This is a genomic window from Streptomyces sp. NPDC059499 (assembly GCF_042749285.1).
Lineage (GTDB): Bacteria > Actinomycetota > Actinomycetes > Streptomycetales > Streptomycetaceae > Streptomyces.
In genome coordinates this window covers 1-56,086 of sequence record NZ_JBHYTT010000022.1, presented here as the reverse complement: position 1 = coordinate 56,086, position 56,086 = coordinate 1, and the positions used below count along the sequence as shown (strand labels likewise).

The following is a 56,086-nucleotide window of genomic DNA, read 5'->3' as shown; positions in this document are numbered from 1 at the left end:
GATTCGGCGGTGTGGCGCCGGGTCTCCGCAAGATGGAGGTTGATGTAGCGGACGAGGATGAGTGGGTCCTGGGGGTCGTCGGCCTCGAAGGTGATGCGGCGCAGGAGGCTGACTCCGTCGAGTGCGACGCCCTCGCAGGCGAGGACGAAGACGAGGGTGAGGAACGCGGAGCGGGCGTTGCCGTCTTCGAAGGGATGGAAGAAGCAGACGTCGAGACAGGCACGGGCGGCGCGGGCGGTCAGGCTGAGCGGCCGGCCGGCGTCGGATGCGCTCTCGGCCAGGCACGTGTTGAAGCGGGCACGTGTGTCCGGCCCGATGCCGTAGCGCTCCCGGCCTGCCTTGGCGAAGGCGGGCGAGTTGCGGAACCGTGGCGGCTGCGGGGTGCCCAGGATGTGCTGCTGCCAACTGCTGAGCAGTGCGAAGTCGAGCCGCGCTCCGCGTGCCGCGTCGGATCGGAGCAGTTCCAGTGCGCTGAGCAGGCCTTCGGCTCGGGAAGGGTCGATGGCGCCGTCGAAGGCCCGGATGTCCTCCGCCGCGCCGTCGCGAAGGGGCACCACCGGGCCGTCCGTAGCGCTGTCCGGGATCTCGTGCCACGGCACCGATTCCCGTACCGCGAGCCAGCGCTCCAAGTGGTCCTGAGCCGGCGCGTCTGCGCGGGCACGGCCGTCGGTCGGCTGCAGGGAGAGTGCAAGCTGCTCCGCGACGTCGTCGACCACCACCGTGTCAGGACCGGTCCAGCTGTGGAACCGTCCACCGATCGCCTCGTCGACCAGGTCCCCAGCCACGTCGGGCGCGACTCCCCAGCGATCGAGGAACCAGGTGAGCACCTGGTGGCAGTGGCCGTGCCAGCCGCTGCCGCACCCGGTGCGGTCGACGACCTGCAGGATCAGATTCCTCGCCGCGCGCTCCCACAAGATCCGCTGGGCTTCGACGTCGGTCAGGTCCAGGGGGTACGCCTCGAACCAGCGGGCGAGGTACTCCAGCCACTCGCGCCACTCACGTAGGGCAGCCTCGACACGTGGCAGTGTCTCTTCCGGCGTCGTGATCGAGTCCCGCGGACAGCACCAGTTTCCTACCGGTCCGCCGTCGAAATCCCCCTCGTCGTGCGACCAGCGCCATCCGACAGTCCACCGGCCGTAGTGCTGAACGAGGGCATACGACATGGCATCGGCCCAGGACTGGGCCTCGCCACGGCTCCAGGCGCTCATCGCGGGGTCCGCGAAAGGGACGGGCGGGCGGGTAGGAACACACCGGGCAGGGCCGAGCGAGCGCACCGTATGCGCTACGGATGCGCCGTCGAAGGCTTGGCGGGCGGGGTCCACGTCGTCCCAGGTCAGGAAGCGAGGAACCAACTCAACGATCACTGCGCAAGCCTGCCACGCCCACCCGGCGCCCCAAAGTGGTTTTCCCGCTCAGGAGTGCTCTGTCGCCACCTCCGACGCACAGCCCGCCAACTCAATTGCTCATAATCCGTGTTGGCCGAGCGAGGTGACGCCGGGTCAGTTTCGGGTGCCGCGGCGCAGCCGGTGGGTGACTGCCCGTTGGGACAGGGGGCCGAGTCCTTCCAGGGCCTGAGCGAGGACGGCGAGCTGTTCGAGCGAGTCCAGGGCGCGGGCGGCGCCCTCGGGGTCGACGCCCTCGTACAGCTCGATGCCGACGAAGGAGGCGGCCGCAGCGCGGGCCAGCCCGGCGGGGTCGGCGAAGGCGGCCAGGGGGGTCGTGGCGAGCAGCCGGGTCAGGACGGCCTCCAGCTCCTCGATCCACAGCGCGAGCCCGGCGGAGGTCGCGGCCGCGAGGGCGGGCGCGGTTTGGCCTGCGGCCAGCAGCTGGCCGAGGACGGCCACCTGGCCGGCGGCCCGTTCCTCGGCGTGCATCGCGCGGGCGAATGTCAGGAGTTCCGTGAGGGAGCCCAGGGCGGCAAGCCGCTCGCGGTAGCGGGAGACGCGCTGCTCGGCGCCGTGCACGCAGGCGGCGGCGAGGAGCTCGTCGACGGAACCGAAGTGGTAGAAGATCAGCGCCTGGTTGACTCCGGCGGTGGTCGCGATCGAGCGGGCCGAGGTCTTGGCGATGCCCTGCTCGACCAGGGTGCGCAGGGCCCCTTCGAGGAGTTTGAGGCGGGTGGCCCCGCCGGACGCGCTCACGCGCGGGCCTCCTCGCGGAGGGGCCGCAGGCCGGCGCGGAGTCCGCTTCCGCCCGCGTCGACGTACTCGGCGGTGAAGGAGCCCTCGTAGCCGAAGAGGAAGCCGAAATGCCGGTTGGTCACCCGCACCCGGATCCGGAAGCGGCCGGTGCTCTCGTCGAACGACTCGCGGACCTCGGCTTCGCCTCCGATCAGGGACGGGACGCGAACGTCGACGGGGCCCTCGCGGAAGCGGTGCTCGCCGGAGCGGATGAGGAGCGATCCGTCGGGTTCGGCGCTCATGTGGAGGTCGCTGGCGAGGTGCTGGTGGGTGCCGAGGTAGTCGAGGACGCAGTCGCGCTCGGGGCTGAAGACCATCGTGGCATCGAAGCGGTGGGGGCCGTCAGGCAGCTGGAACGTCCGCACGAAGGTGACGGTCTCGCGGCCGAAGGAGTCCAGGTAGGGGAAGTTCTCGATGACGAAAGGCACATGGCGCCCCTCGCGCGGTACGAGGATGTTGCGCGTCCCGCCGAGCCGGAGGAACGGCTTGACGAAAGGGGCACCGTGGCGGATCCGCTCCATCGTCCCGCGCCCGACGCAGGCTTCGCCGCTGTCGAGCCCGACGGAGAAGCGCCGCCGGATCTCGGGGTGCAGGCGGCCGAAGTCGGCGCCCATGTGGGTGTGAAAGATCGAGGTCACGAGGACTCCAGGATGGCGAGCAGCCGGGGGGCGCGGACGCGCCCGGGAGGCGTGCGGCGGCAGCGGCGTGCAGCGGGGGTGCCGGACAGCGGGGGCAGCAGGGCGGCGAGGACGGCGGTGCCCGCCGCCAGGGCGAGCGGGGCGACGGGAGAGGCGAGCAGGGCGACGATGACCAGGGTCAGGCGCAGGGCGCTCTCCCCGAGGGCGCGGGCGAGGGCGGCGCGCGGATGGGTCCCGCGTTCGCACCACAGCCGCAGCCGGTCGAAGGACCAGGCGGTGGCCCAGCCCATGAGCGGCCGGAAGACCAGCCGGTCGGCGACGGCACCGCAGCGGCCCCAGCGCGGGCGGTAGTCATAGCCGGTCAGGAAGCGGATCCCGGTGGGGCCGGGGATGTAGCGCCAGTAGCCGCTGCCCTCGGCGAGCAGCGAGAGCGGGTGGCCCGAGGCGAAGCGCAGCGCCGAGACGCGCGTGCCGTCGGACCGCTGCCGCTCGCCCGCGCTGACTCCGGTGCCGGCGATCCACACGAGGGGCAGCAGCCGGGTCGCGTAGCGAAAGTGCTGCGGCGCCCCCTCGGCGCGGGGCAGATGAGAGATCGAGGTGAACCTCAGGTCCCAGGACTGGTGCCGCGCCGGGTCCTGGGTCCGCTCCCAGAGGACCTCCATATCGGCGTCGATCACGGTTTCCACATACAACCCCATGGCCGCCGCCTCACCCTTCCCACGGTTTGAGCGTTCGCTCAAATCGCACGTTAGCCCAGTTTGAGCGAACGCTCAAGAAGATCGGCGGGCAGGTTGGAACATGCGCTCAGGAGACCCCCCTCACCCACGACCGCGCACGCACGCGACAGCGCCCCCGGCCGGTCGGCCGGGGGCGCTGCGGAGGAGGGGAGCGGGCGGGCGCCGCTGACTGGCTGGCCCTCACCCCGTGAACTCCGCCCTCGTGATCGTGACGGCAGTCCCCGATCCGTCACTCGCGCGCGTACACCGAGAAGAGGCGCCCCGAATCTTGCCGCACGGCGACGATCAGGTCCTCGTACACGAGGAGCTGCGCCAGCTCGCCCTGCGCCCGGTCCACGTCGAGACCGGCCTCGATGCTCTCCTTCTCGTCGCCGGTGGCGGCGTCGAGCACCCGCAGTTCGTCGAGGCCGTCGTGCCGGGAGCCGCGGTCGGCGAGGACGGTCACCCGGCCGCCGGTCACGTCGAGGGCGCGCAGACCGCCAGCGACGGCCACGTCCTCCAGCCAGACCTGGCTGCCGCTCTTGAGGTCGAAGGCGACCACGCGGTCCCGGTACGCCTCGCGCTCCCTGCTCTCGGCGCCGAGATAGAGCCGCCCGTCCGCGACGGCCACGAGGGCCGGCGTGTGTGCCTGGCCCGTTCCGTACCCGCCGGTGGTCTCGATCCGGGCGGTGGTCTTTCCACCCGCGCCGAAGACGAGGAAGGCGCCGCGCTGGCCCTCCGTCGTCCCGCCGGTCTGTACGACCGCCGGTTCGGCGGACAACAGGGTCACCTGCCCGTCCGGTACGGGCGTCGTCCGGCCGCCGAGGGGCGCGGTCCACCTCTGCCGGCCGTCAGCCGGATCGAACGCGGCGAGCCGCAGTTCGGTGCGGGCACAAGCGAGTACGGCGACGACCTGTCGCTCCCCGACGGCCACCTGCTCGGGCACGCAGCCCTTCGGGACGGCCGCTGTCCAGCGCGGGGCGCCGGTCCGCAGATCGAAAGCGCGCAGGGCCTTCGATCCGGAGACGGCGGGCCGGATGTCGGGGGTCAACATGTCGTCGTCGAGGGCCCACATCTCGTCGGCGTCCCGCAGGACGGCGATCCCGCCACCGACGGCGACCATGTCGGTGAACGTCTCGGTCAGGCCCCCCGGGGCACGGGGCGTGTGCCATCGTTCGCGGCCTGTCGTGAGGTCGAGCGCGGCGACGGTCGAGCAGCCCGCGTCCGTCAAGTTGCCCCGGGCGATCAGAACTACGGACCCGGCCGCCCGGCGGCTGACGGCGCAGATGTGCTCCAGTCCGGGCGGGGCGTATTCCCAGCGGCCCTTCCCCGTCCCCGCGTCGAAGGCGGTGACCGCGTCATAGCGGCTGTGGACGAGCGTGTCCCCGACCAGCCACACACCGTTGCCGTAGCCCCGGGCGTTGCTGTCGACCGGGGCCTCCCAGACGACGCGCAGCGAGCTCCCGAAGGCGGAGCAGCCCGTGGCGAGGCCGACGACGAGGAGCGCGGCGACGGCCGTGAGGAGAGGGCGGAGCAGCGTCGTTCCCTGACGGCCCGACAGCCGCCGCTCCCGTCTCGGCTCGGTGTCGTCGGTCGTGCGCGTTGCCATACGGATCCCCACCCCAGGCTCGAACGGTCGAAGCCCCGTCAGGTTAGAGCACAGCTGATCAACGAACTGCGCGAACGTGTGGTCGGTCCGCGTCCCTGGCACCGAGCGTCGTCGGAAGCCGTGGGAGACCGAGCCCGCCTGCCTGTGCTGCGGCCGAACACCTCCCATCGGCTACCGCGGCAGCCGACTGAGCAACCCAGTTGGCACGTGTGGCCAGGTACGGCGCTCGGTTTCTGAATCCGGAGTGATGCCGGAGCTTTCGCGGTGGCAATTTCGTCGACGCCAAGAGCACATGATCGACGCGATTCCCGCGCTGCAAGCCGAAGCCGCCGAAGCCAGCAGGGACTCACTGACTTACCTTCCCGGCAGCGAATCCAAGGCTGAGTTCACCAAGGCAGTGGGGGAGGGGCGACGTATCGACGTTCACGCGGGCTGGACTGCGATAGAGCAGAGCCTCTTGGTGGCACACGTGAGAGCGACATACAGGTCACGTTCGCCGCTGGGGCGAGCCTCGACGATCTCCTGCGGGCCGACGACAATGCTCGCGTCGAACTCTAGGCCGCGGGCCTCGGATGCCGGTACGAGCCGCGCCCACCGAGTGACGCCGGTCGACGTCATGTCGCCGAGCCGGGCATTCGCGCAGATCACGGCGAGCAGGTCGCCCGGATGTGCTGCCGCCTGGGCCCGGAGCTCCCCGGCCACGGTGGCGGCCAGTGTGCGCACCGTATCCGCATCAAACATCTCGGCCGGGTCGGCGGCCGGAGCACCATCGAAGCCGAGAGCTTGCAGGTCGGCCTCGGCCTCGGCATCGAGGTCGAGGCTCGTGCTTCCAGCGATCTGGGCGTCGATGTGAGCGAGGGCCTCGGCGGTGCCACGCTTCAGCGTGCTCGTGACCGTGCCGATCAGGTGTTCCTTGATCACCTCCCGCGCACGGTTGTGCGCCAGGCCGCTCGCCACCGCAGCCTCTCGTGCCGCCGCGATGTCCACGCTCGTCGGACGGACCCACTCCCGATGTGGCCGAAGTTCATGCCGGAGATGGAAGCGACCGGGGGCGGGGTGAATGTGGCATGCCGGCGCGTCGTCCCGTCCGCGCTCGGACGCTTGTGCGCCGACTCGTCGGCGCCGGCGTAGGCCGAAGCGGGCGACTGCGGAGACGATCGAGTGAATCACGGAGACACACCGCAGTAATGAGCGAAATTTGGCTAAAAAGACCCAGTCAGTGAACGCACATTCGCTCAAATGGCGGGCGATCCGTATTGGAAGGCTGACAGTGGGAACGCTGAACAAGTTGGAGCAGCGCTTCGAGGCCTGGGTGAACGGCGCCTTCGCCAAAGCCTTCAAGTCTGCGGTGCAGCCCTTGGAGTTCGTTGGCGCGCTCCGGCGTGAGTGCGACGTCAAAGCCAGAATCTGGAGCCACGACCGCACCGTCGTCCCCAACAGCTTCGTCGTCGAGCTCAACAAGGACGATCACGCACTGCACAGCACGTGCCTGGTGATGCTCGGCGACGAGTTGGTCGAGAAGGTGCGCGAGTACGCCGAGTCGCAGCTGTACTCCTTCGTGGGACCTCTGAAAGTGCAGTTGCAGTGCGCGGACGACTTGGAAACCGGGCGGTACCGGGTGAGGAGCCGGATCGAGATTCCTCCGGCCGTCCAGCAAGCCATGGAAATCGCCGAGCGCCGCGCGGCGGCGGCGCGTGAGTGGGGCGGCCATGGACAGGCCATGGCCTGGTGCCAACCGCCCCGGTCCTTGAGCGCGGGAAAACAGGTCGTAACCGTAGAGCAGTTCATAGAGCAAGACCTGTCCGTGGACAGCAACGGGATGCTGGTCCGCAGAGGTCTCCGCCCGGTCGCCAAGCCGTCGCACCTTCGGAGCATGCGGGACCCAGGGATAAAAGGTGCTGACGCGCCCGAGCTGCTCCCGTCCACGCACGGACCGCCGACCCCCCTGAACAGGCGGGGGAGTGGCCGGCCCCCCGAAGGTCCAGCGGCAGGGGCCGACCGGCCGAAGGTCGCTGCCACCGACGTCCAGAAGTGCCCTCCTGTCGGCCAGCAGCAGATGTATGCGTCCGATGTCGAGGCCCGCCCCGGTGGCGGTGCGCCTCGTCAGTCAGAAGAACACCGTAGATCGAAGGCGGAAGTATCCCGTCGCCGACGCGCCGAAGTTGTCCCCAAGAGCTCTTCAAGATCATCGAAAGGACTGAACAGAATGACGAATGACCGTGACATCAGCGTCGGCAGCCCTGCTCCTGATGGGAGGGAGGGCAGGCCGGACGCCTCCGGAGGCGGGGCACCGGATCGGGGTGCCGCAACGGAGCCCCAGGTCTCCGCCTCGAGGGAATCCGAGACGTTTGTGCGGTCGTCCGACGAACGACACGGTGAATTCGGACCACGGGCCTCAGCCGACGTGGCCGCAGCCAACAATCAGGGAGGAGCTCCGCTGTCACGCTCGTACGCCAGGACGGCGCAGCGGTCACGGTTCGCCGATGGTCCACCGGTCAACGGCCGGGCGGCGGCCGGCTACGCCCCCGTGCCGCTCGATCGCTCAGGGCTTGGCAGCGCATTGGGGCAGAGCTCGTCGGTCGAGCTTTCGTCCGACCGTCTCCTTCGCAACAAGGCCGGCCTCCGAGACGGTCTCAAGAAGCTGCGCATCGGTGGAAGGCGTGCCGAACGGGTACGCCAGCAGAAGCTGGCCGTACTCCGCACCCCGGTGATGGACTGCTACAAGATCGCCGTGATCAGCCTGAAGGGCGGAGTCGGCAAGACCACCACCACCACCGCACTGGGCGCGATGCTGGCCACCGAGCGCCAGGACCGCGTCGTCGCCATCGACGCAAACCCGGATGCCGGCACACTCAGCCGCCGGGTGCGCCGGGAGACCAACGCGACGATCCGTGACCTGGTGGCCGATCTCCCGAACCTGCCCAACTACATGGCGGTACGCCGCTACACCTCCCAGTCGCCGAGCGGCCTGGAGGTCCTCGCCAACGATGTGGACCCTGCCCTCTCCACCGCGTTCAACGACGAGGACTATCGCCAGGTCGTCGACTGCCTCGGGCAGCACTACCCGATCATCCTCACGGATTCCGGTACCGGCCTCCTCCACAGCGCCATGGGCGGCGTCCTGGATCTCGCAGATCAGCTGATCGTCGTGGCCACGTCCAGCGTGGACGGCGCCGCCAGCGCGAGCACCACGCTGGACTGGCTCAATGCCCAGGGTTACGCGGACTTGGTGCAGCGGAGCATCACCGTGGTGTCCGAGTCGCGCAAGACCGGCAAGATCGTCAAGCTGAACGATGTGGTGGCCCACTTCCGTGCTCGTTGCCGCGGTGTGGTGGTGATCCCCTTCGACGAGCACCTCTCCGCGGGAGCGGAGGTCGACCTGGCCAAGATGAAGGCGCAGACCCGGGAGGCGTACTTCAACCTGGCGACGCTTGTGGCCGCAGACTTCCACCGAACCCAGCCCGGACCCGTAGGCTGGCCCGCCCCCGCGCACGCGGGGTACAACTCGGCCAGCGTCTTCTCGGCTCCTGCCTGGGGCTGACCACTGCCGTCCGACCTTGGGTACGTGGCTCGCGACGGCCCTGTTGAGCCGCCCGAAGGCTGCTGTCACCCGAGGTGAATGCCAGCCTTGACGGTGCTCGGGGACGGCGCAGACGTCAACACGGGACTCGTCGTCCCCCACCGTGAACGGACCACTGCCCAGCTCCTGGACGTCGGGCCCGACCGCCTGAGACGGGGTGGGCGCTGCCCCATCAAGGCACCGGGGACCCGTCCCGTTGCGATGCTGACCCTTGGCTGACTCCTCACGGGATCAATGGCACCTGACCTGCGGATACGTCGAAACGCATGACGTGTGGTGGAACTTCATCGGCCGGTCCCAGGAGGAGATCGAGGCGGCCCGTCGGGACTGGATGAAGGGCTCCAGGTAGGCGTCACAACTCGCCCAACCGGTGCGGCCCATTTCTTGTCGCCGGCCGACCACTGAGCACCAGGCAGGTGCGCGCCGAGAAGACGCCGGGCACAGCCGCCTTCCTGCACGTTAACCTCACCCGCATGGAAGAGGCGGATCTTCTGCCACATCTGGACGGGACGGAGCGCGGTCTCGTCGTGATGATGTGCGGCCTGCCCGGCTCGGGCAAGAGCACGTATGCGCAGGCCCTTGAACGCCGCGGCTACACCCGCCTGTCGATCGACGAGGTGGTGTGGGCGCGCACCGGTCAGGACGCGTCCGGCCTCGCCCCGGCGGACTACGAGCAACTCAAGTCCGCCGTCGAGCGGGAACTGTGGGAAGAGTTGGTCCGCTTGATGGAGGCGAAGCTGCCTACCGTCATTGACTACAGCTTCTGGAACCGCGCCACCCGAAACCGATACAAGGCCGCGATCGAGAGTCACGGATGCCGATGGGAGCTGATCCGCCTCAAGGCCGATCTTGCAACCCTGCGACGCCGGCTGGCCGGCCGCAACCAGCGGCTCGACGCAAACAGCGTCACCGTCTCCGACGAACTCCTGGAACGCTACTTCGCCGACTTCGAGGAGCCTGATGGCGAGGGGGAGAGCGTCATCGTCCAGGAGTAGTTCCCCAACTCGTCGGCGTGATCCGTGTGCACGCCAAGCAGTAGCGATGGTTGCTGCCAGCGCGGGTCGTCAGTGCCGGGTGTCTCGGTCCGAGCCGTGGCCACGGCCGTGGCGACGACCCTCGACTTGATGTCGTCGTGGTTCAGTCGGCGCCGGTGTCCTGCACGGGGACCTTCACGTGTTGGCGTCGAAGCCCGTGGCCCCTTTGCCTTGGCGTCGTACCAGAGCTTGGCGACCCCGGCGAATCCGCGGACCGCCGTGCCGTCCGCTCTGCCCAGCTTCGGCCTGACCGACCGCCAGAAACCCTTCACACCCTCCTTGTCGACGGCGACCGCTGCGAGCCCCAGCCTGGGGATCACCTGCGTCCGCGCACTTCGCTGCAGCGGTGGACGACGTGCCCTGGAAGTCGAAGTCGAGGATCGCCGGGAGTTTCACCGAAGCCCGGTTGGCCTCGGATGAGGAACACCTAGGGATTGCCGCTGCGCAGGACACCCAACCTGCCATGACGCGGCACCCCGCCGAGGGCGGTGCTGTGGCGGCTCTCCGCCAGGGCGCATAGCCGCCAGGCTGTCCGGTAGTCAGTCGGCGGAATTCGAATACAGACTCGTCGCCGCACCCGGAACCACCCTTCCCCGGGTGCCCGAGGAGTACGTCGATGATCAGACTTTCCATAGGCGGCGGGAGAGCAGGGCTGCTCGCTGCGGGCATCTCGTTGGTGCTGCTCTCGTCGGGGCAGACCGCCGCTGCCGGGAACGCCGCCGATGCAGTGCCGGACACCTTCAAGGGGTCCCAAGCCTCGAGCACGACCGTCGTGCTCGTCACCGGCGACCGGGTCACCGTCACCGACTTGGGGGGCGGCAAGAAGACCGTCACCGTCGAGCGGGCCAAGGGCGCGACCGGAGGCGTACGCAGCGAGATATCCGACGGCCGGATCACGGTCATCCCCGACGAGGCCCGTCCCTACCTGGCATCCGGTGCCCTGGACACGCGGCTGTTCGATGTCAGTGGTCTCATCGAGCAGGGCATCACGGACGAGTTGCCGCTGATCGTCACGCACGGCAAGGGTGCGCGCGCCGCCACGACACGCGGCATCGAGACCGTCCGCTCCCTGCCCAGCATCGGGGGCGCGGCGGTGGAAACGACGGATCCGGCGGCATTCTGGCGGTCGTTCACCTCGCCCACCACCCGCTCCGCGGGCGGGAAGGTGTGGCTGGACGGCCGGGTCGAAGCCACCATGGCCCAGTCCAATGCCCAGATCGGCTCGCCGAAGGCGTGGGAGGCCGGGCTCACCGGCAAGGGCGTGAAGGTTGCCGTCCTCGACACCGGGGCCGACCTCACCCACCCCGACCTGGCCGGCCGGGTTGCCGAGTCCAAGTCCTTCATCGAGGGCCAGGAGGTCGCCGACCGCAACGGCCACGGCACCCATGTCTCCTCCACGGTCGGTGGCAGCGGCGCAGGTTCGGACGGGCTGGAGAAGGGGGTCGCGCCCGGCGCGGACCTCGCTGTCGGCAAGGTGCTCAGCGACGCGGGTTCCGGCACCGAGTCGCAGATCATCGCCGGTATGGAGTGGGCCGCCAAGGACATCGACGCGAAGATCGTGTCGATGAGCCTCGGTTCCTCCGAGGCCAGTGACGGTACCGATCCGATGGCTCAGGCCGTGAACACGCTCAGTGCCGAGACCGGCGCGCTGTTCGTCATCGCTGCAGGCAACCGCGGTGCCCCGGGCACCATCGGCTCGCCCGGTGCCGCCGACTCCGCGCTGACGATCGGCGCCGTCGACTCCGCCGACAAGGCCGCCGGCTTCACCAGCCAGGGTCCCCGCTTCGGGGACCAGGCCCTCAAGCCCGACCTCTCCGCGCCCGGCGTCTCCATCCTCGCCGCCCGCTCCCAGCTGGTTGCCGGCACCGGTCTCTACACCTCGATGAACGGTACGTCGATGGCGACCCCGCACGTCGCCGGTGTCGCCGCGCTGCTCGCCGAGAAGCACCCGGACTGGACCGGCGCGCAGCTCAAGAACGCCCTGATGTCTTCGTCGAAGACCCTCTCCGCCTCCTCTTACGCGCTCGGCGCCGGCCGCGTGGACGTTGCCGCGGCGATCACCGCTGACGTCACGGCCACCGGCTCCGCCGACCTCGGCTTCTTCTCCTGGCCGTACGAGGAGAACAAGCCGGTCACCAAGACCGTCACGTACACCAACTCCGGTGACCAGCCGGTCGAGCTGAGCCTCGCCGTCGAGGGCGCGCCCGCAGATGTGGTCACCCTCGCCGACACCACGCTCACCGTCCCGGCCCACGGCAGCGCGCAGACCACCGTCACCGGTGACGGCGCAAAGGCCCCCGTCGGCAACCTCTCCGGCCGGATCGTCGCCTCGGCGGGCGGCGCAGCCGTCGCCCACACGGCGATCGGCCTGGTCAAGGAGGAGGAGCGCTACACCCTCACCGTCCACGTCAAGGACCGGGACGGCGCCCCGACGGCAGCGAACCTGGGCGTGAAGCGTCTCGCGGAGGGCGCCATCCCCTTCCCGGCGACCGTCGGCGAGTCGGGCACGATCGAACTCCGCCTGAAGCCGGGCACGTACGCGATGGACACCTTCCTCGACGTACGCGGCTCCAAGGGCAAGGACTCGCTCGGCCTGGGCCTCCTCACCGACCCGGAGATCGTCCTCGACCGCGACCGCGAGATCACCCTCGACGGGCGCAAGCTCAAGGAGATCAAGGCGGAGGTCGACCGGCGGACCGAGAGCCGCCAGATCCTGATGGAGTTCGACCGAGAGGCGAACGGTACCTCCTACGGCGCCGCGGTCCAGGTCCCGATCAAGTACGACTCGCTCTTCGCGGCGCCCACCCGCAAGCCCGCCACCGGCACCTTCGAGTACCGGACCGTCTGGCGCCTGGGCAAGCCGATGGTGGAGGCGAGCGTCGGCGGTGACCGGCTCTCCGGCGCCACCATCCAGCCGGGCACGACCTTGCTCGAAGGCCGCTCGCGGCTCGGTCTCGTCGACGTCGGCACGGGCACGGCCGCGGAGTACACGGGCAAGAACGTGAAGGGCAAGGCCGTCCTGGTCCGGGCCGGCGCGCTGACGCCCGTCGAGGTCGCGCAGCTCGCCCAGGACGCGGGCGTAGCCTTCCTGTTCGTCACCGACGACGCGCCCGGCCGGCTGAACACCTGGTTCGGCACGGCGCAGTACGAGGACCGGCCCCTGGCCGTCGCCACCGTCAACGCGGCCGACGGGGCGCGCCTCGCGTCCGCCGCGGCGCACAAGCAGTCCGTCGACCTGAACGGCACCCGCTTCACGCCGTACACCTACGACCTGTCCGAGGGACACCCGGGCGCGATCCCGTCCGACCTGGTCTTCAGGCCGGATGACGACGAACTGGCCACCGTCCGCTCCACGTTCCACATGCCGACCGGCCGCCAGGAGCTCGGCGGCGAGTTCCGCTACTCGATCACCGACACCTTCCCGATCGGCTTCGGCTTCAAGGAGTACATCTCCTTCCCGGCCGAGCGCACCGAGTACGTCTCCACCACTCGCGGTCAGCACTGGCACGAGTCGGTCGACCTCGAGGACTCCCTGGAGCAGCGCGGCGGGATCGTCTCGTACCGCGGTGACACCCGCACGGACCGCGAGTTGTTCAAGCCGGTCTGGCACCCGTGGCTGGGCACCGGCCTGGGCTGGGGACAGGAGCGGTCGGGCAACAACCTGCAGTTCAACACCCCCGGCTGGGGCGACTCGGGTCCCGACCACACGGGCTTCGGCAACGTGTGGAACGACGACACGATGACCCAGTACACGGAGGTGTACGTCAACGGCACCCGCGTCGACCGCAGGATGAGCTCCGCCGCCTACGCCCGGAACGTCCCGGCCGAGGAGGCCGAGTTCAAGGTCGTCACCGACACCACGCTGGACCCGGCGCGCTGGCGGCTGTCGACCAAGGGACACTCCGAGTGGACCTTCCGCTCCAAGGAGACCCCGGTCGGCAGCTGGACCTTCCTCCCGCTGATCAACCTCGGCTTCGACGTCGACACCGACCTGAAGGGCGATGTGCGCGGCGGGAGCCGCCTGCCCGTCGGGATCTCGGCGGAGTACGTAAAGGGCGCGCCGGACACCGGCACGATCGGTGGAGGCACGCTGGAGGCCTCGTACGACGACGGCAAGACCTGGCAGAAGGTCGCTCTCAAGAAGTCGCGGCACGGAGCAGCCTGGACAGGTGAGGTGCGGGTGCCGGACGGCGCGCAGTTCATCTCCTTCCGGGCGGGCGCGACCGACGACCGCGGTGGTGCGGTCAAGCAGGAGATCATCCGTGCGGTGGGGGTGAAGTAACCGCGGACCCCTGTGGGGGATGAGGAAGGCCCGGCTCGGCGACACGCCGGTCCGGGTCTTCTCGTTCCGTGTCCGGACTCCGGATGTTGCGAATGCCAGCGGCCCGCCACGCACGGCTCCGGCAGAGATCCTGGAGACCCTGGTCGAGCACGGATTCGCGCATCTGAAGAGCTGGCGCGCGCCGGCCAAGGTCTGCCCCACAAGTCGCGTAAATCGGGCGCCTGTTGGTCTATGCCATCCCTTCAAATTGGTTGACATTCAGGGGTGGAATGTCGGACGTTCAGCCGTGACCCACCGATGCGCCACAGGGCCGGAGAGATGGCACGCAGATGACTTTCAGAGACAGGAACCCGAAGCCGGGGCGCGTGAGGCGCCCGGCGGCGCTTGCCCAGGGCAGCGCCGAGACACTGGACATATCCGGCGCAAGTAATGCTGAGGGAACCGTCGTTCAGCAGTGGACCCGCAACGGTGGTGCCGCCCATCAGAGGTTCCAGTTCGTCGAATCGGGCGACGGCTACTACCGTTTGAAGGCCCAGCACTCGGGCAAGGTGCCCGACGTTCCCGGCTGGTCCGGCGCCGACCACGCGGACATCGTGCAGTGGGGCGACACCAACGGCTCGAACCAGCAGTTCCGGCTGGTGAATTCGGCGGACGGTTACGTCCTTCTGATCAACGGCAACAGCGGTAGGGCCGTCGAGGTCCTGAACGCTGCCACCACGGACGGTGCCAAGGTTGTGCAGTTCACCGCCTGGGGCGGCACGCCAACCAGCAGTGGCAATTGGTGCCCATGAAAAGCGTCTCGGAGCAGGTGCACACCGCAGGGCGGGTCAAGGACCTCGGGGAAACGGTGCAGTTCAGCTGGCCCGGGGTGTACTTCGAGGGCCGCTTCCGCGGGACCGGCCTCGGGGTGGTACTCGACTGCGCGGCCGCCGACTACGACGTCCAGGTGGACGGGGCCACCGTCGCCACCCTGGTCACACCCGGCGACACCACGCACTGGATCAACGGCCTACGGGACGGCGAGCACACGGTTCGGGTCGTCAAACGCAACGACACCCCGGGGGACACCAGCACGTTCGGAGGCTTCGTCGCCGCGCCCGGGGGAGCCGTACTGAGCAAGCCGGCGCCCCGGGACCGCCAGATCGAGTTCATCGGGGACTCCCTCACGGTGGGCTACGGCAATACCTCGGGCACCCGCGACTGCAATCCGGAGCAGCTCAAGCGGAGCACCAACACCGACGTGAGTCACGGCGCCCTCACCGCCCAGCAGTTGGATGCCGATTACCAGATCAACGGCTTCTCCGGCTTCGGCATGGTGCGCAATGTCGCCGGTATCTGCCCGGACCTCACGTACCGGACCTACTACGACCGCGCCCTGCTGAACGTGGACGGCGACGTCTGGCAGAACCCGGGAACGTGGCGCCCCCAGATCGTGGTGGTCAACCTCGGGTCCAACGACTTCTCCGACCTCACCTCCGGTGAACCGTGGACGCCCGACAGTCTCGCGGCCGCCTTCCGCACCGCCTACGGCGAGTTCCTCCGGGAACTGCGGACGCGCTACGGTGCCGGCACCACCCTCGTGGCCGTCGGCTTCGACAGAAACGCCGAGTACGTGCGGCAGGTGGTCGTTGCGCGCAACGACGCCGGCGACAGCGGGGTCCACTACTGGTTCCTCGATCAGTCGGGCCTGGACTTCCTCGGATGTGACGGGCACACCTCGGCTCACGACGACCGGGTGATCGCCGACCGGCTTGCCCCGTTCCTCAGCAGCCTGCCGACGGGGTGGTGAGGGACATGACCACCCGTGAAGCGGGCCAGGGACCGCTGCCCCTCGCCCTTGGGCCCCCGCGTGTCCTGCCGCGGGCGACAGGCTGCCTTCCACGGCGGCCGGCGGGTCGCGGTGCGCGGAGAGATCCTGGGCCTGGCATACGACGACTTGGACCTCACCCTCGCATCGCTCCTGATGTGGGCGTGACCCTCGGCGACACTGCCTGGCGCGGCCGGTGAAGCCTGGCTGGCGCTGAATCCGATTCCCGCGGCGTGTGGGCGGCGCGGGTGCGGGCCAGCCGTTCCCAGGTGATGGGTTCAAAGTGCACGCGTCCATCATCGCTCTGCCGCATCATGATCCGTATGGATCTCGACTTCGCCCGTCGCTTCGCCTCTCAGTGGCAGGACGACTGGAACTCACACGACCTGGACCGCATTCTTGCGCATTACCACGACGACGTGACCTTCAGTTCGCCCATGATCGCCCGGCTGACGGGCGACCCGGCCGGCACCGTGCACGGCAAAGCCGCCCTGCGTGCGTACTGGGCGGCAGGGCTCAAGCGGATACCCGACCTGAAGTTCGAGGTGATGGACGTACGGGCGAGCGTCGACGCACTCGTGATCGACTACCTCAACCAGATCGGCGGCAGGGTGAGCGAGGTGCTGACCTTCCGGGACGGCCTGGTGGTGGCGGGCTTCGGCGCGTACGGCGAGACACCCGCCAACTGACCGGCCCCGCCCGTTCGCTGGGACCTCCGTTCGGATCAGACCCGCACGCGAGCGAGCCCAGCCTGATCCAGACGAGAGGCCCTAGCCGAGCCTTCCCCGGCGGATGGTCTTTACGGCGAGCCCTGGGCTCAGGGGTTACGCGCGTCCGTCGGACTGGGGGCGGCCAGGGATGGGGCGGTCTTGTGGGGCGCCTGAGACGCCTGCCGAGCCGGTGTGGACTCACGTCGGCCGACAGATCGCCAGAACCACCGACCGACAGAACCCACGTACAGCCCGGACACCCCGCCCCTCGCGTTGGCGTCCTCACCTCCGGCGTCCTCACAGACGCCGTAGGTGAGGAGACGGAACTCGAGGGAATGATGCTCCTATTGTCAGTCAAGGGGTCCGAGAACCTGGTAGCGGTCCGGTCCGGTCAGGTTTGGTAGGGGTAGAGGGCGACGCTCTCAGATCCGACGGTAATCTCAACCCAGGAATCGTCCAGGCCGCCGGGGATCGGTGCTGCCAGATCGAACAGCACGGACCAGGGGCCCAACTTGAGACAGGCGGCGCCGTCCACCGTGACGTGGAGGAGGCCGCGCATGATCACCCGGCCGCCTTCCTGCCGGAGTTCCGCCTCGGCAGAAGAGGCCAGCCGGGTGTTCTGGCCCCAGCGGACGTCGTCGTCGACGGTCCATTCGACAAGGTGCTGGCCGTCTGCCTCTTGCGGGTCACCGCCCCAGAGCACCACGACGGACCCGATGGGGGTGTGAACCCGAACTGTCATGGGCCGCTGCGTGGTCTGCGGCAGCCTCTGCGTGCGGACGAACATCGCCTCATCATCCATGACGTGGCGTCTCAGGGACGAGGAGTGTTGGGTGGCCGAGGTCAAGCGAGGGCGTCGTCGCGGCATGTGCCGCGTTCGAGGCACGAGATCACCGCAGGCCGGACCGCGAAGTGTTCGGCGACGGTGGTGAGGGTGATGTTCCTGGCCTGAGGGCTGGCCCGTAAATGATCTTTGGATCACCTTGGACGTGCTCGGCCGCCGTGTGTCCCGCTCGTTTATCCGGCGAGAGCGAGGTTGTGCAGGCGAGCGATGCCGCGCATGGCGTGGGGGATTCCGTCGCCTTTGAGGCGGCAGTCGCGGAGGATCTTCCAGGTCTTCATGCGGGCGAATGTGTGCTCGACGCGGGCCCGGACCTGCTTGTGGGACTTGTTGTGTGCTTGCTTCCAGTCGGGCAGTTCCTCGCCCTTGCGGCGGCGGTGAGGCATCACGAGGCCAGTGCCCGGGTAGCCGCCGTCGGCGATCGTCATGGTGTTGCCGACGGCGGCCTTGGCCCCGGATTCCTCCCAGGCTTTGCAGTCATTGCGGTTGCCGGGAAGCGGTCGGCCGACCACGACGACGAGCCGGGTGTCAGCGTCGATGACGACCTGGTGGTTCGTGGAGTAGCGGTAGTTCTTCGACTGCTCGGCGACGGTGTGGTCGCGAGTGGGCACCAGGGTGCCGTCCACGATGAGCACGGCGTCCTTGGCGAACCGCTTGCGGGGCTGAAGCGCGAGCATGGGACCGAGATGGTTGATCACACGGTCCGCCGCGGACTTCGACACCCCGAACAGCGGTGAGAGCCGGCGCATCGTCAAGTTGGTTCGCCAGTACGCCGTGACCAGCAGCGCCCGGTCCTCCAAGGGCAGGCCCCACGGTCGACCCTTGCGGACCGCGTCCGCACCCTCGCGCCGCAGCACGGTCACCAGCTTCCCCGAAGGGCACGCGGGCTCAGCCCGGTGAAGGGGGCTGTCCAGGACGACTCCGACGCCGTGATCACGCCAGCCACGCCGGGATCATCCCACCGGTCCGGCGTGTTGCCCCAGCATCCCTCCCCGCCTCAGCGGAACTCGTGGACCACCTGGATTTCGCCGACGATGTGGGCGTTGAAGTCGTCCAGCTCCTCGGCCGGAACCCAGAGCTCGAGGATCGTCTGCCCGCCGGCCTGCTGGACGGGATACCGGCTCAAGAACTCCGACTCGACCTCAAAACGAGTGACGAAGCCTGCGCCGTCGTGCTTCACGTTCCAGTCCCGGGCGATCCTGATCGCGTAGTCCTCGTTCAGGACCGGGTAGAAGATCGGCTGCTCGGGCAGCCGGGGCGGCCACGCACGCCAGTTCAGCTCCCGAACCAGATCCAGCTCCTTGGGGCCGGTGGGGCGCCACAGGGTCGTCGTTGCTTGCTGGCTGGTCATGTGCATCGCTCTCTGAACGTAGGACGCTGGTATGGCGTGTCGAGAGACCGGACGATACCGGCACCGCGAACTCAGGAGCTACGCAGTTTCCGCAGCCTGGGCAGCTCCGTGACCAGCAGTTACGGGACAGCCCTTGCGACCTCGTGCATGATAGGAATCATCGCAGGTCAGCGGCTTGCGCCCTCGCAACGCCCGAGTCGTTGACCTGCACGGATGTAGCGACGTCTCCTATCGTGCACGAGGTCGTTGGCCTGGCGTGCGGGCCGGAGGTCGGCGATGCCCGGGACGGCGACGGGCGTGGTGAGGTAGCGAAGGATTTCTCGGGCGATCGCCCGCTTGAGCAGGCGGATGATCTCCTTCTGTGCGCGTCCGGCGGCGGTGCGCGCCTTGGATACACCCGACTGGTTCAAGTGGATCTTTCTCGGCTTGACCTTCTTGCAGGTCATCGGCCTCGCCCCGTCATCAGCCGAGTGCGCGAACTTGACGCTGTAGTGCGGGCCAAGGCACGTTTCGATCTGTTGGACTCAAATGGCAGCATCCTGCTTCTGGACGGTGCGTACCTGAGTCTCGAGGAATCGAAGAATATTCGCCGGACCTCGGCAGTCCTCAGGCGGTTCAGCGAACGGCCGACGCAGGGCTACGATCTCGAAATGGCCAAGCAGGCAGGACTGTAGTCACATGCTGATCAATTACCTTCGTCAGTTCTTTCCGGATGTCGAGACAGATGACCCCGTCTCGTATCTGAGCGAGGCGGGCGACACGGTCAACGCACTCATGTACTCGTTCCTGTACTGGCCTCGCCTCGTCGAGCTTCATGGCGCGGTTTTCCTCGGCCTGAGCGGGAATGACGAAGAGGAGATCCGGGAGAGGCTGTCCGCCACTACCGGCCGTGCGATCCCCGACAGGGAAGAGCTCTCCTGGGCGGAGGCGGTCGACAGTTTCAACATTTTCGAGCTGGGCCACCTGTTCAGCGCGGTGCCCGTGCACAGTGAAGATTTCGACTCACTGCACCGCGAACTCGGGTCACTTCTCGTCAAGTCCTGGCACGCGCGACTCGTCTACACATTCCCGGAGCGGAAATTCTCTGTCCGGCTCGTGGAAGCCGACGAGTCGATGATGGAGATGAGGATCGAAGTGAAGCAAGTGTCACCGACCCTTGCGACTCCAGGCGGCTGGGACGGACGTCTCCGCAGGGTTGTGATCGACTAGCTACCGTGGTGCACGCGCCAGTTACATTCAAGGGAATGCACCGAAGCGTGTGAAGTGGCAATTGCCAGCGCCCGGACAGGGGTCACCGGGCGCAGGACTGGGGGCGCCGACTACCGGACAGGGGCACCTCTCGCGCCTCTGGCTGCGCGTCGCACCCCGTCGGCCTCAGCGGCATCAGGCCAAGGGTGGAAGACAGTTTGTCTTCGGGTTCGTGCCGTCTCAGTCGGCGGCCGGGAACAGGGGTGGCGTGGGCAGCCCCTCCGGCGTGTGTCACGATCTCCCCCAACCTGTGGGGGTGTTGCTGAATGGCGCAGGACATTGCGCTGCGGCCGGTGGTGGATCCGGCCCTCGAGGACGCGGAGCGCGCGCTGCTGGAGAAGTCCGCCGACGGACTCTTCCCAGCCACGCTGCCGCTGCCCGAGGAGCCGGGGCTGGGCGGCCGTACCAAGGCGGACATCTGGCTGGCCCTGGGGGGCTCCGCGGTGTGCGCGCTACTGCCGGTGACGATCCTGTGGGCGCTGATCGGCGTGTGGCCCGGCCTGGCCCTCGGGCTCGCGGCGCAGGCGGGGCTGATCTGGGTCGGGGTCCAGTTCGGGTTCGAGGCATTCATCCTGACCGTCGTGGGCGTGCACCTGCTGGCCTGGCTGCTGATCGTCGTCCTCGGCTGCGGGACCGACGAGCGGCAGCGGGTGGCCCGGCTGCGCCACGGCCGCTACTACCTGGCCGAGGACTTCGGCGACGACTCCCTGCGCGAGCTGCTTGGTCACTCGCCGCTGCGCCGGATGGAGCGCGCCCAGGCCGCCGTGACGGCGGTACTCCAGTCGCAGGTCGACCGGGAGGGGCTGCTGGACGACATCGCCAACGACGTCACGCTGCCGGCCCAACAGTACGAGATCGCCCAGCGCCTGGCCGAGCTGACCCGGCTGGCTCGGAAGGTGCGCACCGCTGCCGGGGACGCCTCCGGCTCGCGGGTGGAGGAGGTGCTGCGGACTCAGCGGCAGGCGCTGCGGCTGTCGTCGAGTGCGCTGGAGGAGCGGGTGGAGGCGCTGGAGCAGTACGCCGAGAACACCCGCGCGGCGGACGCGGCGTACCGCGAGTGGGAGGCCGTACGAGAGCTGGAGCAACTTGGCGAGGACATGCACGAGCTGGTGGTGAACACGGTGCGGGACGAGCTGGCCGTCGCCGAGATCGAGGGGCTCGCCGACCGGTCCCGGCTCCAGGACCTGCACCGGATGCTGGACGAGGCGCGGGAGGCGGGGCTGCTGGCCACGCGGTTCGCCGACGAGCCGGCCGACCGCCGGTCCGGCCACAGCGGCCGGGCGTGAGGGGGAGGAGGACATGACGCAGACATCCCAGCCGAGACGCGAGTTCCACTCCGGCCGCGGCAAGAAGACCTTCGACCGGATCCCGGGCGGGTTCTACCTGGTCGGCGCCCTGGTGATCCTCTTCGAGGTGGTCATGCTCGGCGCGGTGGGCCTGGCCCTGGCCGTCGGCGACCCGAGCGACGACGGGGCATCCCCGGACAAGGAATCCCGGCGGGTCGAGGTCACCTACATCGCGACGGGCGACCACCTCTCGGTGAACCTCACCGTCGGGGAGGCGAACGGCAACCACGAGCCCCACGGGGTCGTCATCCTGCCGTACCGCAAGACCGTCGAGCTGGCGGCGGGCGCCGACTTCTATCTGGACGTCAGAAGCCGCGAGGACCAGGAAGGGGGCACTCTCACGTGCACCGTGCTGGTCGGCGGCAAGGTGGTCCAGCAGGCGCACAGCACACCGGGCTCCTCGTCCGCCACCTGCGCGGGCAGCACCGCGGACGCCCCGCAGCGGGGCATTCCCGTGCCCACTCTCACCCCCGGCGCCTCCCCGCTGCCCGAGGAGCGCCGGCTCACTGGGACCGTCAAGGTGCCGGACTACCCGGGCGAGGGTTCGCCGGTCATCGGCACCGTCACGGACTCCTCCCTGGAGTACGCGGAGCTGGGCGGCACGTGGGACCGGAGCAAGACGCTGGATCCGGTCTTCGACGGCTTTACCCGCAAGCAGGAGGGGCGCCAGCGCGCACTCGTGAAGTCCACGCAGGTCGACGAGGACATCATGGCCGCGGCCGGCGGCACCGGGGAGCTGCGGGGCGTGGCGGGCGCGGTGATGGACGAGCGGCGGCGCTACGAGTACCCCCGTGACCAGGCGATCCTGGTCGACGTCGCCTCGCAGCCGCTGAAGGTCGACGGACATGACGCCTGGCTGCTGGTCAGCGAGATCCACTTCCACAAACGCGGGGTGCCGTCCACGATGGACCTGAACGCGGTCCTCGTGGTCGACACCGGGCGGGTCCGCCCCTCGGTGCTGTGGGTCGTACTGCCGGAGACGAACAAGAAGCTCTGGCCGGACCTGAACACTCTGGTCGCATCCGTCCAGGTCCGCTGACCTGCACCGATACGGGACGGGCCCGGGCGCGCGACGCGTCCCGGGCCCGTCCGGTAGAGCGCGACGCCGGCCGGGCACGGCATCGAGTCGGCGGCGACCAGGTCGACGAGCGTGCCCGACGCACGGGTGCGGTGCCAGACGATCGTGCAGTAGCGCGAGCGGAGCCACTGGTCCACGTGCTCGTACGTGGTGGCGGTGGCCGGCCATCTGTAGAGGCGCGACGTTCAGGCGCACTACCCTCGGCCAACTGCCGGACCTGCTCGCGGGATTGGGCCCGTGCGCAACGAGTCGCCTGCAGGGCCTTCTGGCCGGAGGCGGCGAGGGTGTTGATCAGACGGGAGACCGTCGGATCGGAGGCCACCGGCCCGAACACGGCCGGCTCGGCCCGCAGCATGCCGACATCCGCGAGGCAGTCCCCGCCCAATGCGACCGCCAGGGCCACGTCCAACAGGATCTTGCCCGGATCGTGCACCGCCCGAGCCTTCCGCCACGGCGTGAGCGCTGCTGATATCGCGGTGTCCAGGCCGACCTTGCGGACGGTCTCGACCAGCAGCACTTCCCCGGCCTACGAGACCACCGTCCGGCCGCCGCCCTCGATGCGGACACGCGGGTACGACCCGATACGCTTCTTCACCTGGAGAGTGCTTCTTCCCATGCAGCCAACAGGACCCTCGACAAGTCCCATCGTTGCAGGTCAGGATCACTATCCGCTTATTTGACCAAGCCTCGGACACCCAGCTCGTGAAAGCGCGAGGCTAGCTACGGGCTGTCCCGCAAGTTCGGCCGTGCCATGACCTGAGAGCGCCTCATAGGGTCAGGGCCACAGCCGACGGAAGAGGATCCTTCGATGGTGACGTACGACCAGCTGAGTGAGTGGGCCGGTCTGGGGCATGTCACGCGAGCCGGACGGGACGCTGTGGCCGGCTGGCGGATCCCGGGCTTCATGAAGGCACAGCTCGTCGAGGTGGGCATCCCGGTAGCTCCGCGCCTCGTCGAACGAATCGTGATGCAGAGCGAGGCGCAGCCAGCCCTGCTCACGTCCCGGGGCCCGCTCTACCGTCTCACCGAGCAGGCGGACCTCGATGATCAGGCCGAGCGATCATCGTTCGGCGTCGAGCCGGAGACCGGGGCGGTCTACTTCGTCATGCCGGACGGGGAGGCGTGGTTCGCCAACTCGGGTGTCGGCGTGTGGCTCAACGTCCTTCACTGTTACGGCAGTCGGGTCACATCCTCAGAGCTTCTCAGTGAGCCGGACGGTCCCGAGGAGTACCTCTCCGAAGAGGAGGAAGAGCGGGCCTTCGAGGAGCTGAACCGGCTGGCCGAGGAGCTGAAGATGATCGACCCGGCGGCCTTCAACGGCTACGAGGGGTTTCTCTGGCCAGGGCTCCTGGACCGCTGGCTCTACTGACCTCGGCACGGCAGAGTCGCGGGCCGTATGCCTCTGGGCGGGCAGGGATGTCAGGCCAGCCACTGAGATGATCTACTTGTGGGGGCTGTGAACACGGCGTCGGAGCCTTTCCTTCGGGCCAATCCCGGTCTTCGCCTCGCTCAAGTCCGACAGCCTCGGCAAACTCTGGACTCCAGGAGGACTTGCCCGTCATCTGCCGTGCCAGCCGGTCCGGGTCGTAATTGTCGCGCCACCCTCCTGGCCCTCCTCGTCATCACCGGCACAGTCCATCGACCACCGAAAGCTCGACACCACGACGGATGCCGCGCGTGCGTCGTGGTGCTGGCACGTCACCTCGGCCATCAGGTCCTCCAGAGCCGCGGCATCGACGCCGTCGTGCAGAATGGCGCTGGCCACGTTGTCCGGTGACATCAGCGAGACGTAGGGCCACAGGCCGGTCTCACCGTGCTTCCCGCGCCACTCGTCCCACACGTTACGCACCCTGTCCCGGTCCACGGACACGCCAATCACCTCAACGCCTGCGGCTGTAGTGGCCCGATGCAGAAGCGCGCACGGAAAGCGTGTGCGCAGGGCGCGAAGAAGCTCGTCGGTGGGGAGGCGCGGCTGATGGAGGAACGTGCTCATGAAGTCCGGACCCCACGGTCCAACCACTTGCTGCGCACTTCGACAACTCCTGCGGCAACAACTGGCCCGTGCCAAACGATCTTGACGGGTTGGTGTCGCTGCGGTCCTTATCTGCCTTCGATGCGCGGTGCGCCCTTGCGGCCTGGGGGTGCCTGATCAGGCATGGCCTCTGCGTACGACCGGCATGGAGGGCGCCCTGGTCGGAGGGGGCCTGTCGGTGTGCTGTGACAGCATCCTGGTTGTGGTTGGTCACATGGACGATATGGAGTGGTCCGGGCTGTTCCACGCCGAGGGCCGCCTGCGACACACCGCGGCACCTGGCGGCGCTCCTCGGATCCACGGCCGAGGCGGCGTCGGGCCATTGGAAGGCGCTAAGAACCCCTAACAGAATGATCAACCGCCGAGAGCGATCCTGGCGGTGCCGCATGATGTCGGCCTCGACACGGGGGTGTTCATGAGTATGTGGAAGATCAGGCAGACCCGGATCTTCACTGGTCGGAGGAAGTGGCCCTTCTACGTCTTCACGCGGGTCACGGATCCGGTTGCGCTGAAGGCTCTCCACGATCATCTTCATGAGGAGCACGGAGCTCTGTGGTGGCCCGATCGGTCCTGGGAAGGCATGGTTGCCGATCACTGCTCCAGGCATGATCGCGACGGATGGGCCACGCACTCGCACAACCACATCCCGGAGACCAGCTGGGAGTGAGACGACAACGCCCTCGCGCTATCGGCCAGCCTGTCCGGGCAGGGACGCAAGACGTCGCCAGCAGATCAGTGCACACCCCAGGGTCGAGGATGATGCCGATCTCGATTTTTGGCTCTGGCCGGAGTTCCGTGAACCCCAGGTCAGGACGACTTTGGGGTCGGCCACGGCTGGCCGTCAGGTGCGATGGCTGGGCGGCCGGCCAGCACGTAGTCGCCGTACTCGTCGCCTGCCATGGATTGGTTGACCCAGCGTTCGCGTACTGCTCCAGTTCGGATCTCGGTAGCGCCCAAAGCGTCGAGGGGAGCGTTCATAGTTGCCAGGAGGAGGCCGAAGTCTTCTTCCTCGCCCTCAAACAGCGGTGGCAGAGAACCCAGGTCGCGAGTTAGCGGCTCGCAGTCAAGAGCGGCGTGCAGGTAGACCTCGTAGGTCCCTCGAACAGGCCGGATCTCGACCCAGTGGACCCCCAGCTGCTCGGGGCTTCCAGACGGTCCGAGGAATTGCTCAACGGAACGGCCCGGGTTGAGGACGCCAAGGATGAATGGTTCTGCCAGATAGCGCACGGCGGAAGACTACGGCGTGATGAGGATGCGGGTCCGAAGGAGGTCAAAGGAGGCCCGTCCGTACATCGTCCTCTTGAGTATCTTGACCCTGTTGACATGGCCTTCGACGATGCCTGAGCTCCAGTGAAGGGTGAGTCCAGCAGTGACGGCGTTGAGGTCCTGCCGGAGGAAACCTGCAAAGCCTCCTACCGGTTTCGGGGCGTCTTGTTCAGCCTGGCGGATCCACTCGGTCAGTAGGAATCCGCGCCGGTGGCGGAGGATCTCGGCGAAGGCGAAGGCGAAGGCGAAGGCGAAGGCGAAGGCGCGGGCGAGGTCGCAGGCTCGGGCGATGTCCGGGCAGGCGATGCGCACGTCGAGCAGGCGGCGTTCGAGTTCGGGTGGAAGGGTGTCTTGCGGTCGCATGATCCAGCTGGTGATCTTGCGAGGGCTGGGTATGTCCGCGTGGATGGGTTCGGCGTGGCCGGCGCGGAGGGCGGTGAGGTGCCTGCGGACGACCTGGCGGCTGCCGCGGTAGCCGCGTTCGTAGATCTCCAGGAAGAGGCGGCTGCCGCTGACCTGGCCGAGGCTTTCGGTGAATCGGGTGTTCAGGTACGGCTTGAACGGTTCGAGGACTCCGGCTGGCTGGCGTTCGTTCGCCGAGGCCAGGAGCTGGTCGAGGTCGGTGTCGCGGAAGCGCCGGACGGTCTTGCGGTCGAGGTGGAGACGGCGGGCGATGGCGCTGATAGTCCAGCTTGCGGCGACAAGCTTTTGGACGTCAGCGTGGCGGTGCCGGGTCCGGTCGATGATCGGCTTCCGCGGTAGTTCGTGGAGAGGGAGCTGCATCAGCGGCGGTGCCTCGGGAATGCGGCTGGTCACCTCGTCGACGCGTTTGCGCAGGCAGGAGCGGTGCTGGTGGCAGGTCTTCTCCACTGCGGCGGCGAGGTTTTGGAGCAGGTGCCAGCGGTCGGCGACTTCCACGGTGTCGGGCGCCGCTTCCTTGATCGCGCGGGTGTAGGCCGAGGCCCGGTCCCGGCAGATGATCTCGGCGCCTGGATGCTCGCGCAGCCAGGCTGCGAAGGTTTCGGAGGTACGGTCCGGCAGAACATCCACGACTCGACCGGCCTCCACGTCGACGAGGATGGTTCCGTAGGTGCGGCCCCTGCGGAAGGCGAACTCGTCGACACCGAGCACCCTCGGGGCTCGCTCCGGCACCGGCGGAGGATCCAGCAGCTCCAGCAGTCGCGTGCGTCCAGCGGCGAGGTGCATGCGGCGGCACAGCCGTTCGCCAGCTCGCCCCCCGAGCTCGACCGCGACTTGGCGGAGCCAGGTCTTCAGACCGAGGCTGGAGCGGCGATACCTCTCGGTCAGCCCGCGGACCTGCTCGACGAACGTCCGGCGTCGACACCCGGACCGGTCACAGAAGAACCTCCGGACCCGCAGCCTGACCAGCAACTTCTGCCCTGACAACGGCCGCTCGGCGAGACGTCGCTCGTAGCAGGAATGCACCCGCCGAGCCCGGGCACGGCACCCCGGACACCTGGGCGGCGGACCGCACGCGGCCGCTACCACCACCAACACGTCGGCCGTGAGCTCCACGGCCTCCAATCGCACATCGACGTTCGGAAACAGCACATCGTCCAGCGAGTAGACCCCCACCAGCGAGATATGCCCTGCCGGAACGTTCCCTCACTCGGCTCCTGACCTGGGATTTCACGGAACTCCGGTCAGAGCCGATTCTTTCCCCACTGCTGCTCTTCGTCCCAGTTGGTTCACGAAGGGCAGTGGCCTAGGCATTCTCCGTGGTCGCGGGGGTGCCGACCGTCGTCAAGCAGAGTGGTGCCCTACTGGACCGGCCGACCCGCGGGGTGGGTCGGCCGGTCGTGCCAGACCTCAGTAGCGCTCGGGCAGGTCACGCTCGGCGGGCTGCGGTGCGTGGTCAGGGGAGGCGGAGGGTGCCGTGGAGCGGGCGGTCGAGGCGGGTGTCGGCTGCTTGCCGCAGAAGGCGGCTTCCAGGGTGCCGCCCAGCGCGGTGTTCGCTGCGCCGTGGTTGGAGGTGTTGGCCAGCGCCGAAAGGCTTCGGCGGCCGTCGCGGGTGGAGAAGGCGTAGGTGTAAAAGCCTTGGACGGTGCCGGTGTGGCCGTACACCTGGGTGCCGCACGTCAGGTCGTAGCGGCGCAGACCGAGGCCGTAGAACCGGGTGTTGGTGGCGTCCGTCGGCGTCACCGTGGTCATCGCCTCCAGCGTCGCTGGGGACAGCAGCCGACCGCGCATCAGGGCGCTGGTGAAGGTGTTGAGGTCGGCGGGGCTGGAGATTACGGCGCCGGCGGACTGTGCCCAGGAAACGGTCTGCTCGGTGGAGTCGACGAGCGGCGCACCAGCCTCGTCGGGGTGCAGGTAGCCGCGCACGTGGGTGCCCTTGATGCGCGTGTCGGGGTGGACGTACGCGGTCTTGCGCAACCCCAGCGGCTTGATGATGCGTCGCTGGTAGGCGTCGGCCACGGGGCGCCCGGTCAGCTTCTCGATCAGCATGCCGACGACGACGAAGTTGGCGTTCGAGTACTTGTACGCGGCACCGGGCTCGGTGGTCCGGGGTTCGGCGAGGGAGAGGTCGACCAGCTCCTGGTAGCTGAACACCCGGTTTCGTACGGCCTCGAAGCCCGGCACGGTCTGGTTGAACATGGCGTTGGTGTAGTCGGCCAAGCCGCTGCGATGGGTGAGGAGATGACGGACCGTGATCCGGTCGTCGGGCAGCAGCCCTTCGAGATAGGTGTTGACGGGCGCGTCCAGCTTCAGTCGTCCCTCTTCCACCAGCTGGAGCAGCACGACGCCGGAGAACGTCTTGCTGACACTGCCGATCCGGAACCGCGCCCTTGTGTCCATCGCCGCGCCGGACTCCCGGTCACGGACCCCGACAGCCCTTTCCTTGACCCCGTCCGGACCGGAGTAGCGGGCCATCGCGCCCGGCGCCCCGTTGGCCATCGCGGCCTCAAGTGCGGCGACGACGCCGACCATATCGGGCGCGGGCGCCTGGGCTTGGGTGGCGGCCGGGGCTGCGGACGCGCTGGTGGCGGGAGCGAGACCACCGGCGAGAGCGGCGATCAAAGCGGTACTCACAGTCAGACGTCGGTGTGACAACAGGGGCACAGTCATCCTTCGTTCTTCCTAGGCTGGATCGGTATGGCACCACGACAGTGATCGACCATGGGCACCATGGAAGGGGAGTCCCGGACAGCCGGAACGGTTCCAAACACAAGGGGTACAGCACCCGGACAGTCCGGCTCCGCCCGGCGGCTCTCTACGGCCAGGTGGAGCTTAAAGCGGTGTACTCGTCAGCAGGCAATCGCGGCTCGGACGGGCTAGGACCTGTCTGATAATTGATCTTGTGGTGGGTCGTGGCGAGCTGACGGATGTGGCGTGGGAGCGGATAGCGCCCCTGTTGCCGGGTGTTGACGGTCGTGGGCGGCCGTGGCGAAATCACCGACAGGTGATCAACGGGGTGTTGTGGCGGTTGCGGACCGGTGCCCCGTGGCGTGACCTGCCGGAACGCTACGGGACGTGGCAGACGGCCTATGAACGGTTCGCCCGCTGGGAGGCGGACGGCACTTGGGCCCGTCTGCTAGCAGCCGGCTGGAGCCGCAAGCTGTTCTTCACCGAGCGGAGCGCACGGTGGCGGGTGGCGAGGCGGGCCCGCCCCGGCACGCGAGGCGGACTGGGTGGGCTGTTCGGCTCAGCACAGACCCAGGGCGCTTCTTTCGGATCATGAAAGTGAGCTGTTGGTCGATAAGATCGATGGTCCGTGGGGCAGACGAGGGGGTGTGATGACGCTCGTCATAGAGCTGCGGCGCGGGGTCTCAACCGCCCGGACCGGACGGAAGTCAGGACCGCGTCCCGCAGCAGGGGCACTTGAGCGGATAGTCGTCGATGACGAGCTCTGGGCGGCCCTGGAAACGCCGGGCCGACACCGGCTGCCCACCCTGGCTGACGTCGATCCCTATGGGGCCACCGTGCTGCGCGGTGAGGCAGTGGACCGCTTGGTGCGGGAGCTGGAAGGTTCGGATCTTGCTCGGCTGAGAGGCGCCGAGAGCCAAGCCGTATCGACGCTACTGGTCTGGGGTCTGCGCTGCCGCGCGGACAGAGACCTGCGCATTGCCTTCTCGGGCGATTAGTCCGTCACTCTCCGATCATCTGATCGTTGGTCCAGGTGTGCCGTTGACTGACGCGGAGTGGGCGCGGATCGAACCCTTGCTCCCGGACCGGACACCGCGGCGTGGTGGCCGGTGGGAATCACCGCCAGGTGATCGACGCGATCGCCTGGAAGTTCCAGACGGGATCGCAGTGGATCCACCTTCCCGAGAAGTACGGCAACTGGCGAGGCATCTACAACCGGCTGCGGATGTGGGCCATCGACGGCACCTGGGAGCGGGTGCTCACCGCGCTGGTCGCACAGGCCGATACCGATGACGATCTCAACTGGGCTGTCTCGGTGGACTCCACCATCGTGCGCGCGCACCAGCATGCGGCCGGGGCGCGCAAGAACTGATCGCAGTCGGTGTGGTGCTCGTGGCGGTCGCACCACAAGGCCGGACAAAGCGATCGACACGGCCAAGGAGGAGGCCGGCGCGGGTGTTACCGAACCGAAGTAGACCGCCCACCGCACGATCAGTCGTCCGGAAAGGCGTCCGCGCGTACGTGGGGCATAGGGCTGCTGCTCACCCGGTAGGGGTCGCCCGACGGGCGATCGGCGGGGCTGACGCGCAGAGTGAGCGGCCCCACCCACTCGTAACCCATGCGCTCGCCATGGCGAGCCAGGTCATCGGTGAGAGCCTCTCCTACGTTGCCACTGCTCCGCCGCACCAACTCCTCGTGCACCCGGGCGTCCAGTTCCACGTCGTAGGCGTTCGGCGCGACCACTCTGCTCTCGCTGCACACGATGGCCCGGGAATCGCACTCACGTCGCAACGCTTCGAGTAGTTCGACGGGCTCATGGCGGCGAGCCCGGGAGACCAGAGCACCTTCCCAGCGCTCCAGGGCTCGTTCCCAGCGTGTCAGTCCTCCCTTGGCCATCGGCCTGCCCTCCCGGTCCCCCCTCACCGGCGCCCGCGCAGCCGACCTAGGAGGCCGCGGGCCTGGGAGCGCTTGCGCGGGTCGGCGGCGACGCGTCGGGCCAACACGGTGGCCCGACGTCCCTGCGGGCTGCGGGTGAACTGCTTGATGCGCATGACCAATCCGGACATGATTCCCTCTCCTTCACACTGTGTACCGTTCGCCTACCCGGTGCCACCGCGACGATGTCCGGGGGAGCGCCGAGAATCGGACGGCCGAAAGCAGGGTCCGGACACAACTGGTCACAGACGCCACCGCCTGCACGTCGCGGCCGATGCCGGCCGCTTCCGGTCGGGAGCGGCCGCCGCGGAGTTTCCTACTGGGCGTAGAACGTCGCGTCCGCCTTGGCGGTCGTCTTATCCGCCGACTGCGTCACGATCAGGTGTTCGTAGAAGTTGTGGGGGCTGTTCCAGCGGATGGTGCCGGAGGCGCCGTCGAGGCCTCAGGGGGGTGGTCGACGGCGCCACGGTGACCGGGAGGTGCTGGTCGAGCAGGGCGCCCTGGCCGACGCGAAGGGCGCGATCACATGGGACCTGAGCGTCGACTCCACGGTCTGCCGCGCCCATCAGTCTGCAGCCGGGGCCCGCAAACAGGGCGACCTGCAGAAGGAACCACCAGGCGGCATTTTCACCGAGCCCCGTGATCACGGACTGGGAAGATCGCGCGGCGGGTTCACCACCAAGCTCCACCTGGCAGTCGAGCAGGGCCAGAAACCCATGTCGATCGTGGTGACGGCTGGACAGCGCGGAGACTCGCCACGATTTGAACCCGTGCTGGAGAAGGTCCGCGTCCCCCGGACAGGGCCGGGCCGGCCACGCGTCCGCTCCGATCGCGTACGTGCTGACAAGGCGTACGCCTCCCGCAGAAGCCGCGCCTACCTGCGCCGCCGCGGGATCCGCTGCACCATCCGAACAAGGCCGACCAGGCGCGCAACCGTCAGAAGCTCGGCTCTCGCGGCGGCCGGCCGCCGCATTTCGCCCCGGACGACTACTGCGAGCGCCATGCGGTCGAGTGCGGGATCAACCGCCTCAAGAGGCACCGTGCGGTCGCCACGCGATATGACAAGCTCGCGGTCCGCTACGAGGCAACCGTCCTCATCGCAACCATCAACGAATGGCTGTGACCAGGACCCTCAAGACTCATAAGGGCCGCCCCGAAAGTACATACTCCTGTGCGCTCGGGGGCGATCACCGCGCTCGTGCGCAGCATCGGAGCGGTCAGCAGGTGCTGTCCGTTTCGCTAGCTCCCGCAAGGTCTCAAGGCCGGCCAGTACCTCCGAGCGATTGTCCGACCTTTTCATCCACGCTGGCAGCCGAGCGAACATCGACATCGTCGGCCGCGCGCCGCCACGCTCTCGCAATCGCGCTCCGACGTAGGCAGACAGCTCGTCGACGTGCTCCTCGTTGAAGGCCCACAAGATGTGACGGGCGCAACGGGTCTGCAGCCACAGAGGCCGCCGGAAGAACGGATCCTCACTACTACCCAGCACCGCGCCGACCAGCCCGGCCCCCTGCACCTCAGGTTTCCAGTCGGCAACGGCACCACACCCTCCACAAGCCAGACGACGCGGCTGGAACAAGAGCTCGCTGAAGTATCTGGGATCAGGAATGCCTGGCCGAGGGATCACGAGAGCACGGCCCCCGCATCGCGGACAGACCACAAGGATTCGACCCGCGAACCGAACCAACCAACCCCCGGGGTCATAGTGCCGAGCGAGATCAGTCTGCGGCTCCGAATCCATGACGGACACCATCGCAGGTCCGCGATACGAGCAGCTACCGGATTCTCGAGCATGCCCCACAGGCTGCCACCAGCCACTTTCGATATACGGCCTAGCCCCACCGCCCGGTGTGCCAGCGCCTCCACCTGGACAGTGGTCGTAGCCGGCCCGGCTCCCGCCTCGGATACCGTGTTCCTCTACGGGGTGCCATAACGGATGTGACGCCCCCCACCGGAGGTAGTCAGCGTATGAGTTCAAAGCGCAGCAAGAATCCAGCCCTTCCCGTGCTTGACGACGCATTCCGACTTGCGTCGGTCAAGGACGCCGAAGAGTCCACCCGTGACTTGGCCGCGCGGCTGGCCACCACCGAGCTGCGCCGCGTTTCCCACCCGGGCCGGGTCACCTGGGAGCCCACCGATCAGGCCGAGCCCGTACCGGTCCCGCCGACTGTGGTCGACGGTGACGGGGACCTGTGGCTGCGGGACCGGGGCACTGGCACCTGGACCATGCCCGAGTTCAACCCGAAGGAGTTCCCGGCTCGCTGTGGCGAGGTTCTGACGTGGAACGAGCTTGCCCGCGAGTTCGGCCCGCTGACCGGACTGGCCGACGACCGCCGCATCGGCGGCGGCCGGCGCTGACCGCGCAGCCTTCTGGGACGACCGCGCCCCTGAAGCGCCCGTTACGGGTAGCTGCGAGCTCCAGCTCACCGCCGAGCTCGACGATGGCGGCGAGCGCCGGGCCGGTGCCGAAGGCCCACGCTTCGGCGGCGGCCTCGGCGAGGACGTCGTCGTCCAGGTCATCGAGGGCCTCACGCCACGGAGCGGCCGGAGCGTCGAAAGCGGCCAAGGCCCGCAGACCGAACCCACCACAAGATCGGCACCAAACCACGCAGCACCGGATGAATCACAAGCTCAGCGACTCCCAGCGCCCTCGCTCGTTCGTCAGTTGTCGTTGCTCTCCGTGACGATGTCCTGGTGACGACGCATCTGGAACTCTTCGCCGACTACCACCAGATCCATGTGATGGACGAGCACTCCGACAGTGATGTGGGTGGCGCATGGACGGCACAGGCTCTGTTGGATGCCCTCGCCGCCGCGGAGGACGTCCTGGCGTTCAGCACGGTCAACAACATGGACGTCGTCGTTGCCGTGGACACCCTGGAGGGCGAGCCCAAGGACGACTCTGCCGACTTCGACCATGTGGTGGAGGCGAGCCCCCCGAGGGCGTAAGCGGCTCCCACGCGTCGGCTTGAGGAGCGTTACAGGGCAAGCCCTCCGGCGGCAGTCGGCAACGATCTGACACCTATCTGCAACTCCGTACCGGCGCCCGGGCGCTTGAGCAGGGCTCGGCCGCGTCGGAACCGGACAAGAGCGATCTGGCCCGTCATCATGAGCCACGGACCCCGCCCCCAGCACAGACGTCCTCTCGCCACGAGGGAGCCGCCGGCATTGGCACGCGTCTGTGGCTGTGGCCAACCCCGTAGGGTGCGGCCATTGAGGGGATTGGCCGCCGTGGGCAGGCGCGTCGTAGAGCCCGAGGGAGAGGAACCCGCATGGTGATCGAAGCTGCCGCATCCAGGCGGCAGCACTCACACTCTGCGGGAGACTTCATGTTCAAGCTCGGAAGCGCGGCAGTTCTGACCGCGGCTGCAGGCGCCCTGGTGTTCGCGGGTGCGGGCGTGGCCAGCGCCGACGCCGGCGCACAGGGGTTCGCCTACGGCTCCCCGGGCGTGCTGTCCGGCAACGTCGTCCAGATCCCCATCAACGTCCCCATCAACGCGTGTGGCAACTCCGTCAACATCATCGGTCTGCTGAACCCGACCTTCGGGAACACCTGCATCAACGGTGACTACGACGGCAAGGGCCACGACGAGGGCAAGGGCCACGATGACGGCAAGGGCGAGGGCTACTCCGAAGGCCACGGCGAGTAGCACCACTTGAGGTCACCCTCTCTGCCTGGTTGAGCCACTTGAGGGACTCGACCAGGCAGAGGCGGCTCTACGCGACTGGCTTTCCTGGCTGTTGATTCTGATCATGGGCCCCGCTGATATTTCCAAGCGTTGCTGAGCAGGCTCCACGCTGTCGAAAAAGAGCGGCCACCTTTGCGGTCCACGCGTGTGGTGGCCACCCGTACTCAGAACCGGTCGGTAAGCGGAGGGCTTGCTTACCGCAGTGAGGTCGCTACCAGTTCGGCTGAGCAGCCGCGGGCCGCCGAAGGATACTCACAGCGACTGGGCCGACACCGCTGGACCGTCGAACGCACCATGTCCTGGCTCGCCGGCTGCCGCCGACTCCACAGCCGCTACGAGCGCAAAGCCGACCACTTCCTCGCCTTCACGAGCATCGCCTGCACCCTCATCTGCTACCGAAGGCTCACCAATCGAGATGTCTTCTTACTGTGTAGGTAGGAAGATCCGGCTAGGGTGCCGGCATGGTGTTGGAGAAGGTGGACGCCGCGGTGTTGGCCGAGCGGGATCGGATAGCGACCAGGGCCAGGAGTGAGCTGGCTGCTGCGGGTCTGCCGGTCGTAGTTCCTGGACTGGACAAGATCGTCTCCTCGGGGGTGGAGGTGAGCGTCTGCGCGTTCGATGACTGCTCCGGCGTGAAGGTGACCTGGTGGTGCAGCCCCAGGTTGTGGTGGAGCGCCAACCAGGCCGTCGACTTCGAGCGGCCCGACATGCCCCTGATTCAGCACCACCGGACAGTGGTCGAGGCGATGACACCGGCGATCAGAACCATCCTGGTCTCGGCGGGATTCGAGGTCTTCGACTCGCAGAGCAACCGTGCGCCGCGATCCATCGACTTGCTGTCAGCTCCGGAGGCCCAGATCCCGCCGGTGTGGTGGCTTCGCGACGACGAGTTGGACGGCTGAGACCAGCGCGTCATGGGGACCCAAAGCCTGACCAGGCGGAGGTGCCCGGTTGCAGGCTGTGTGCCTCGCCTGCCCGGGTCGGCTCGGCGTCGTCGTGCTCAATTTGGTGGGCCGGATCGCCATCAGGCCACCGTCGGCGAACCGCTCGACGGTCGCCGCGGTGCCCAACGCCCGGTCGACCGCGTCGCTGCCGTGCAGCTCGGCCAGTGCGACCCCGTCGGTCATCTTTGAACAACCGCAGGGAGACCGCCGAAATGAGAAGTCTGCTATGTCTGCTGACACACGTGTGGGCATGCTCCGCCAAATCGAGCGCCCGACTGTCAGCCACTCCGGCCCACATGCCGTGGTAGACGGTCCCGTCTCCACCACCAGACCAAGGCGGTCCCGGCGAGCACGCCGAGCGCGAGACGGACCGACCTGCCGTAGGTTTCCGTGCAACGGCAGGTGCGACGTGGTTCGGGCGACGCTGCGGGAAGGCCACGAACCCCCTTCGAGCGGGCTGCGGCAGCCTTCTCCGCCTCGGACAACTCCTGGGTGATGCGCTGCCATACCCGCTCTGGAGGGGGGGTCGGTAGATCCGACTCCTCGACGTTACGGGCGGCGGTCATGACCCGTGTCATCACGCTCAGTTCCTCCCAGCAGCGCTTGCACGCAGCGATGTGTCGCAGCGCGCTGACGTCATCGCCCGAGGTGCCGTTTCCGAGTGCCAGATCCATCAGGCGTGCGGGCTCGACGTGTGACACCTTTGCCCTCCTGTTTTCTGGGCTTCGTCCCATGCCCGTACCTGGTTACGACCCCCTACGTATGCGCCCGCCCGGTCTCACCGGTCTCAGGCATCGAGTGGTTCCGCGGTGACCACCAGGTTGGCCTGGTAGCCGCCCTCGTCCGGGATGAAGGGGGGCGCACACGTAACGAGGGTGAGAACCGGAGAGCCGTCTCGGCGGAAGGTGGCGGACGGGAGGTCGTCCTTCGGTACCGTCGCGCGCGCGGTAACGCGGTAGCGAACCGGCTCGGCGTCTGCACGTCGCACTTCTACCCGGTCTCCAGGCTTCACGTCGTAGAGCGCTGCGAACTCGCCCAGGTCTCCCGTGTCGCTGTCCACGTGCCCGACCAGCACTGACGAACCGCGTGAACCCCCGGGAGCCGGTCCGAAGCGGTACCAGCCGGCCGTGGCCGGATTCGATGGGACGGCCAGGGCTCCGTCTTCCGTCACGCCCACCGGCCGGACGCGGGCGTCGAGTCCTACAGCGCTCACCAGGATTTGCTGGGGCGGATGGCGGCCTTGATCCATGGATGCTCGACTCTGCCGACCTTCGGTGGTGGGGGAGAGGGATTCGGGTGCAGCAACCTGGGCCGGAGCCGTGGCAGTGGCGCCGAAATCGGCTGGAGGCGAAGCGTGTTCCGACGGGGCGGTACTCACAATGAGGACCGCCGCCAAAGCTGCGGTCACCACTGTGAGGCTGCTGAACCGTCGCGTGGTGTCACCCACGCCTGCCTGCGGCTCGGCGAGAGACCAGGACGCCCGTCAGAGTGACCACCCCGGCCGCTGCGGCCCAAGCCAGCCACTGGTCGGAGGAGTTCGAACTCGCGGCGGCGCCACTACCGCCGGCATGGACAGCGTTCGGCGTAGATTCCATGCCGCTGAGGGTCTGTGTCGCAAGCGCCAGGTTCTTGTCGTCCGCGCTGCCCCAGGCGTAGACGATGTTGCTGGTTCCCTCCTTGAGGTTCAGATCGGCAGGACCGACCGCCACGGTGTCCGTGCCGGCTAGCACCACATCGGCCGAGATGGTGCCGGTGTTGACGACGGCTGTGTCCTCGTTCGGGTTCTCAAGTCCCTTGAAGACCGTTTGCCCATCCGCTCGGATATCTACTGCCGGGGCAGCGGCGACGTGGCGCACGGTGAGCCTGGACTTGCCTGCGTCGACCTTGGAGGTGTCGTTGACGAAGGCCGTCAGTTGAGGCTTGCCGTCGGCGGACAGGTGGGCCGCGATCGTGGCGTTCGCTCCGGCCGGTACCTTGATCTCCTTCTGGATGGCCGGTGTGCCGTCTGGGCTCTTACCGGCTTCGAAAACCTGTATGTCGTAGGTGCCGGCCTTGAGGGACTGCGGGTCGGTCACCGTGCCGGGCTTGAAGTCGCCGAGCAGTTCGTTCCCGTTGGCGTAGACGTCGACAGTCAGCCCGGGAACGCCGTGGAAGACGGACACCATGGCCTTGTCGTCGGTGCCGGAAGCGGGGGCCGCTATGACAGGGGCGGTGACACCCAGGGCCAGGGCGCATGCCCCCGCCGAGGCGGCGAGGACGAGAGGGGTCCGGGAGGTCATGAGGATCATTCCTTCGTGGAGTGGTTCCACCGGTTGCGGAGTCTCGTACACCTTTCGGATGAAGGCTGCTCTTTGGATGCGCGCGACAGCCGGTTTCCAGGCGCTCCTACGCCTCGGTCTCGTCGGCGCGGCCTTGTCCGATCGCCTCACGCAGCCGGTGCAGGCCACGTCGGGTGTGGCTTTTCACGGTGCCCAGGGGCATACCGGTGCGCCTGGATATCTGGGCCTGGGTGAGGTCCTGGTAGAAGGCCATGCACAGCACCTCGCGCTGGTGGTGCGGCAGTCGGGACAAGGCCTCGACCAAGAGCACCCGATCCAGGACGTCGTCCGGGGCTCCCGCCCCGTGGCGGTGCGCCTGCGCGTCGAACGCCAAAGAATCGATCAGCGACAGACGCCGGGTCCTAGCCGCCAGCGCGTCGATGATCTTCCGACGTGTGATGCCCACCAGCCAGGCTCCGAGAGGGCCCCGTTCCGGACGGTAGCCGTCCCGTCCACGCCATGCGCCGAGAAACACCTGCTGGGTCACGTCCTCGGCCTCGTGGGCATCGCCGAGCGAGCGTGTGGCCATGGTGTGGACGAGCGAGCTCCAACGCCGGTAGACGGCAGCGAACGCGGTCTCGTCCGCGACGCAGAAGCAACGGGCCAGTTCGTCTTCGTACCGCGAACCCTCTGCGGCAGGGAAGCGCAGACCGATGGATCCCGTATTGGTCATGGCCTGGATCCTCCTGCCGAGCGTTGGGTGCGGGACGGAATCCTCCTGACGAACCGGGTCAGAGGATGCGCACTCGTGGTGACCGGGCTTTCTCCAGCTTTGCGATCTGAAACGACGCACACAACATGCGTCGTTTATGCGTCGTACACTCGGAGTGTGAGCGTTGACAACAACGATGTTGATCACCAGGGCGCGTCGCGTGGCGGCGGGCTGACCACTGGTGAAGTGGCGAGGCGTCTGGGCGTAGCACCGACCACGGTCCGTTCGTGGGACCGCCGCTACGGGCTCGGCCCCACCGCGCACACCGGGGGTCGGCATCGCCGCTGGACCGCAGAAGACGTGGCGCGGCTGGAGCGGATGTGCGCTCTGACGGCGACTGGGTACCCGCCGGCGGAGGCCGCCCGGCTGGCACTCGACGGAGTTGAACCGAACGTGTCCCCGGCCCGGACAGGCCCCTCTCCCTCCCGCTCAGAGGCCGGGACCCGCCGCAGCCGAGCGGGCACCGGTTTTCGCCTGGGCGATGTGCGTCAGGAGTGCAGGGGAGTCGCCCGTGCGGCCCTGCGTCTCGACACCTTCGCTCTCGACGGGATGCTGGGCGCCGCGATCGAGGAGCACGGCCTGGTTGCTGCCTGGACGGAGGTGATCATGCCGACGCTTCAGGCGGTCGGCCGCAAGTGGGAGAGCTCGGGTGAAAGGTATGTCGAGGTCGAGCATTTTCTGTCCTGGCATGTCTCCTGCGCGCTTCGGCGCTACACCCCGCCCGCGGCGGCCGACCGGGCCCGTGCCACCACGGTGCTGGCCTGTGTGCCCGGGGAGAACCACACGCTGCCGTTGGAGGTGCTGACCGCTGCCCTGGCCGAACGGGGTCTCCCGGTGCACATGTTCGGCGGCGCCCTGCCGGTCGAGTCATTGGTCGCCGCAGTGCGCAGGACGGGTCCGCTCGTGGTCGGGCTCTGGGCGCAATCGCGTACCACCGCGAGCCGCCCTCTGGCTCAGCATGTGGCCGGGATCGAATGGGGTGTGCGGGGCGCCCGTAGGAAGCCCGTCGTACTGACGCTCGGGCCCGGGTGGGCCGGGCAGACCGTGCCAGGGTCGCCACATCCGCCCGGGCTGGCGGCGGCCGTCGCAGCGGTGGAGTCCGTCGTGCTCAGGTGATGTGGTGCGTCCGTCGGGTACCTGCTCGCGTAGATGCGTGCCTTGACACCAGCTGCTCCGGGTCCACGCCGAACGGGCCGTCTTTGCGGCCGCGTTCCGTGACTCACGCCGCCTTGGTGCGGAACGTGCTGGGGCTGAGGCCCTTGTGGCGTTTGAAAGCGGTGCTGAAGCCGAAGGCGTCGGCGTACCCGACGGTCTTGGCGATCTGGGCGATGCTGAGGTCGGTGTCGGCCAGGAGTGCCTCGGCGTCGTCCATGCGGCACTCGGTGAGGTAGGTGAGGGGCGGACGGCCCATCAGCTCGGTGAAGCGCCGGGCGAACAGTGCCCGGGAGACGCCGGCTTGAGCGGCCAGCGACGCGACCGTCCAGCTCTCGGCGGGCCGCCCGTGGAAGGCGCTCAGGGCGGGGGCGAGGACCGGGTCGGCGAGGCCGCGGTACCAGCCGGGCGCGTCGGCCTCCGCCCGGTCGAACCAGGTGCGCAGCGTGCAGACCAGAGCCCAGTCGAGGAGCCGGTCCATCAGCGCCTGCGAACCGGCGGAGAGCCGGGCGGCGTCGGCGGCGGAGTTCTCCAGCCAGGCGCAGACCTCGGCGTCCTCGGCGATGACCAGGACGGGCGGCAGGGCGCGCAGGAGCCGTTCGTGGCGGTGTCCCGAGGCGCGGTAGGCGCCCACGATCAGCGCGGTTGCTCCCTCCGCGCCGGTGCCCCAGTGGATGCCGTCGAGTTCCTGACCGGTGCACGCGGCGTCCGCGGTGAAGCAGTTGATCTCGTACGCGGTGTGGGGGCGGTGGACAGTGGCCGGATCGTCCGCGAGGCGGAACCGGGCGGGGCCCCGGACGACGGCCGTGTCGCCCGCCCCGATCGCCCGCTCGGTGCCGTCGGACAGCAGCAGCGTGCCGCCCCCGCGCAGCACGCTGACCATGGTGAGCGGAGCGGCGTCGGCGAAGGTGATACTCCAGGGCGCTGTCAGGACGGCATGGCTGACGACCGAGCCTTCGGCCCGGATGCCGCTCAGCAGTGAACTCAGAGGATCCACAGCGCAATCGTAGACGATCTCCTATGCCCTGGAGAGTTTCTCCCATGGATCATCTACGCTGCCGCGGTTGTACTGGACTCACCGCACAGATCGAGCCGTCGGGAGACACCGTGCCGCAGCACAGCAGTGACACCAGGACAGCCCTCGTGGTCGTCGCGCACCACCGCAGCGATTCCCTCACCGCCCACACCGCCCGCCGCGTGGCTGCCCAGCTCGAGGCCGCCGGATACCGCATCGACCTGCTCGACCTGCACGCCGAGGGCTTCGACCCGCGGATGAACGTGGAGGACCAGCCGGACTGGGGCAACCGGGAGAAGCCGTACTCGGACGAGACGCACGCCCACATGCGGCGGATCCTCGACGCCGATGACGTCGTCGCCGTCTTCCCGGTGTACTGGCAGAGCGTGCCCGCCGTCCTCAAGGGATGGATCGACCGCGTATGGAACTACGGGTTCGCCTACGGCCGCAGCAAGCCCCGCCTGGCGGGCAAGCGCATGCTGTGGCTGGCCCTGGCCGGCGCCACCGCCGACGACCCCATCGCGGAGTCGATGCAGTCCGTCCTCGAGGTCAACCTGAGCGACGGCATCGCCTACTACTGCGGCTTCTCCCGCTCCACCGTAGGCCTGCTCCTGGGCGCGGAGGAGCGACCGCAGCGCATCGACGCCGAGGGCAGTCTGCTGGTCGGCGAAGCGGTCGCCGGCGCCGAGCGGGAGGCGCAGTACGCCGATTTCGACCGTCGGGCACGGAAGTTCGTGGAGGAGTTCCTCGCGGACGAACTCGTCGCGGCCTGACGGCCTCCGGATCCCGTGGGCTGACACCGCGGCAGTACGTGCGGGACCTGGTGCCCCGGCTCGCACCGGGGAACGCCTGGGCGCAGTTCCGCCGTCTGCTGGTCGAGTGCTGCGCCGCACGGGTGCCGCCATACGCGGCGGGGCCACGGTGGTGGCCGCGAGCCCTCGGTGGCTACGGCGGGGCTGGCCCCTCGGGGCCTTGCCGGACGGCGCGCCCGGCCGCGGCTGATGCCATGGCGTCGTCGCCGAGCAGAGCGGCGGCGCGGGCTTCTTCGGCCGCCGCAAGGAAAGCAGCAACGGCGCGCACAGGCCGCGACCCAGGCGATCAGGCCACGGACGTCTACCGACCGTGGCCCTCGTCCGGCGGCTGCGGCGCAGCCTCTGCGGCCCTTCGGTACCACGCCTGCGCCTGACGGGAATGTCCCTGCCGCTCCAAGAGGTTCGCCAGCTGGGCCATCGCACCGAGGTGTCCGGTCTCGGCGGCCTTCTCATACCACTCCTGCGCCGCTTGCAGATCACCCTCTCGCTCGTTGGAACGCCCCAGCGCGAGCATCGCGTTGACGTCCCCCTTCCGGGCGCGCTCGGTCATCCATGCGTCGAGTTCGGCGGCCAGCTCAGCGCGGCTGAGCATTTCCGCGAGCCGGCGGGCGCCCTCGTCGTTGCCGGCCCTGGCCGACTTGCGGTACCAGGACTTCGCCGCCTCCCGGTCGCCCTGTTCCAGCGACAGGGCGGCCAGGGCGTTCATCGCGGCGGTGGAACCCCCGTCGGCCGCCCGCCGGGCCCACCGTGCAGACTCGTCGACGTCACCCCGGCGGTACAGCAACTCCCCGAGGGCGTAAGCCGCGTCGGCGAGACCCGCCTCGGCGGCCCGGCGGAACCAGTTCTCGGCCTCGGGCTCGGCGCCCTGCTTCTGACCCAGTTCGCCGAGGACGGCCATCGCGTGCGGGTTTCCTCCCTCTGCCGAACGCCGGTACCAGCGGTCGGACTCGGTGTGCTCGCCGCGCAGCCTCAGGAGATACCCGACCATCTCCATCGCGCGCACGTGCCCGCCACCGGCGGCCTCACGCAGCAGCGCCTCGGCCTCGGCGTGCCGCCCCCACTCATGCAGCAGCACCCCGAGCGTGGCGGTCGCATCGGGGTGCCTCATCTCGGCCGCCAGACGCAGCCACCGTTCACCGCCCGCCTGGTCGTCGTGCGTGCCGAGGTAAAGGCCGTACCGGAACATCGCCTCGGCGTCCCCCGCCTCGGCGGCTTCACGAAGCCGACCGCTCCCGTCGCCGACCCGCTCGTCCCTCGAACCCTCCTGCATGAGCGTCCCCCTCCGGATTCCCGGCACTCGACTGTTCGCCACCGGTTCACGGTGACGGCACGGACATGCCGCGCGTGGATGGTTACCTGACTGCCCAACAATTGCCGTTCGGTAAGCAACAGTCGAACTCGTTTCGCTTCTGCGAGGTGAAGAGGGGGTCGCGAGCCGACATCGTGATCGTGTTCGTGGTGCTGGGCTGTGCGCTGCTCGTCAGTGGTGCGCCGCTCGCGCGTACCGCGCGACGGCGGCGGAGGCTCGCACGGTTCTGGTCCCTGCGGAGGGGGCGGACGCGGCCGGTCGCACTGTCCTCACCATCCTCCGGAGCCCCCCGAGCATCGTGATCCTTCCGCCCCACCCGTATCCACGCATCCCTCCGCGTCCACGATGAAGCGGTTCCTGGGCGATTCGGAGGGGGACTTCCTCAGCCATCTCGCTATGCCGCCGGACTGGCGTCGTCCCCGGTGAGGGTGTGGTACTCGAAGGGGCTGATGCAGGCGAGGTCGCTGTCGCGCCGGCCGTTCGGAGGGCTGAGTCGTTCGCGCAGCCGTTCGCGGTGGGCGGCGGCGACGGCACCCCCGTCCAACTGGAGCAGGGCGTGCGCGGCGACCATCAACGTCTCGTCATCATCGAGGAGTTCGACCAGTCGTGGGATGACATGGGCACCGTCCTGGTGCCACTGGCGCACGATCGAGAAGTACGGATGCCATCGGTTCGCCGTCGTCTTGATGTGGGCCAGCAGTGGGTCGAGGAGGACGTCGGTGTGTGTGGCGAAGGGGGCGAGCGCCTCGGTGAAGCTGAGGTCGCTGACGTTCCAACTGCGGTCCATCGAACCGGCGTGGCCGGAGGTGAAATCCCCGTGCGCGGTGAGCAGTTCGATCAGCAACGGCACGCAGCGGTCGTCACCCATCCGGCTCAGCGCCCAGAGGGCGTGCTCCCGTGTGAGCTCGTCAGGTTCGCCGGCCGGGGTGAGATGCGTGGCGACGAGGTCGGCCCAAGGGTGCGCGGCGGCCCCGTACATGGCCAGAACCCGCAGAGCGAACAGCCGGTTCTCCAGATGTGTGTCGTTCACGAGCGCGGCCACAGCCGGCAGGAGCGCGGGTACGGCGGAGCGCCGGTGGGACATCAGGCCGGCAGCGATCCTGAGGCCACCCGCGCGCTCTGTGGTGCCGTCGTGGCCCAGCAGTGCGTGCGCGAGGGCGAGCCGTCCGGGCAGGTCGGCCCCGAGCCGCTGGTCGGCTTCGGTGATGACGTCCACCCGCGGGGACACGTACTCCCTGGGCGGGTAGGCCGTTGCGGTCGAGGGGGCGAGCAGTGCGTCGATGGTGACGGAAGCGTAGAGGGGATCGGTGTGGTCGGGCAGGGCACGGCACAGGGCCTCTACGGCTTGGAGCCGGACGTCGTGGCGGATTTCCTCGTCCCACGCGATCCAGGCGTCGATGTCCTGGTCGATGTCGGGTTCCTCCTCCTTCCCCCCGACGGTCATGCGGTGCCGCAGCCATGCGAGTGCTTCCTCGCGTCGCTGGGTGGCGTGGCGGGCGAGATCGCCGACGCCCAGCACGAGGCGCCCCGCCAGCCAGAGTTCCGGCTCGTTGTCGAAGAGCGTCCGGAAGCGGGTGATCAGGGAGTTCGCGTGGGCGGCGGACTGGGCGAGTGCGCCGACCGCGCCGGCCCGGATGATGTCGTCGCCGTCGTCGAGCAGGGGCAGCAGCCCTTCGGCGGCTCGCTCCCAGGCGGCCGGCCACGACGGGTCGACGGTGGGTCGCCACTTGCCTTCGAGGATCGGGGCGACCTTCGCGGTGGGGGCTGTGTTGCCCGTGTCGGCGATGTCTGCGATCGTCTGCAGGATCTCGAAGCGCACCATCACGTCCGGATCCCGGGCCGCCTCGACGAGGAACGGCAGCATCTCGGCGGCCGCCGCCCTCACCGAACTGCCGTCGCCGATGGCCGCGTAGTGCAGATTCGTACAGGTTCCTTCGGCCGTGATGCGGTCCCTCGCCCAGAGCCCTGCCAGCACCTCGGGGCCGTACCGCTCGCCGGTGTACGGATCAGCCACCTTCGACCAGTCGACCTGTGCGGCAAGCCGCGCCAGCCGCTGTTCGCGCGCGTCCTGTGCGGACATGCCGCTGCTCGCCGCCCTTCGTCAGCTCTCCGGGCTGAGGCCAAGCAAAGGCAGGACCAGGGAGCGATTGCCCCTACGCCCGTCCCACGCTTCGTACACCAGGGCCTGCGGGCCGGTGATCCGCAGACCGTCGCGCAGGCCGGTCACCGTCATCCCCGCCAGATTGCGGTAGGCGTCCGAAGCTGACGGCCAGGGCAGCTCGGTCCACCAGTTGTGGCCGTAGACGGTGTCCTGGGGCGGTTTCCAGCCCGCCTCTACGATCAGCCGGCAGCCCGCCTCTCCCGCACGCAGCGCCGGGTCGAGGCCGTGATCACCGACCAGTTCGGCCTCCACCCCTTCGCTACTCTGCAGGAACTGCGCGTACCGGCCTGTCCCCCCGCCCTCGCGGATGATCAGTACCGATCCGGCGCCCAGCAAGGTCAGCTGCTCGGCGAGCGCTTCCCCGAACCCGTCCCACCCCGTCACAGCAGCCCCTCCTCATCCATCCGCAGAAGCTCCTCGTCCAGGGACAACCGCTTGTTGGTCACCAACTCCAGGTACACCGAGTCTCCCGCGTGCTCAAGGACCAGGGTGGTGTCGGAACCGGCCCAGTGAAGCGCAGCATCGGTGCCCGGCCTGCGGTCCGTCGGCGCGCCCAGCGACGTGTGCAGCGCGGCGGCCATCCTCGCGAACGCATCCAGGGGCGGGGCCCATTCAGCCGCGTAGTCGGTCAGACGCAGCCGCACGCGCTCGACCATCTCCTCGTCCTGTACTCGCTTGCGGCGGGACGTGGCACGGCCGGCCCTCTCGAACCCGGTGACGAGCAAGTCCCAACGAGGACGGATCATCAGCGCCTGACGGGTGAACTGTGTGGACCGTCTGGAGCTCGGCGTAGCCCCCAGCTCCCACGTGCAGTCCAACGACCGCAACCGTGCCGCAAGTTCGACAACCTCGGCATCACTCAACGCACGCCATTGCGTCATACGTCCTAAGAGGCGCGGCGCCCTGGCCCGCCCCTGTCCTCCTCACCGTCCGTCCGAGCCGTTCCCCGAAGCCCCGGTCGCGCACGTCCCTGACCGGCGCGAGGCAGGCAGTGTCCAGCTTAGGCGGGTCGACGTACTGCCTCACGTGGGTTGCCGCATTGCCCCACGTGAGTACAAGGCCGACGCGAAGGACGTGGGGGACTCGTGCTGGATGATCTGTCGCGCTCAACGTTCCGCCTCACCGAGGAGGCCGCGCGCCACAACGGCCACCTGGACATTCTGCGCGAGCTGCTCCACGGCACCACCGGCGGTTGGAGCGCCTGCCTCGCGCACGGTCGGCGCGCTGCCCTACAGAGGACGAAACCGGGTGCAGGGCAGCGGGGGTGAGCCGTGGCACTGCCGTCACTTGCATGCGGTGGCAGCCGGCGTGGTCGGCCGGCCCGCAGTACAGCGGGTGCATAGGTCCCGCATCAGTGGTGATCAGAGCGGTGAGCAGGGCGCTCGGGTTGCGGACTGCGAGTGCGAACGTTTGGCTTGACGCGTCGCAAGGCGCACCGCGGCTTCGCGGCTGTGCCGAAGCACGACGACTTCTTCCGGCAATCAGCGACGATTACTTCTCGCATACGCGACGTGGCCGCGCTGTCCGCCGAGATCGAAGCCATACGCGACAAGTAGGCCTCTGACGGGGAACGTTCGCCGGGCTGGCGGTGGTGACGGTTGGATGTGCGGTGACGTCCAATCCGACCGCTGGAGGTGCGGTGGCCGAGCCTGTCCGTGTGCGCAGACTGACCGATCAGGAGGGACAGCGGCTGCAAAGGATCGTGCGCTGGGGCAGCGCGAGTTCGGTGCGCTACCGGCGCGCGATGATGCTGCTGGCCTCGGCCGGCGGGAACCGTGTCCCGGTGATCGCCCAGCTGGTGCAGGCAGACGAGGACACCGTCCGGGACGTGATCCACCGGTTCAACGAGATCGGCCTGGCCTGCATACGAGGCGGTCTCGGCGTGGGAAGCCGAAAACAGGGCTGTGCTCCCGGAGCCGTACCGGAGCTTGGTCGCGGAGATCGCCAACGGGTCCTCGCTCGGGCCGCCGGAGGACGGTGGCCTGCGGCCTCTGGGCCGGCTCACGCCGGGCCGACCCTACCAGGCTGAACGGAAGCCCGCCGCGCCGTTCCCGCTCCAGGAGACCTGGGCCTGGGAAGGCGAGCCTCTCGCCGCCGACCACAATGAACGCGTCACCGACGTCTACGGCAACGGTTCCGTCGTGCTTGGCACCGACGATGAACTCTCGTACTGGGTACTCGTCGTCAATGGGCCACAACGGGGCAAGATCTGGCTGGTCAGCGACGTGGGCGCCTACCAATATCCCGGGCCGGAAGCCTTCGGATTCCTGGAGTGGGTCCAGCGCCGGCAAGCCGGCGACGGCTGGTGGGACTGACCGCCATTGCAGAGAGCCCGACGCGCTGAGAGTGCGTCGGGCTTGAACGTTTTGGTGGGGAAGCCCCAACTGCCGCAGGGGAACTGCACGTCTCCGCCCGTTCCAGCGGGGCAAAAGCAACCGGTTGAGAACACCCCTGCGGTATGCAGGGAACCGGTAAGGGCGTGTCCCCCTTCAGTGCGGCCTGGGGTGCTTTCCGGATCGGTCGAGTGGTCTGGAGTGGATCGGGTGTGGGCGGCGGCTGCTGATGCGGAGATGAGGACGAGGAAGCTGCTGAACGCGTAGAACATGGCTGGGCCGGCGCTGAAGATGCGGAGTTGGCTTTTCAGCGCCTCATAGTACTCGGGCTCGGTGAGCCTCACCCTGGCGCTGTGCTGAGGGCGCGCGGTCTTGTCCCAGTAGGTGTAGTAGTAGCCCGACGCGTCTGCTCGTGCATCCTCGGCCGCCCCTGCACCCGTTGCGAAGCCAAGCGCGGCCAGGCAGATGATCGACGCGTAGGCGATCTTCAGGGCGGTTGGCAACACCAGGACATACCGAATGAACTGGATGCCGTTGTCCCGGCCCATCAGCTGGGCACCGGCTCCGCTGGTGTGGGCACGGATGAGCGCGACCGTGAAGACCGGGAACAACACGGCGAACAAGCCCGTAACGAGCCACCTCGGCACGGTGTACTCGCCGGGCAGCCAGGTTGAGGCCATACACAGCAGAGCGAACCCGCAGAGCACCAACGCCAGCCCGAAGTGAACCCTGTAACTGCCTCGCAGCTCCCCCGTGCTCCGTAGTGCAACTGCCCCTCTTGGATTGTTCCGGGCGGGAGTGAGGGTGCGCTTGCCCGCATGCAGTCTGAAGTTCCAAGCCATGCCTCCAGGCTGGCGTAAGTACCAGGCCCAGTCACTGCCGTACCTCGGCAGCATGCCGGCCTCGCGCTTGCCGGAGCTCGTGCAGTCGTGTGGGCGAGGTTCCCAGCGTGATCCGTGCAGGTTCTTGTCGGTTGGTGGTGGCAGTCGCCCGACACCGAAATCGCATCGGCGGTCGCGCCCGTGGTGTGCGAGTAGGCCGACTGATGCCGGTAGACCGGATAGATGTCGGCGGTGCCGTACGCCTTGACCATGGTGTCGAAGTTCTTGAGCTCGCCGACCAGCCGCTTGTGTATCTGCTCGCTCTCGGGGTTGACGAACGGGATCGGGTCTGCCGCAGGCGAGGGAGCCGGCTCTGGAGGGTTCCAGGTCTCACTCATCTTCTGGGCGAGCTTCCGTCGGTGCTCGTTCCAGTAATCGGTGAGTTCCGCGACGGCTGGCTCACCGCTGTCGGCCAACCAGTTCATCGCGTAAGCATGCCCCAGCAGATTTCGCATCAGGGGCGCCGCCTCCACGGTGTACCCCTGCGCGTACAGCGACATCAAGACCTGCGCTGTCCGATTGGTGAATTGCCATCAACCCATGAGCGGCCGGACGGCATTCTGATACTCGAAGAGCAGGCGTACGCCCTGGCTCGTCACCTGATCCGCCGTGCGCAGGATCACCGCACTACCGCCCGACAGCGTCGCAGACACTGCTCGTTGGGACCGAACTTGTAGACCATGGCGAGCAAACTTGGCTAAGGGGAGGCGCCAGCTCAGCGCCGGGGGAGTACCGCGGTGATCTCGGGGCGGTGGTCCCTGTTGACAGTGGACGGTCCACTCCCTAGCGTTCGGTCCACTACCTGATTAACATTCACATACGCGGACGACATCAAAGGTGGACATCGTGGCAGAGCAGCAGCGTCGCGTCGTGGTCTCCGGCGGCGGCACCGGCATCGGCAAAGCGACCGCGGCCGCCTTCGCCTCCGGCGGGGACCGGGTCATCCTCCTCGGCCGGCGCGAGGACGTCCTGCGCGCCGCTGCCGACGAGATCACCAGTGACCACGGCAAGGGCAGCGCCGACTTCCACGCCGCGGACCTCACCCGGCCCGAAGAGGTCCGCCGAGCAGCCGCGTTCATCACCGCGGACGGCCCGGTGGACGTCGTCGTCACCAACGCCGGGGGCAACGTCGCCTCCGGCGGTGACGGCACCCTTGAGGGCGTCGCCGACGGCTATCTGCGCAACTTCGCCGCCAACGTACTGACCGCGGTGCTGCTCACCGAAGCGCTGCTGCCGCACGTCGTACGCCCCGGCGGCCGGATCGTTCACCTGTCGTCGATCGCAGCCCTGCGCGGCCCCGGCTCGTACGGCGGCTCCAAAGCGGCCCTGCACGCGTACACCTTCGAACTCGCCCAGCGGCTCGGCGCCGAGGGCATCACCGTGAACGCGGTGGCCCCGGGCTTCGTCGGCAACACCGAGTTCTTCGGGGACCGCGCCACACCGGACTTCGTCGCGGCCCGGGTCGCGCAATCCCTCACCGGCAAGCCGGGGCAGCCCAGCGAGATCGCGGCCGCGATCCAGTACCTGACGTCACCCGCCGCCGGGTACACCACCGGTCAGATCCTGCACGTCAACGGCGGTGCGATGCTGGGCCGTTAGTGCTCGCCAGTCGGGCCGCAGACCGACCGGACCGGCCGGACCACTGGACTCCCATGGCGGGGCGGGGGCGGACAACTGCCGGCACCGGCCGGGTCCGGTTCCCGCTCGTACAATGGATACTCGCCCGCGGACGACGTGGCGGCCGCGACGCCTGGCCGCCTACTCCGACGAGGGCATGGACGCTCGGACCGCATAGGTGATGGCGCCCGGGACTTCACGTGGGGCATCGGAATCAGGAACCTGGTTGCTCGCCTCTCGCAGCTGCAACGGGATCCTCGGTTCCGTGCACTGGACGAGCGCCGCGGCATGGGCTACCACCGCCAGCGCCCACAGTCGCTCAACCACACATCCCCCCGCTCCGGCATCTGGTCCTACAACGAAGCCACTAAGACGTCGACCACCAGGATGGTCGCCTCCAGCGAAGATGCCCGGCGGGACGAAACCCTCGTCCATCAGATCTGCGTCGACGCCTTGACCTGCGTCTCCGAGGTCATGAACGACATCGAACCGCTGCTGGAAGCGGCCCTATCAGCTTGCTACCTGGCATGGCGGCCTACGAGCACTGTTCGGGGTCACTGAGACAACTCCGGAACTGTTTGAGGCGAGCGAAGCAGCGTTCGACCACGTTGCGGTTCTTGTAGAGCTCACGGTCGAAGGTCGGGGGCCTGCCGCCGGCCTGTCCACGCCGTACGCGGTTGGCCTTCTGGTCTGTGTGTTCCGGGATCACTGGCCGGATACCCCGCCTGCGCAGGGCCTGACGGATGGCGCGGGACGAGTACGCCTTGTCCGCGATGACCGCGTCGGGTCGGCACCGGGGGCGTCCGACGCCTGGTCGGGGCACTCTCAAGGTGTCCATGATGGTGTTGAAGACGGTGGAGTCGTTGACGTTTCCGGGTGTGACGACCACGGTCAGGGGAAGGCCCCGGCCGTCACAGGCGAGGTGGATCTTCGTGGTCAGTCCGCCGCGGGACCGACCGAGTGCCTGGCCGTTGCCCACGGGGTGTGTCGGGTCCTCCCCTTCATCCCCTGCTGGTGTCCTCCTTTCACGAGCCCCAGAGGCATGCTGGTGCGCACGGGCGATGGTGGAGTCCACCGAGATCGTCCAGCTCACCGTGCCGGCTGCGTCTTGGTGTACCTGGACGTGTTCGAGCAGCTTCGCCCAGGTGCCGTCCGTCTCCCAGCGGGCGAAACGTTCGTAGACGGTCTGCCAAGGGCCGTAGCGGTCGGGCACGTCCCGCCAGGGCGTTCCGGTCCGCAGGCGCCACAGCACGCCGTTGATGACCTGCCGGTGGTCCCGCCACGGCCGTCCCCGCCCGTCAGCTCTTGGCAGCAGCGGCGCTATCCGCTCCCACGCCGATTCCGTCAGTTCGCCCCGGCGGACGGCAGGATCCATGCTCGGAAACGTCCTCGTCCGTCCGGTGGGACATACGCGTTCTCACTGGTCAGCGCGGGTCTACGCGTCTTGTCGTGCGGTTGCGGGCGCGGGCGTGACTGTCCGAGTGCCGGGGGCGGTGGGTTCGGGCAGGGTGCGGAAGAGGAGCCAGCTCAGGACGGGCATGGCGATCAGGGGGGTGAGGGCAGTCTGGAGGGTGGTGGTGTCGGCGAGGTGTCCCAGCAGGGGGCTGATGAGGCCGCCGATGCTGACGGTGAGGCCGAGAGTGACGCCGCTGGCGGTGCCGATGCGGGAGGGCAGGTAGTCCTGGCCGAGGGTGACCTGGAGGGAGAAGGGGACGTACAGGCCGGCGGAGGTAAGGGCCACGAAGAGAAACATGACCGGCCCGGGTGTGTAGATCACGCCGGTGACGGCTGCGAGGGAGAGCAGGTAGGACCAGCGCGAGACGCGGACGCGGTCGTAGCGGCCGGCCAGGGATCCGCCCAGGATCGAGCCGACGGCGCCGCCGAGGAACAGCAGGAACAGGGCGGTGGTGCCTGCGGTGGCGCTGCCTCGCATGCGCTGCTGGGCGTAAAGGGAGATGAAGGTGCTCAGGCCGGTGAAGACGATGGAGCGGAAGACGACCGCCAGGGACAGCTTTACGAACGAGGCCACGTCGTCCGCGGTGCGGGGCACCACCGTCTTGGCCGTGCTGGTCTGGTTCCGGGCGAGCATCCGCAAGACAGGTACGCACAGGGCGGCACCGGCGAGCGCGGGCAGGACGAGGACGGGTGTCCAGTGCAGGGAGCCGTGTCCGATCGCGGCCGCCACCATGAGCGGGGCGAGCGCGAAGCCGATGTTGCCGCCGAGGGAGAACCAGCCCATCGCGCTGTGACTGCCCTGGCTGGCCTGCCGGGCGACGCGGGCGGATTCCGGGTGGTAGGCGGCCACGCCGATGCCGGAGACGGCAACGAAGAACAGCGTGAGCCCGTAGGAGCCGCTCAGACCGCTGAGCGCGATGCCGACCCCGCCCAGCAGGGTGCTGACCGGCAGCAGCCACGGCATCGCCCACCGGTCGGTGAGCAGCCCGAACAGCGGCTGGGCCACCGACGACAGCAAGGAGGCCGCGAGCACGATGCCAGAGGCGACCGCGTAGGTGTAGTCCCGTTCGGCCACGAAGAACGGGATCAGCGCCGCGACGGCGCCCTGGTAGATGTCGACGCAGGCATGTCCTACGGCCAGCAGCACAATCGATGTATTTCTTTGCACCCTTCCTATGCTGGAAGAACCACCCCGTGTCGCGCTTTCGATAGATTGACAGGTGATGCAGAAAATCCGCCACGAATCCGTAGCGCCGACCCGGACCCAGCGCCTGGCCTCCGGCGGTGAGATCGACGCGCACCGCCACGACGACCACCAGATCGCCTACGCCAGCCGCGGCACCATCGCGGTGACCACCGACGCCGGATCCTGGATCGCCCCCGCCACCCGCGCGCTCTGGATCCCCGCCGACACCGTCCACCAGCACCAGGCCCACGGCGAACTCGACCTCCACCTCGTCGGCCTGCCCACCACCGAGAACCCCCTCAGCCTGGACAAACCCGCCGTCCTCGCCGTCAGCCCCCTCTTGCGCGAACTCATCGTCGCCTACACCCGCGACCCCGACAACGACACCCCGCCCCACCACCGCCTGCGCGCCGTCATGCTCGACCAGCTCGCCCTCTCCCCTGAACGCCCCCTGCACCTGCCGGCCCCCACCGACCCCCTGCTCCGCGAACTGCACGACATCCTGCGCGCCGACCCGGCCGACAACCGTTCCCTCGACGACCTCGGACGCCAGATCGGCGCCAGCGCCCGCACCCTTTCCCGCCGCCTCCGCGACGGCCTCGGCCTCACCTACCCCCAGTGGCGCACCCAGATCAGACTCCACCACGCCCTGATCCTCCTGGCCGACGACACCCCCGTCACTGCCGTCGCCCACCACTGCGGCTGGTCATCCGCCAGCACCTTCATCAGCGTCTTCCGCAGCACCTTCGGCCACACCCCCGGCACCCGCCCCACCGCCTGACGCAGACCCCAGCCAGCGCGGGCGTCAAGATCCTTTGCCAGACAGGCCCTAGGGCCTATGTGTGGTCGTGATCACTCTGTCGCGTTGGCCCCGTCCTCGACGGGGCCAACGGTGCCTGTCCCGGTACTACGCGCGAGGGACGTAGCGGCAGTTGAGCGGGCCTTCGTCGTTGTAGACCATCCAGTAAAGGGCCTGGCGGGTCTTCGGCCCGAAGATCCCGTCCGCAGAGACTCCCACGCGGTTCTGCGCGGCGATCAGCGCGGTCCGCGTCTTGTCCCCGAAGATCCCGTCTGCGGTGAGGCCGGCCCCGTAGCAGGCATTCAGTCCACGCTGCATGGCTTTGACACCCGCGCCAGAGTTTCCTTTGGCCAGTTGGCACTCGCCCGGGTTCCAGGAAACACCGCTGCTGAGGCCGGGAACAATTGCCGTCGTATCAGCGCCGCTGGAGGTGGTGATCGTAATCGCGCTGGTGCAGGTGCCCAACGCGGCGGCCGGCGTGGCGGTCAACGTGACCAACCCCGCGCCGAGCACCACCGCGGCGGCGGCCGAGCCGAGCAGACGCGTCTTGAACTTGCCCATGAACACTCCTTAGCAGTCCCCCGTAGCGCACCTCGTGCGCCGCTTGAGAGTGAGCATCGCTGAGGCGAGCACGACTAGCGAGGCCTTTGCGCCCTGCCGCAAAAACACAGGTCAGCGATCCAGTGCACCTGCGGTGCGCGCCGGGGTGCGGTAAATGTCGTAGCGTGCGCAGGCCTTCCTATGTGCGCTGCCGGGCTGTTTCGGTTCGGATCCTGAAGTGTCCAGTTGGTGCGGTGCAGCAAATAGGGTACGGAGTATGAGCCAGAGCCCCGTCGACCCCGTCGCGCACAACCGCCTCGCCTGGGACCGTGAGGTGGAGAAGGGCAACGAGTGGTCACGTCCGGTCGGCCCCGAGGTGATCGCGAAGGCGCGGGCCGGCCAGTGGTCCATCGTCCTGATCGGGCACGAGCCGGTCGACCCGACCTGGTTCCCGCCGGAGATCGCCGATTGCGACGTGCTCTGCCTCGCCTCCGGCGGCGGGCAGCAGGCTCCGGTGCTGGCCGCGGCGGGCGCGCGGGTGACCGTCTTCGACAACTCGCCCCGTCAGCTGGTGCAGGACGAGATGGTCGCGGTGCGGGAAGGGCTCGACCTACGCACCGTGCTCGGCGACGCGCGCGACCTGAGCCCGTTTCCGGACGCCTCGTTCGACCTTGTCGTCCACCCGGTCTCCAACCTGTTCATCCCGGAGCTGGCGCCGGTCTGGCACGAGTGCCACCGCGTGCTGCGGCCCGGCGGGACGCTGCTGTCCGGCTTCCTGAACCCGGACGTCTACCTCTTCGACGCCGAGTCCCTGGAGACGCGCGGCGAGCTGATAGTGCGCCACCGCCTGCCCTATAGCGACCTCACCCACCTGGAGCCTGCCGAGCGGCAACGGTTGTGGGGCCTCGACGCGCCGGTGGAGTACAGCCACACGCTCACCGAGCAGCTCGGCGGACAGATCGCGGCGGGCTTCGCCATCACCGGCTTCGCCGAGGCGCCGCACCACTCGCAGGCCACCGCCGGCTGGCTCTCCGGCTACTTCGCCACGAAAGCGGTCAAGCTTGATGGTGCCGGTCACTGACCCTCCACCGGCCGGGCCAGGTCAGCAGTAAGGCCGGCGGGCGGCTGGGTCAAGTGGGCAACGGCCCTGCTGATACAAAAACCGGGAGCACTCCGGCCTCGGCAACCCCGCGTCGCTCATCGTGCTGGCAACCGTGGGCCCCGTACCACGCATGACCGCCTCGAGATCGGTGTCCTTGGCGAAACGCTGACGGGGCTGAAGTGCGAGCTTCGGTTCGAGGTGGTCGTTGATCCGGTCCGCCGCCGACTTGGACACCCCGAACAGCGGGGCGAGCTGGCGCATGGTCAGGTTCGTGCGCCAGTACGCGGCAACCAGCAGGGCTCGGACCTCCAGTGGGAGCCACACGGCCGGCCCTTGCGGACCACGTCCTCACCTCACGTCGCAGCACGGTCACCAACTTCCCGAAGGCGCGAGGGCTCAGCCCTGAGAACGGGGTTATCCAGGACGGCTCCGACGCCGTGGCACCGCACCTGCCACCGTCCTGCCCGCGCCTGTTACTGGCATCTGGAGACCGACGGCTGGAGCCTCCTCGGCTACGAGGTAATCGACGGCAGACATGCCGACTACTTGCCGGGCTCGGCCGACCTACCGCTCGTCGCAGCGGCCCTGACCGAGCTGCAAGGGATCACGGCACCGGCCAACATCGAAATCAAAGACGCCGCTGACCGGTGGGCGCCCTACGCACCATCAGGCACACTCCGCCACTTCGCGGGCGACGCACTGCTACACACCGACTTCGCCCCGGACAACGTCCTGATCACGCAGGGACGAGCTCGACTCGTCGACTGGGCGTGGCCCACCCGGGGAGCCGCGTGGATCGACCCCGGCGCTCTAGCGCTGCGCCTCATGGACGCAGGCCACTCAGCCGAGCAGGCCATCGCATTCGTCGGCTGTTTCCCGTCGTGGCGTAACGCTGCACGTGAAGCGCTGGCCGCGTTCGGCGCCGCGACAGCGACGCTGTGGCGGGAGATCGCGGAGCAGCACAGCGACGAATGGAAACAGGGCATGGCTGAGCACGCGGCAGAGCTGGAGCGAGTGCTCGGCACGGACCTGTAGGCACATGCTCCGGCAGGCAGCCTGTTCGCGCCGTGCTCTCGTCTCCACGACGGACGGTCAGTCCTTTTCACTCTCCGATCGGGCCCATCGCGCGGCGGCGTTGCCCGGCTGGTCCGGGATGAAAGTCGCGATCGTTGCGTTCTGGTAATGAGATCGGATTGGTGAGTGTAACGAGCTCGTGCACGGTTAGCGGTGAGACGTCGAGCTCTGGATCGTCGATCATTGCTGCGTGGTGGGGAACGTAACGCGCACAGCGATCATCAGC

At 68.4% G+C, this 56,086-nt stretch carries 53 protein-coding genes and 8 pseudogenes (1 of these 61 cut by a window edge); 29 read left to right on the top strand and 32 right to left on the bottom strand.

Annotated elements, in window-relative coordinates; translation table 11 throughout:
• The 6 genes from ACFW9O_RS33820 to ACFW9O_RS33795 form a co-directional block, all read right to left on the bottom strand.
• Positions 1-1,208, bottom strand: the 5' portion of a protein-coding gene (locus tag ACFW9O_RS33820; RefSeq protein WP_384614697.1) for a cell filamentation protein Fic. The gene continues 22 nt to the left of window position 1, outside the view; the window shows 1,208 of its 1,230 coding nt (coding positions 1-1,208); its start codon is at positions 1,206-1,208; the stop codon falls past the left edge of the window.
• A gap of 291 nt (positions 1,209-1,499) precedes the next feature.
• Positions 1,500-2,141: a TetR/AcrR family transcriptional regulator gene (locus ACFW9O_RS33815; RefSeq protein WP_384614695.1), complete on the bottom strand. Its 642-nt coding sequence runs from the start codon at positions 2,139-2,141 to the stop codon at positions 1,500-1,502.
• Positions 2,138-2,818, bottom strand: a complete 681-nt coding sequence (locus ACFW9O_RS33810) for a DUF4166 domain-containing protein (RefSeq protein WP_384614693.1) — start codon at positions 2,816-2,818, stop codon at positions 2,138-2,140. The genes ACFW9O_RS33815 and ACFW9O_RS33810 overlap by 4 nt, the downstream gene beginning before the upstream one ends.
• The gene (locus ACFW9O_RS33805) at positions 2,815-3,516 is read right to left on the bottom strand and encodes a hypothetical protein (RefSeq protein ID WP_384614691.1); all 702 of its coding nucleotides are present in this window, start codon (positions 3,514-3,516) and stop codon (positions 2,815-2,817) included. The genes ACFW9O_RS33810 and ACFW9O_RS33805 overlap by 4 nt, the downstream gene beginning before the upstream one ends.
• A gap of 268 nt (positions 3,517-3,784) precedes the next feature.
• Complete coding sequence (locus ACFW9O_RS33800) at positions 3,785-5,143, bottom strand: PQQ-binding-like beta-propeller repeat protein (RefSeq protein WP_384614689.1); 1,359 nt, start codon at positions 5,141-5,143, stop codon at positions 3,785-3,787.
• A gap of 423 nt (positions 5,144-5,566) precedes the next feature.
• On the bottom strand, positions 5,567-6,130 hold the full coding sequence (locus tag ACFW9O_RS33795) for a hypothetical protein (protein ID WP_384614688.1): 564 nt from the start codon (positions 6,128-6,130) through the stop codon (positions 5,567-5,569).
• 211 nt (positions 6,131-6,341) lie between these two features.
• On the opposite strand from ACFW9O_RS33795, the gene ACFW9O_RS33790 reads away from it, so the two are divergent.
• From ACFW9O_RS33790 to ACFW9O_RS33765, 6 genes are all read left to right on the top strand, one after another.
• Positions 6,342-8,684, top strand: coding sequence for an FhaA domain-containing protein (locus tag ACFW9O_RS33790; protein WP_384614687.1), 2,343 nt, complete (start codon positions 6,342-6,344; stop codon positions 8,682-8,684).
• A 455-nt stretch (positions 8,685-9,139) separates the two neighbouring features.
• Positions 9,140-9,718, top strand: a complete 579-nt coding sequence (locus tag ACFW9O_RS33785; protein ID WP_384614685.1) for an AAA family ATPase — start codon at positions 9,140-9,142, stop codon at positions 9,716-9,718.
• A gap of 655 nt (positions 9,719-10,373) precedes the next feature.
• The gene (locus ACFW9O_RS33780; RefSeq protein WP_384614683.1) at positions 10,374-14,039 is read left to right on the top strand and encodes a S8 family serine peptidase; all 3,666 of its coding nucleotides are present in this window, start codon (positions 10,374-10,376) and stop codon (positions 14,037-14,039) included.
• Positions 14,040-14,368: 329 nt separating this feature from the next.
• Positions 14,369-14,830 carry an RICIN domain-containing protein gene (locus tag ACFW9O_RS33775; RefSeq protein ID WP_384614681.1) on the top strand — a complete coding sequence of 154 codons (462 nt, stop codon included), beginning with the start codon at positions 14,369-14,371 and terminating at the stop codon, positions 14,828-14,830.
• Complete coding sequence (locus ACFW9O_RS33770) at positions 14,827-15,828, top strand: SGNH/GDSL hydrolase family protein (RefSeq protein WP_384614679.1); 1,002 nt, start codon at positions 14,827-14,829, stop codon at positions 15,826-15,828. Before ACFW9O_RS33775 ends, ACFW9O_RS33770 begins: the two co-directional genes overlap by 4 nt.
• A gap of 341 nt (positions 15,829-16,169) precedes the next feature.
• Positions 16,170-16,535, top strand: coding sequence for a nuclear transport factor 2 family protein (locus tag ACFW9O_RS33765; RefSeq protein ID WP_384614677.1), 366 nt, complete (start codon positions 16,170-16,172; stop codon positions 16,533-16,535).
• A 412-nt stretch (positions 16,536-16,947) separates the two neighbouring features.
• On the opposite strand, the gene ACFW9O_RS33760 is transcribed toward ACFW9O_RS33765, so the two are convergent.
• The 4 genes and pseudogenes from ACFW9O_RS33760 to ACFW9O_RS33745 all read right to left on the bottom strand — a co-directional run bounded on the left by ACFW9O_RS33760 (position 16,948) and on the right by ACFW9O_RS33745 (position 19,194).
• Entirely contained in the window at positions 16,948-17,358 is a 411-nt protein-coding gene (locus ACFW9O_RS33760; protein ID WP_384614675.1) for a hypothetical protein, read from the bottom strand.
• A 215-nt stretch (positions 17,359-17,573) separates the two neighbouring features.
• A pseudogene (locus ACFW9O_RS33755) lies at positions 17,574-18,343 on the bottom strand (transposase).
• A gap of 51 nt (positions 18,344-18,394) precedes the next feature.
• Complete coding sequence (locus ACFW9O_RS33750) at positions 18,395-18,754, bottom strand: hypothetical protein (RefSeq protein WP_345516813.1); 360 nt, start codon at positions 18,752-18,754, stop codon at positions 18,395-18,397.
• A gap of 161 nt (positions 18,755-18,915) precedes the next feature.
• The gene (locus ACFW9O_RS33745; RefSeq protein ID WP_384614673.1) at positions 18,916-19,194 is read right to left on the bottom strand and encodes a hypothetical protein; all 279 of its coding nucleotides are present in this window, start codon (positions 19,192-19,194) and stop codon (positions 18,916-18,918) included.
• A 24-nt stretch (positions 19,195-19,218) separates the two neighbouring features.
• On the opposite strand from ACFW9O_RS33745, the gene ACFW9O_RS33740 reads away from it, so the two are divergent.
• From ACFW9O_RS33740 to ACFW9O_RS33725, 4 genes are all read left to right on the top strand, one after another.
• Positions 19,219-19,422 (top strand): hypothetical protein, encoded by a 204-nt coding sequence (locus tag ACFW9O_RS33740; RefSeq protein ID WP_384614671.1) that lies wholly within the window; start codon positions 19,219-19,221, stop codon positions 19,420-19,422.
• Positions 19,423-19,426: 4 nt separating this feature from the next.
• Entirely contained in the window at positions 19,427-19,957 is a 531-nt protein-coding gene (locus ACFW9O_RS33735; RefSeq protein WP_384614669.1) for a hypothetical protein, read from the top strand.
• Positions 19,958-20,262: 305 nt separating this feature from the next.
• Entirely contained in the window at positions 20,263-21,282 is a 1,020-nt protein-coding gene (locus tag ACFW9O_RS33730; RefSeq protein ID WP_384614667.1) for a hypothetical protein, read from the top strand.
• A gap of 13 nt (positions 21,283-21,295) precedes the next feature.
• Positions 21,296-22,381, top strand: a complete 1,086-nt coding sequence (locus ACFW9O_RS33725; protein ID WP_384614665.1) for a hypothetical protein — start codon at positions 21,296-21,298, stop codon at positions 22,379-22,381.
• A 223-nt stretch (positions 22,382-22,604) separates the two neighbouring features.
• On the opposite strand, the pseudogene ACFW9O_RS33720 reads toward ACFW9O_RS33725, so the two are convergent.
• Positions 22,605-23,015: pseudogene (locus tag ACFW9O_RS33720) on the bottom strand (transposase); the annotation flags it as partial.
• Between the two features lie 213 nt (positions 23,016-23,228).
• On the opposite strand from ACFW9O_RS33720, the gene ACFW9O_RS33715 reads away from it, so the two are divergent.
• Entirely contained in the window at positions 23,229-23,789 is a 561-nt protein-coding gene (locus ACFW9O_RS33715) for an SUKH-4 family immunity protein (RefSeq protein ID WP_384614663.1), read from the top strand.
• Between the two features lie 189 nt (positions 23,790-23,978).
• On the opposite strand, the gene ACFW9O_RS33710 is transcribed toward ACFW9O_RS33715, so the two are convergent.
• The 4 genes from ACFW9O_RS33710 to ACFW9O_RS33695 all read right to left on the bottom strand — a co-directional run bounded on the left by ACFW9O_RS33710 (position 23,979) and on the right by ACFW9O_RS33695 (position 28,808).
• The gene (locus ACFW9O_RS33710) at positions 23,979-24,290 is read right to left on the bottom strand and encodes a hypothetical protein (protein WP_384614661.1); all 312 of its coding nucleotides are present in this window, start codon (positions 24,288-24,290) and stop codon (positions 23,979-23,981) included.
• A gap of 969 nt (positions 24,291-25,259) precedes the next feature.
• Entirely contained in the window at positions 25,260-25,679 is a 420-nt protein-coding gene (locus ACFW9O_RS33705; protein WP_384614659.1) for a hypothetical protein, read from the bottom strand.
• A gap of 9 nt (positions 25,680-25,688) precedes the next feature.
• Positions 25,689-27,227: an ISL3 family transposase gene (locus ACFW9O_RS33700; protein WP_384614794.1), complete on the bottom strand. Its 1,539-nt coding sequence runs from the start codon at positions 27,225-27,227 to the stop codon at positions 25,689-25,691.
• 321 nt (positions 27,228-27,548) lie between these two features.
• Positions 27,549-28,808: a serine hydrolase domain-containing protein gene (locus ACFW9O_RS33695; protein WP_384614657.1), complete on the bottom strand. Its 1,260-nt coding sequence runs from the start codon at positions 28,806-28,808 to the stop codon at positions 27,549-27,551.
• Between the two features lie 232 nt (positions 28,809-29,040).
• Between ACFW9O_RS33695 and ACFW9O_RS33690 the strand changes: the two are divergent.
• From ACFW9O_RS33690 to ACFW9O_RS33680, 3 genes and pseudogenes are all read left to right on the top strand, one after another.
• Positions 29,041-29,277: pseudogene (locus ACFW9O_RS33690) on the top strand (transposase); the annotation flags it as partial.
• Positions 29,278-29,476: 199 nt separating this feature from the next.
• A complete protein-coding gene (locus ACFW9O_RS33685; protein ID WP_384614655.1) occupies positions 29,477-29,824 on the top strand; it encodes a hypothetical protein in 348 nt (115 codons plus the stop codon).
• Positions 29,825-29,925: 101 nt separating this feature from the next.
• The gene (locus ACFW9O_RS33680) at positions 29,926-30,198 is read left to right on the top strand and encodes a transposase (protein WP_384614653.1); all 273 of its coding nucleotides are present in this window, start codon (positions 29,926-29,928) and stop codon (positions 30,196-30,198) included.
• A gap of 119 nt (positions 30,199-30,317) precedes the next feature.
• Here ACFW9O_RS33680 and ACFW9O_RS33675 read toward each other — a convergent pair whose 3' ends face one another.
• Both ACFW9O_RS33675 and ACFW9O_RS33670 read right to left on the bottom strand, forming a co-directional pair.
• Positions 30,318-30,722 carry an FhaA domain-containing protein gene (locus ACFW9O_RS33675; protein WP_384614651.1) on the bottom strand — a complete coding sequence of 135 codons (405 nt, stop codon included), beginning with the start codon at positions 30,720-30,722 and terminating at the stop codon, positions 30,318-30,320.
• A gap of 23 nt (positions 30,723-30,745) precedes the next feature.
• Positions 30,746-30,892: a hypothetical protein gene (locus tag ACFW9O_RS33670; RefSeq protein ID WP_351169038.1), complete on the bottom strand. Its 147-nt coding sequence runs from the start codon at positions 30,890-30,892 to the stop codon at positions 30,746-30,748.
• A gap of 285 nt (positions 30,893-31,177) precedes the next feature.
• Between ACFW9O_RS33670 and ACFW9O_RS33665 the strand changes: the two genes are divergently transcribed.
• From ACFW9O_RS33665 to ACFW9O_RS33640, 6 genes and pseudogenes are all read left to right on the top strand, one after another.
• Positions 31,178-31,906, top strand: coding sequence for a transposase (locus ACFW9O_RS33665; RefSeq protein WP_384614792.1), 729 nt, complete (start codon positions 31,178-31,180; stop codon positions 31,904-31,906).
• An 859-nt stretch (positions 31,907-32,765) separates the two neighbouring features.
• The gene (locus ACFW9O_RS33660; RefSeq protein ID WP_365042297.1) at positions 32,766-33,119 is read left to right on the top strand and encodes a hypothetical protein; all 354 of its coding nucleotides are present in this window, start codon (positions 32,766-32,768) and stop codon (positions 33,117-33,119) included.
• A 336-nt stretch (positions 33,120-33,455) separates the two neighbouring features.
• Entirely contained in the window at positions 33,456-33,710 is a 255-nt protein-coding gene (locus ACFW9O_RS33655; RefSeq protein ID WP_384614649.1) for a hypothetical protein, read from the top strand.
• A gap of 380 nt (positions 33,711-34,090) precedes the next feature.
• A complete protein-coding gene (locus ACFW9O_RS33650) occupies positions 34,091-34,411 on the top strand; it encodes a chaplin (protein ID WP_384614647.1) in 321 nt (106 codons plus the stop codon).
• Between the two features lie 291 nt (positions 34,412-34,702).
• Positions 34,703-34,888: pseudogene (locus ACFW9O_RS33645) on the top strand (transposase); the annotation flags it as partial.
• Between the two features lie 23 nt (positions 34,889-34,911).
• The gene (locus ACFW9O_RS33640; RefSeq protein ID WP_384614645.1) at positions 34,912-35,352 is read left to right on the top strand and encodes a hypothetical protein; all 441 of its coding nucleotides are present in this window, start codon (positions 34,912-34,914) and stop codon (positions 35,350-35,352) included.
• An 829-nt stretch (positions 35,353-36,181) separates the two neighbouring features.
• Here the strand turns inward: ACFW9O_RS33640 and ACFW9O_RS33635 are convergent.
• The 3 genes from ACFW9O_RS33635 to ACFW9O_RS33625 form a co-directional block, all read right to left on the bottom strand.
• Positions 36,182-36,607 carry a class F sortase gene (locus ACFW9O_RS33635; protein ID WP_384614644.1) on the bottom strand — a complete coding sequence of 142 codons (426 nt, stop codon included), beginning with the start codon at positions 36,605-36,607 and terminating at the stop codon, positions 36,182-36,184.
• A gap of 226 nt (positions 36,608-36,833) precedes the next feature.
• Positions 36,834-37,673 carry a DUF4397 domain-containing protein gene (locus ACFW9O_RS33630; protein WP_384614642.1) on the bottom strand — a complete coding sequence of 280 codons (840 nt, stop codon included), beginning with the start codon at positions 37,671-37,673 and terminating at the stop codon, positions 36,834-36,836.
• Between the two features lie 106 nt (positions 37,674-37,779).
• Positions 37,780-38,385 carry an RNA polymerase sigma factor gene (locus tag ACFW9O_RS33625; protein WP_384614640.1) on the bottom strand — a complete coding sequence of 202 codons (606 nt, stop codon included), beginning with the start codon at positions 38,383-38,385 and terminating at the stop codon, positions 37,780-37,782.
• 156 nt (positions 38,386-38,541) lie between these two features.
• Between ACFW9O_RS33625 and ACFW9O_RS33620 the strand changes: the two genes are divergently transcribed.
• Positions 38,542-39,540, top strand: a complete 999-nt coding sequence (locus ACFW9O_RS33620) for a MerR family transcriptional regulator (protein WP_384614638.1) — start codon at positions 38,542-38,544, stop codon at positions 39,538-39,540.
• 103 nt (positions 39,541-39,643) lie between these two features.
• On the opposite strand, the gene ACFW9O_RS33615 is transcribed toward ACFW9O_RS33620, so the two are convergent.
• Entirely contained in the window at positions 39,644-40,573 is a 930-nt protein-coding gene (locus ACFW9O_RS33615; RefSeq protein ID WP_384614636.1) for an AraC family transcriptional regulator, read from the bottom strand.
• A gap of 44 nt (positions 40,574-40,617) precedes the next feature.
• On the opposite strand from ACFW9O_RS33615, the gene ACFW9O_RS33610 reads away from it, so the two are divergent.
• Positions 40,618-41,364, top strand: a complete 747-nt coding sequence (locus ACFW9O_RS33610; protein WP_384614634.1) for an NAD(P)H oxidoreductase — start codon at positions 40,618-40,620, stop codon at positions 41,362-41,364.
• 340 nt (positions 41,365-41,704) lie between these two features.
• Here ACFW9O_RS33610 and ACFW9O_RS33605 read toward each other — a convergent pair whose 3' ends face one another.
• The 4 genes from ACFW9O_RS33605 to ACFW9O_RS33590 all read right to left on the bottom strand — a co-directional run bounded on the left by ACFW9O_RS33605 (position 41,705) and on the right by ACFW9O_RS33590 (position 45,754).
• Positions 41,705-42,673, bottom strand: coding sequence for a tetratricopeptide repeat protein (locus ACFW9O_RS33605; protein WP_384614632.1), 969 nt, complete (start codon positions 42,671-42,673; stop codon positions 41,705-41,707).
• Between the two features lie 433 nt (positions 42,674-43,106).
• Positions 43,107-44,792 carry a hypothetical protein gene (locus ACFW9O_RS33600; RefSeq protein WP_384614630.1) on the bottom strand — a complete coding sequence of 562 codons (1,686 nt, stop codon included), beginning with the start codon at positions 44,790-44,792 and terminating at the stop codon, positions 43,107-43,109.
• Between the two features lie 21 nt (positions 44,793-44,813).
• Positions 44,814-45,257 (bottom strand): hypothetical protein, encoded by a 444-nt coding sequence (locus ACFW9O_RS33595; RefSeq protein WP_384614628.1) that lies wholly within the window; start codon positions 45,255-45,257, stop codon positions 44,814-44,816.
• Positions 45,254-45,754 carry a DUF6301 family protein gene (locus tag ACFW9O_RS33590; protein WP_383185119.1) on the bottom strand — a complete coding sequence of 167 codons (501 nt, stop codon included), beginning with the start codon at positions 45,752-45,754 and terminating at the stop codon, positions 45,254-45,256. The genes ACFW9O_RS33595 and ACFW9O_RS33590 overlap by 4 nt, the downstream gene beginning before the upstream one ends.
• 192 nt (positions 45,755-45,946) lie before the next feature.
• Here ACFW9O_RS33590 and ACFW9O_RS33585 point away from each other — a divergent pair.
• The 3 genes and pseudogenes from ACFW9O_RS33585 to ACFW9O_RS33575 all read left to right on the top strand — a co-directional run.
• Positions 45,947-46,063: pseudogene (locus tag ACFW9O_RS33585) on the top strand (DUF664 domain-containing protein); the annotation flags it as partial.
• 449 nt (positions 46,064-46,512) lie between these two features.
• A pseudogene (locus tag ACFW9O_RS33580) lies at positions 46,513-46,740 on the top strand (helix-turn-helix domain-containing protein); the annotation flags it as partial.
• Positions 46,741-46,777: 37 nt separating this feature from the next.
• Complete coding sequence (locus tag ACFW9O_RS33575) at positions 46,778-47,188, top strand: SMI1/KNR4 family protein (RefSeq protein ID WP_384614798.1); 411 nt, start codon at positions 46,778-46,780, stop codon at positions 47,186-47,188.
• Here the strand turns inward: ACFW9O_RS33575 and ACFW9O_RS33570 are convergent.
• Positions 47,107-47,886 (bottom strand): hypothetical protein, encoded by a 780-nt coding sequence (locus ACFW9O_RS33570; RefSeq protein WP_384614626.1) that lies wholly within the window; start codon positions 47,884-47,886, stop codon positions 47,107-47,109. The genes ACFW9O_RS33575 and ACFW9O_RS33570 overlap by 82 nt on opposite strands.
• A 341-nt stretch (positions 47,887-48,227) precedes the next feature.
• A pseudogene (locus ACFW9O_RS33565) lies at positions 48,228-48,596 on the bottom strand (DUF5677 domain-containing protein); the annotation flags it as partial.
• A 337-nt stretch (positions 48,597-48,933) separates the two neighbouring features.
• On the opposite strand from ACFW9O_RS33565, the gene ACFW9O_RS33560 reads away from it, so the two are divergent.
• Entirely contained in the window at positions 48,934-49,686 is a 753-nt protein-coding gene (locus tag ACFW9O_RS33560; protein ID WP_384614624.1) for an SDR family NAD(P)-dependent oxidoreductase, read from the top strand.
• 553 nt (positions 49,687-50,239) lie between these two features.
• Here the strand turns inward: ACFW9O_RS33560 and ACFW9O_RS33555 are convergent.
• Both ACFW9O_RS33555 and ACFW9O_RS33550 read right to left on the bottom strand, forming a co-directional pair.
• Positions 50,240-51,079: an IS5 family transposase gene (locus ACFW9O_RS33555; RefSeq protein WP_384614622.1), complete on the bottom strand. Its 840-nt coding sequence runs from the start codon at positions 51,077-51,079 to the stop codon at positions 50,240-50,242.
• A 60-nt stretch (positions 51,080-51,139) separates the two neighbouring features.
• Complete coding sequence (locus tag ACFW9O_RS33550) at positions 51,140-52,327, bottom strand: MFS transporter (RefSeq protein ID WP_384614620.1); 1,188 nt, start codon at positions 52,325-52,327, stop codon at positions 51,140-51,142.
• Positions 52,328-52,382: 55 nt separating this feature from the next.
• Between ACFW9O_RS33550 and ACFW9O_RS33545 the strand changes: the two genes are divergently transcribed.
• Entirely contained in the window at positions 52,383-53,126 is a 744-nt protein-coding gene (locus ACFW9O_RS33545; RefSeq protein WP_384614619.1) for an AraC family transcriptional regulator, read from the top strand.
• A 126-nt stretch (positions 53,127-53,252) separates the two neighbouring features.
• On the opposite strand, the gene ACFW9O_RS33540 is transcribed toward ACFW9O_RS33545, so the two are convergent.
• Positions 53,253-53,705, bottom strand: coding sequence for a peptidoglycan-binding protein (locus ACFW9O_RS33540; protein WP_384614617.1), 453 nt, complete (start codon positions 53,703-53,705; stop codon positions 53,253-53,255).
• Positions 53,706-53,961: 256 nt separating this feature from the next.
• Here ACFW9O_RS33540 and ACFW9O_RS33535 point away from each other — a divergent pair, with 256 nt between their 5' ends.
• Positions 53,962-54,765, top strand: a complete 804-nt coding sequence (locus tag ACFW9O_RS33535) for a class I SAM-dependent methyltransferase (RefSeq protein WP_384614615.1) — start codon at positions 53,962-53,964, stop codon at positions 54,763-54,765.
• A 162-nt stretch (positions 54,766-54,927) separates the two neighbouring features.
• On the opposite strand, the pseudogene ACFW9O_RS33530 reads toward ACFW9O_RS33535, so the two are convergent.
• A pseudogene (locus ACFW9O_RS33530) lies at positions 54,928-55,204 on the bottom strand (transposase family protein); the annotation flags it as partial.
• A gap of 128 nt (positions 55,205-55,332) precedes the next feature.
• Between ACFW9O_RS33530 and ACFW9O_RS33525 the strand changes: the two are divergent.
• Positions 55,333-55,821, top strand: a complete 489-nt coding sequence (locus tag ACFW9O_RS33525) for a hypothetical protein (RefSeq protein ID WP_384614613.1) — start codon at positions 55,333-55,335, stop codon at positions 55,819-55,821.
• 67 nt (positions 55,822-55,888) lie between these two features.
• On the opposite strand, the gene ACFW9O_RS33520 is transcribed toward ACFW9O_RS33525, so the two are convergent.
• On the bottom strand, positions 55,889-56,086 hold a 198-nt coding region (locus ACFW9O_RS33520; RefSeq protein WP_384614612.1), incomplete at its 5' end, for a hypothetical protein.

Bases quoted from the DNA above. Each gene is read 5' to 3' on its own strand.
- ACFW9O_RS33640 (WP_384614645.1), top strand. From the start codon at position 34,912: ATGGTGTTGGAGAAGGTGGACGCCGCGGTGTTGGCCGAGCGGGATCGG.
- ACFW9O_RS33725 (WP_384614665.1), top strand. From the start codon at position 21,296: ATGACGCAGACATCCCAGCCGAGACGCGAGTTCCACTCCGGCCGCGGC.
- ACFW9O_RS33605 (WP_384614632.1), bottom strand. From the start codon at position 42,673: ATGCAGGAGGGTTCGAGGGACGAGCGGGTCGGCGACGGGAGCGGTCGG.
- ACFW9O_RS33600 (WP_384614630.1), bottom strand. From the start codon at position 44,792: ATGTCCGCACAGGACGCGCGCGAACAGCGGCTGGCGCGGCTTGCCGCA.
- ACFW9O_RS33570 (WP_384614626.1), bottom strand. From the start codon at position 47,886: ATGGCCTCAACCTGGCTGCCCGGCGAGTACACCGTGCCGAGGTGGCTC.
- ACFW9O_RS33555 (WP_384614622.1), bottom strand. From the start codon at position 51,079: ATGGATCCTGCCGTCCGCCGGGGCGAACTGACGGAATCGGCGTGGGAG.
- ACFW9O_RS33610 (WP_384614634.1), top strand. From the start codon at position 40,618: ATGGATCATCTACGCTGCCGCGGTTGTACTGGACTCACCGCACAGATC.
- ACFW9O_RS33685 (WP_384614655.1), top strand. From the start codon at position 29,477: ATGACGCTCGTCATAGAGCTGCGGCGCGGGGTCTCAACCGCCCGGACC.
- ACFW9O_RS33535 (WP_384614615.1), top strand. From the start codon at position 53,962: ATGAGCCAGAGCCCCGTCGACCCCGTCGCGCACAACCGCCTCGCCTGG.
- ACFW9O_RS33765 (WP_384614677.1), top strand. From the start codon at position 16,170: ATGGATCTCGACTTCGCCCGTCGCTTCGCCTCTCAGTGGCAGGACGAC.
- ACFW9O_RS33730 (WP_384614667.1), top strand. From the start codon at position 20,263: ATGGCGCAGGACATTGCGCTGCGGCCGGTGGTGGATCCGGCCCTCGAG.
- ACFW9O_RS33750 (WP_345516813.1), bottom strand. From the start codon at position 18,754: ATGCACATGACCAGCCAGCAAGCAACGACGACCCTGTGGCGCCCCACC.
- ACFW9O_RS33800 (WP_384614689.1), bottom strand. From the start codon at position 5,143: ATGGCAACGCGCACGACCGACGACACCGAGCCGAGACGGGAGCGGCGG.
- ACFW9O_RS33545 (WP_384614619.1), top strand. From the start codon at position 52,383: ATGCAGAAAATCCGCCACGAATCCGTAGCGCCGACCCGGACCCAGCGC.
- ACFW9O_RS33715 (WP_384614663.1), top strand. From the start codon at position 23,229: ATGGTGACGTACGACCAGCTGAGTGAGTGGGCCGGTCTGGGGCATGTC.
- ACFW9O_RS33540 (WP_384614617.1), bottom strand. From the start codon at position 53,705: ATGGGCAAGTTCAAGACGCGTCTGCTCGGCTCGGCCGCCGCCGCGGTG.
- ACFW9O_RS33665 (WP_384614792.1), top strand. From the start codon at position 31,178: ATGGTGCCGGAGGCGCCGTCGAGGCCTCAGGGGGGTGGTCGACGGCGC.
- ACFW9O_RS33780 (WP_384614683.1), top strand. From the start codon at position 10,374: ATGATCAGACTTTCCATAGGCGGCGGGAGAGCAGGGCTGCTCGCTGCG.
- ACFW9O_RS33735 (WP_384614669.1), top strand. From the start codon at position 19,427: ATGCTGATCAATTACCTTCGTCAGTTCTTTCCGGATGTCGAGACAGAT.
- ACFW9O_RS33695 (WP_384614657.1), bottom strand. From the start codon at position 28,808: ATGACTGTGCCCCTGTTGTCACACCGACGTCTGACTGTGAGTACCGCT.
- ACFW9O_RS33590 (WP_383185119.1), bottom strand. From the start codon at position 45,754: ATGACGCAATGGCGTGCGTTGAGTGATGCCGAGGTTGTCGAACTTGCG.
- ACFW9O_RS33650 (WP_384614647.1), top strand. From the start codon at position 34,091: ATGTTCAAGCTCGGAAGCGCGGCAGTTCTGACCGCGGCTGCAGGCGCC.
- ACFW9O_RS33670 (WP_351169038.1), bottom strand. From the start codon at position 30,892: ATGTCCGGATTGGTCATGCGCATCAAGCAGTTCACCCGCAGCCCGCAG.
- ACFW9O_RS33770 (WP_384614679.1), top strand. From the start codon at position 14,827: ATGAAAAGCGTCTCGGAGCAGGTGCACACCGCAGGGCGGGTCAAGGAC.
- ACFW9O_RS33760 (WP_384614675.1), bottom strand. From the start codon at position 17,358: ATGGATGATGAGGCGATGTTCGTCCGCACGCAGAGGCTGCCGCAGACC.
- ACFW9O_RS33805 (WP_384614691.1), bottom strand. From the start codon at position 3,516: ATGGGGTTGTATGTGGAAACCGTGATCGACGCCGATATGGAGGTCCTC.
- ACFW9O_RS33745 (WP_384614673.1), bottom strand. From the start codon at position 19,194: ATGACCTGCAAGAAGGTCAAGCCGAGAAAGATCCACTTGAACCAGTCG.
- ACFW9O_RS33625 (WP_384614640.1), bottom strand. From the start codon at position 38,385: ATGACCAATACGGGATCCATCGGTCTGCGCTTCCCTGCCGCAGAGGGT.
- ACFW9O_RS33675 (WP_384614651.1), bottom strand. From the start codon at position 30,722: ATGGCCAAGGGAGGACTGACACGCTGGGAACGAGCCCTGGAGCGCTGG.
- ACFW9O_RS33630 (WP_384614642.1), bottom strand. From the start codon at position 37,673: ATGACCTCCCGGACCCCTCTCGTCCTCGCCGCCTCGGCGGGGGCATGC.
- ACFW9O_RS33775 (WP_384614681.1), top strand. From the start codon at position 14,369: ATGACTTTCAGAGACAGGAACCCGAAGCCGGGGCGCGTGAGGCGCCCG.